Annotated in this window: 50 protein-coding genes and 1 pseudogene (1 of these 51 running past the window's edge); 25 read left to right on the top strand and 26 right to left on the bottom strand. The window is 65.1% G+C overall.

What is annotated here, in order from left to right:
- From fahA to K408_RS0133855, 5 genes are all read right to left on the bottom strand, one after another.
- Window positions 1-1008: the 5' portion of a fumarylacetoacetase gene (gene fahA / locus K408_RS0133875; protein ID WP_024342968.1), read on the bottom strand. 267 nt of this gene lie to the left of the window's left edge; the window shows 1008 of its 1275 coding nt (coding positions 1-1008); the start codon lies at window positions 1006-1008; its stop codon lies beyond the left edge, outside the window.
- A gap of 177 nt (window positions 1009-1185) precedes the next feature.
- Window positions 1186-2532: a homogentisate 1,2-dioxygenase gene (hmgA, locus tag K408_RS0133870; RefSeq protein WP_024342969.1), complete on the bottom strand. Its 1347-nt coding sequence runs from the start codon at window positions 2530-2532 to the stop codon at window positions 1186-1188.
- 2 nt (window positions 2533-2534) lie between these two features.
- Window positions 2535-3491: an MBL fold metallo-hydrolase gene (locus tag K408_RS0133865; RefSeq protein WP_024342970.1), complete on the bottom strand. Its 957-nt coding sequence runs from the start codon at window positions 3489-3491 to the stop codon at window positions 2535-2537.
- A gap of 24 nt (window positions 3492-3515) precedes the next feature.
- On the bottom strand, window positions 3516-3740 hold the full coding sequence (locus tag K408_RS0133860) for a DUF2783 domain-containing protein (protein ID WP_024342971.1): 225 nt from the start codon (window positions 3738-3740) through the stop codon (window positions 3516-3518).
- Window positions 3741-3752: 12 nt separating this feature from the next.
- The gene (locus tag K408_RS0133855) at window positions 3753-5366 is read right to left on the bottom strand and encodes an FAD-dependent oxidoreductase (RefSeq protein WP_024342972.1); all 1614 of its coding nucleotides are present in this window, start codon (window positions 5364-5366) and stop codon (window positions 3753-3755) included.
- 110 nt (window positions 5367-5476) lie between these two features.
- Here K408_RS0133855 and K408_RS0133850 point away from each other — a divergent pair, with 110 nt between their 5' ends.
- A complete protein-coding gene (locus K408_RS0133850; protein ID WP_024342973.1) occupies window positions 5477-6019 on the top strand; it encodes a MarR family winged helix-turn-helix transcriptional regulator in 543 nt (180 codons plus the stop codon).
- A gap of 58 nt (window positions 6020-6077) precedes the next feature.
- Here the strand turns inward: K408_RS0133850 and K408_RS0133845 are convergent, their stop codons facing one another.
- Complete coding sequence (locus K408_RS0133845; RefSeq protein ID WP_024342974.1) at window positions 6078-6884, bottom strand: N-acyl homoserine lactonase family protein; 807 nt, start codon at window positions 6882-6884, stop codon at window positions 6078-6080.
- 366 nt (window positions 6885-7250) lie between these two features.
- Between K408_RS0133845 and K408_RS0133840 the strand changes: the two genes are divergently transcribed.
- The 4 genes from K408_RS0133840 (at window position 7251) to K408_RS0133825 (ending at window position 13824) form a co-directional block, all read left to right on the top strand.
- Window positions 7251-8786 (top strand): caspase family protein, encoded by a 1536-nt coding sequence (locus K408_RS0133840; RefSeq protein WP_024342975.1) that lies wholly within the window; start codon window positions 7251-7253, stop codon window positions 8784-8786.
- Between the two features lie 144 nt (window positions 8787-8930).
- The gene (locus K408_RS0133835) at window positions 8931-9602 is read left to right on the top strand and encodes an OmpA family protein (RefSeq protein WP_024342976.1); all 672 of its coding nucleotides are present in this window, start codon (window positions 8931-8933) and stop codon (window positions 9600-9602) included.
- A 158-nt stretch (window positions 9603-9760) separates the two neighbouring features.
- A complete protein-coding gene (locus K408_RS0133830) occupies window positions 9761-10690 on the top strand; it encodes an RND family efflux transporter (protein WP_024342977.1) in 930 nt (309 codons plus the stop codon).
- Entirely contained in the window at window positions 10690-13824 is a 3135-nt protein-coding gene (locus tag K408_RS0133825) for an efflux RND transporter permease subunit (protein WP_024342978.1), read from the top strand. The genes K408_RS0133830 and K408_RS0133825 overlap by 1 nt, the downstream gene beginning before the upstream one ends.
- Before the next feature lie 202 nt (window positions 13825-14026).
- Here the strand turns inward: K408_RS0133825 and K408_RS0133820 are convergent, their stop codons facing one another.
- Entirely contained in the window at window positions 14027-14701 is a 675-nt protein-coding gene (locus tag K408_RS0133820) for a Crp/Fnr family transcriptional regulator (RefSeq protein ID WP_024342979.1), read from the bottom strand.
- Window positions 14702-14936: 235 nt separating this feature from the next.
- Between K408_RS0133820 and K408_RS0133815 the strand changes: the two genes are divergently transcribed.
- The 11 genes from K408_RS0133815 to K408_RS0133765 all read left to right on the top strand — a co-directional run bounded on the left by K408_RS0133815 (window position 14937) and on the right by K408_RS0133765 (window position 27689).
- Window positions 14937-17012 (top strand): AsmA family protein, encoded by a 2076-nt coding sequence (locus K408_RS0133815; RefSeq protein ID WP_024342980.1) that lies wholly within the window; start codon window positions 14937-14939, stop codon window positions 17010-17012.
- A 235-nt stretch (window positions 17013-17247) separates the two neighbouring features.
- A complete protein-coding gene (locus K408_RS0133810) occupies window positions 17248-19695 on the top strand; it encodes an adenylate/guanylate cyclase domain-containing protein (RefSeq protein ID WP_024342981.1) in 2448 nt (815 codons plus the stop codon).
- Window positions 19696-19915: 220 nt separating this feature from the next.
- A complete protein-coding gene (locus K408_RS0133805; RefSeq protein ID WP_024342982.1) occupies window positions 19916-20782 on the top strand; it encodes a hypothetical protein in 867 nt (288 codons plus the stop codon).
- 192 nt (window positions 20783-20974) lie between these two features.
- Window positions 20975-21682, top strand: a complete 708-nt coding sequence (locus tag K408_RS0133800; RefSeq protein WP_230646820.1) for a GntR family transcriptional regulator — start codon at window positions 20975-20977, stop codon at window positions 21680-21682.
- Window positions 21683-21729: 47 nt separating this feature from the next.
- Window positions 21730-22692 carry an ABC transporter substrate-binding protein gene (locus K408_RS0133795; protein ID WP_024342984.1) on the top strand — a complete coding sequence of 321 codons (963 nt, stop codon included), beginning with the start codon at window positions 21730-21732 and terminating at the stop codon, window positions 22690-22692.
- A 5-nt stretch (window positions 22693-22697) separates the two neighbouring features.
- Window positions 22698-23453 carry an ABC transporter permease gene (locus K408_RS0133790; RefSeq protein WP_024342985.1) on the top strand — a complete coding sequence of 252 codons (756 nt, stop codon included), beginning with the start codon at window positions 22698-22700 and terminating at the stop codon, window positions 23451-23453.
- On the top strand, window positions 23432-24238 hold the full coding sequence (locus K408_RS0133785) for an ABC transporter ATP-binding protein (RefSeq protein WP_051160764.1): 807 nt from the start codon (window positions 23432-23434) through the stop codon (window positions 24236-24238). The genes K408_RS0133790 and K408_RS0133785 overlap by 22 nt, the downstream gene beginning before the upstream one ends.
- A gap of 7 nt (window positions 24239-24245) precedes the next feature.
- On the top strand, window positions 24246-25067 hold the full coding sequence (locus tag K408_RS0133780; RefSeq protein ID WP_028146117.1) for an ABC transporter permease: 822 nt from the start codon (window positions 24246-24248) through the stop codon (window positions 25065-25067).
- Between the two features lie 9 nt (window positions 25068-25076).
- Window positions 25077-25736 carry a polysaccharide deacetylase family protein gene (locus K408_RS0133775; RefSeq protein ID WP_024342988.1) on the top strand — a complete coding sequence of 220 codons (660 nt, stop codon included), beginning with the start codon at window positions 25077-25079 and terminating at the stop codon, window positions 25734-25736.
- 3 nt (window positions 25737-25739) lie between these two features.
- Window positions 25740-26609, top strand: a complete 870-nt coding sequence (locus K408_RS0133770; RefSeq protein ID WP_024342989.1) for a fumarylacetoacetate hydrolase family protein — start codon at window positions 25740-25742, stop codon at window positions 26607-26609.
- Between the two features lie 36 nt (window positions 26610-26645).
- Window positions 26646-27689, top strand: a complete 1044-nt coding sequence (locus K408_RS0133765) for a uroporphyrinogen decarboxylase family protein (protein ID WP_200948582.1) — start codon at window positions 26646-26648, stop codon at window positions 27687-27689.
- Between the two features lie 32 nt (window positions 27690-27721).
- Here K408_RS0133765 and K408_RS0133760 read toward each other — a convergent pair whose 3' ends face one another.
- The 4 genes from K408_RS0133760 to K408_RS0133745 form a co-directional block, all read right to left on the bottom strand.
- Window positions 27722-28990, bottom strand: coding sequence for a Spy/CpxP family protein refolding chaperone (locus K408_RS0133760; RefSeq protein WP_029674668.1), 1269 nt, complete (start codon window positions 28988-28990; stop codon window positions 27722-27724).
- Between the two features lie 160 nt (window positions 28991-29150).
- Window positions 29151-30224, bottom strand: coding sequence for a LysM peptidoglycan-binding domain-containing protein (locus K408_RS0133755; protein WP_024342992.1), 1074 nt, complete (start codon window positions 30222-30224; stop codon window positions 29151-29153).
- A gap of 154 nt (window positions 30225-30378) precedes the next feature.
- Window positions 30379-30516 (bottom strand): hypothetical protein, encoded by a 138-nt coding sequence (locus K408_RS42425; protein WP_155248772.1) that lies wholly within the window; start codon window positions 30514-30516, stop codon window positions 30379-30381.
- A gap of 79 nt (window positions 30517-30595) precedes the next feature.
- Window positions 30596-31642, bottom strand: coding sequence for a class I SAM-dependent methyltransferase (locus K408_RS0133745; protein ID WP_024342993.1), 1047 nt, complete (start codon window positions 31640-31642; stop codon window positions 30596-30598).
- Between the two features lie 138 nt (window positions 31643-31780).
- Here K408_RS0133745 and K408_RS39440 point away from each other — a divergent pair, with 138 nt between their 5' ends.
- Entirely contained in the window at window positions 31781-32827 is a 1047-nt protein-coding gene (locus K408_RS39440; RefSeq protein WP_245265972.1) for a GlxA family transcriptional regulator, read from the top strand.
- 88 nt (window positions 32828-32915) lie between these two features.
- Here K408_RS39440 and K408_RS0133735 read toward each other — a convergent pair whose 3' ends face one another.
- The 3 genes from K408_RS0133735 to K408_RS42420 all read right to left on the bottom strand — a co-directional run bounded on the left by K408_RS0133735 (window position 32916) and on the right by K408_RS42420 (window position 34468).
- The gene (locus K408_RS0133735; protein WP_024342995.1) at window positions 32916-33890 is read right to left on the bottom strand and encodes an ABC transporter substrate-binding protein; all 975 of its coding nucleotides are present in this window, start codon (window positions 33888-33890) and stop codon (window positions 32916-32918) included.
- A gap of 188 nt (window positions 33891-34078) precedes the next feature.
- Window positions 34079-34201: a hypothetical protein gene (locus tag K408_RS44020; protein ID WP_283805299.1), complete on the bottom strand. Its 123-nt coding sequence runs from the start codon at window positions 34199-34201 to the stop codon at window positions 34079-34081.
- Window positions 34202-34291: 90 nt separating this feature from the next.
- Window positions 34292-34468 (bottom strand): hypothetical protein, encoded by a 177-nt coding sequence (locus K408_RS42420; protein WP_155248773.1) that lies wholly within the window; start codon window positions 34466-34468, stop codon window positions 34292-34294.
- Window positions 34469-34687: 219 nt separating this feature from the next.
- Between K408_RS42420 and K408_RS43000 the strand changes: the two genes are divergently transcribed.
- Window positions 34688-34858 (top strand): hypothetical protein, encoded by a 171-nt coding sequence (locus K408_RS43000; RefSeq protein ID WP_196232439.1) that lies wholly within the window; start codon window positions 34688-34690, stop codon window positions 34856-34858.
- 349 nt (window positions 34859-35207) lie between these two features.
- Entirely contained in the window at window positions 35208-36098 is an 891-nt protein-coding gene (locus tag K408_RS0133715) for an efflux RND transporter periplasmic adaptor subunit (RefSeq protein WP_024342996.1), read from the top strand.
- A gap of 116 nt (window positions 36099-36214) precedes the next feature.
- Here K408_RS0133715 and K408_RS0133710 read toward each other — a convergent pair whose 3' ends face one another.
- On the bottom strand, window positions 36215-37063 hold the full coding sequence (locus K408_RS0133710; RefSeq protein ID WP_024342997.1) for a caspase family protein: 849 nt from the start codon (window positions 37061-37063) through the stop codon (window positions 36215-36217).
- A 420-nt stretch (window positions 37064-37483) separates the two neighbouring features.
- Between K408_RS0133710 and K408_RS0133705 the strand changes: the two genes are divergently transcribed.
- From K408_RS0133705 to K408_RS0133695, 3 genes are all read left to right on the top strand, one after another.
- A complete protein-coding gene (locus K408_RS0133705; RefSeq protein WP_024342998.1) occupies window positions 37484-39211 on the top strand; it encodes a hypothetical protein in 1728 nt (575 codons plus the stop codon).
- Between the two features lie 152 nt (window positions 39212-39363).
- Entirely contained in the window at window positions 39364-40089 is a 726-nt protein-coding gene (locus K408_RS0133700; protein WP_024342999.1) for a thermonuclease family protein, read from the top strand.
- Window positions 40090-40191: 102 nt separating this feature from the next.
- Window positions 40192-41379, top strand: coding sequence for a pyridoxal-phosphate-dependent aminotransferase family protein (locus K408_RS0133695; RefSeq protein ID WP_024343000.1), 1188 nt, complete (start codon window positions 40192-40194; stop codon window positions 41377-41379).
- A gap of 65 nt (window positions 41380-41444) precedes the next feature.
- On the opposite strand, the gene K408_RS0133690 is transcribed toward K408_RS0133695, so the two are convergent.
- Window positions 41445-42548: a hypothetical protein gene (locus K408_RS0133690; RefSeq protein WP_024343001.1), complete on the bottom strand. Its 1104-nt coding sequence runs from the start codon at window positions 42546-42548 to the stop codon at window positions 41445-41447.
- The gene (locus K408_RS0133685) at window positions 42548-43984 is read right to left on the bottom strand and encodes an MBOAT family O-acyltransferase (protein WP_024343002.1); all 1437 of its coding nucleotides are present in this window, start codon (window positions 43982-43984) and stop codon (window positions 42548-42550) included. The genes K408_RS0133690 and K408_RS0133685 overlap by 1 nt, the downstream gene beginning before the upstream one ends.
- 248 nt (window positions 43985-44232) lie before the next feature.
- On the opposite strand from K408_RS0133685, the gene K408_RS0133680 reads away from it, so the two are divergent.
- The gene (locus K408_RS0133680) at window positions 44233-46332 is read left to right on the top strand and encodes a S9 family peptidase (protein WP_024343003.1); all 2100 of its coding nucleotides are present in this window, start codon (window positions 44233-44235) and stop codon (window positions 46330-46332) included.
- 27 nt (window positions 46333-46359) lie between these two features.
- On the opposite strand, the gene K408_RS0133675 is transcribed toward K408_RS0133680, so the two are convergent.
- Entirely contained in the window at window positions 46360-47079 is a 720-nt protein-coding gene (locus tag K408_RS0133675; RefSeq protein WP_024343004.1) for a ribonuclease activity regulator RraA, read from the bottom strand.
- A gap of 99 nt (window positions 47080-47178) precedes the next feature.
- Window positions 47179-48918 carry an L-arabinonate dehydratase gene (gene araD, locus K408_RS0133670; RefSeq protein WP_024343005.1) on the bottom strand — a complete coding sequence of 580 codons (1740 nt, stop codon included), beginning with the start codon at window positions 48916-48918 and terminating at the stop codon, window positions 47179-47181.
- A gap of 262 nt (window positions 48919-49180) precedes the next feature.
- Here araD and K408_RS44195 point away from each other — a divergent pair.
- Both K408_RS44195 and K408_RS0133660 read left to right on the top strand, forming a co-directional pair.
- A pseudogene (locus K408_RS44195) lies at window positions 49181-49279 on the top strand (response regulator); the annotation flags it as partial.
- A gap of 52 nt (window positions 49280-49331) precedes the next feature.
- Entirely contained in the window at window positions 49332-52940 is a 3609-nt protein-coding gene (locus K408_RS0133660) for a PAS domain S-box protein (RefSeq protein WP_024343006.1), read from the top strand.
- A gap of 165 nt (window positions 52941-53105) precedes the next feature.
- Here the strand turns inward: K408_RS0133660 and K408_RS0133655 are convergent, their stop codons facing one another.
- The 7 genes from K408_RS0133655 to K408_RS39430 all read right to left on the bottom strand — a co-directional run.
- The gene (locus K408_RS0133655; protein WP_024343007.1) at window positions 53106-53741 is read right to left on the bottom strand and encodes a response regulator transcription factor; all 636 of its coding nucleotides are present in this window, start codon (window positions 53739-53741) and stop codon (window positions 53106-53108) included.
- Window positions 53742-54216: 475 nt separating this feature from the next.
- Window positions 54217-54720 (bottom strand): response regulator, encoded by a 504-nt coding sequence (locus K408_RS0133645; protein ID WP_024343008.1) that lies wholly within the window; start codon window positions 54718-54720, stop codon window positions 54217-54219.
- 137 nt (window positions 54721-54857) lie between these two features.
- Window positions 54858-55175 carry a hypothetical protein gene (locus K408_RS0133640; RefSeq protein ID WP_011083221.1) on the bottom strand — a complete coding sequence of 106 codons (318 nt, stop codon included), beginning with the start codon at window positions 55173-55175 and terminating at the stop codon, window positions 54858-54860.
- A 2-nt stretch (window positions 55176-55177) separates the two neighbouring features.
- Window positions 55178-56056: a CheR family methyltransferase gene (locus K408_RS0133635; RefSeq protein WP_024343009.1), complete on the bottom strand. Its 879-nt coding sequence runs from the start codon at window positions 56054-56056 to the stop codon at window positions 55178-55180.
- Between the two features lie 30 nt (window positions 56057-56086).
- Window positions 56087-56476, bottom strand: coding sequence for a response regulator (locus tag K408_RS0133630; protein ID WP_024343010.1), 390 nt, complete (start codon window positions 56474-56476; stop codon window positions 56087-56089).
- Between the two features lie 35 nt (window positions 56477-56511).
- The gene (locus K408_RS0133625) at window positions 56512-56985 is read right to left on the bottom strand and encodes a chemotaxis protein CheW (protein WP_024343011.1); all 474 of its coding nucleotides are present in this window, start codon (window positions 56983-56985) and stop codon (window positions 56512-56514) included.
- Window positions 56986-57017: 32 nt separating this feature from the next.
- Window positions 57018-57671, bottom strand: a 654-nt coding sequence (locus tag K408_RS39430; RefSeq protein WP_035698785.1) for a response regulator, incomplete at its 5' end; no start/stop codon positions are given.

The raw sequence follows: 57671 nt of genomic DNA, 5'->3' as shown, positions 1-57671 counted from the left end.
CTGCACCGAAGACCAGTACATGTATTTGAAGTTGGTACGGCTGATGCTGGCGGGTGCATTGGCACCTGCAGCGCGGAGCGAGACGTCCAGCTCGACATCGTAGTTCTGCGGCTTCGTCTGCTTGAGGTAGTCGAGCGGCACCGGTTCCTGCTCCGGCCCCTTCAGCCGGAACGGCTCCAGCGCCTCGCGCGTCACCACCCAGGGGCTGATTGAAGTCGCGAAGGCTTTGGCCAGGAACGGGCCGAGCGGCACATATTCCCATTGCTGGATGTCGCGCGCGCTCCAATCGTTGAGCAGCACGAAGCCGAAGATCATCTCCTCGGCCTGTTGCTCGCTGAGCATGCCGCCCATCGGTGATGACTGGCCGATGACGACGCCCATCTCCAGCTCGAAGTCGAGCCGCTTGCACGGCGCAAAGCTCGGCAGCTCGACATTCGGCGGCTTCAGCTGTCCCCGTGGCCGCTTCACTTTCGTGCCCGACACCACGACGGTGGAGGCGCGCCCGTTGTAGGCGATCGGCATATGCAGCCAGTTCGGCTGCAGCGCGTTGTCCTTGCCCCGGAACATCACGCCAACATTGGTGGCGTGCTCCTTCGACGAGTAGAAATCGGTGTAGCCGGAAACGGCGAACGGCATGTGTAACTTGGCATCGCGCATCGGAACCAGGGCCTGCTTGCGCAGCTCCTCGTTGTCGCGCAGCTCGGGATTGTCGTGCCGCAAGAGCTCGCTGATGCGCGCACGGGCTTTCGACCAGACCTTTGGGCCCAGCGCCATGAACCGATTGAGCGAAGCTTCGGAGAACACGCCGAGCGGCCCCACGTCGAGCCTGGACTCCTGCTCGAGCGTCCAAAGGTCGAGCACGCAGTCGCCGATCGCCACCCCAGCCCTCGGCGTCGGATTGGCTGCGGTTGAGAAAACACCATAGGGCAGGTTCTGGATCGGGAAGTCGGAAGCGGGATCCACGTCGATGAAGGAGCGGAGGCTGGGATCGTTGGGGTGGGTTGTCACGTTTGGCTCGGTTCTTTCTTCCTTCTCCCCTCGTGGGAGAAGCTGGCGCGAAGCGCCGGATGAGGGGTCTCTGTCGGCAAACTCAATCGCAAGAGAGGTCGCGGAGAGAGACCCCTCACCCGTCTCGTCGCTTCGCGACGAGCCACCCTCTCCTGCAAGGGGAGAGGGCGACGAAAGCTACGGCCTGCTCGGATCGAACCGCTTCTCCAATCCGTTCCAGCAATCGGCGTAGTCCTCCTGCAGCGTCGAGGATTTCGCCGCATGTGCGGTGACGCGCTGCGGGTAGCGGGTCTCGAACATGAAGGCCATGGTGCCGGTCAGCTTCACGGGCTTCAATTCGCCGTTGCTGGCGTGCTCGAAGGCGTCCCGGTCGGGACCGTGCGGCAGCATGCAATTGTGCAGGCTCATGCCGCCGGGGACGAAGCCTTGCGGCTTGGCATCGTAGACGCCGTAGATCAGGCCCATGAACTCGCTCATGATGTTCATGTGATACCAAGGCGGACGGAAGGTGTTGTCCGCGACCATCCAGCGCTCGGGGAAGATCACGAAGTCGATATTCGCGGTGCCTGCCGTCTCCGACGGCGAGGTCAGCACCGTAAAGATCGAGGGATCGGGATGGTCGAAGCCGATCGCGCCGACGGGAGAGAAGGTGCGCAGATCGTATTTGTACGGCGCGTAATTGCCGTGCCAGGCGACGACGTCGATCGGCGAATGAGGGAGCTGCGTCTTGAACAGCGAACCGCCCCACTTCACGAAGAGCTCGGTCGGCGTGTCCTTGTCCTCGTAATGCGCCACGGGCGTGAGGAAGTCGCGCGCATTGGCGAGGCAGTTGGCACCGATCGGTCCGCGCTCCGGCAGTGTGAACGCGCCGCCATAATTCTCGCAGAGATAGCCGCGCGCCGGCCCGCTCGGGATCTCGACGCGGAACTTGACGCCGCGCGGGATCACCACGATCTCGCCCGGCTCGGCATCGATGCGGCCGAACTCGGTGACAAGGCGAAGATTGCCTTGCTGAAGCACGAACATCAGCTCGCCGTCGGCATTGTAGAAATGCTGGTCCACCATCGACTTGGTGATGAGGTAGACATGCGCGGCCATGCCGGCCTGGGCGTTGACGTCGCCCGCGGTCGTCATGGTCTGCACGCCCTGAACGAAGGTGACTTCATCCTTCGGAAGCGGCGTCGGATCCCAGCGCAGCTGCGCGATCGGCAGGTCGTATTCATGGCAAGGCGCCGAGCGCCACAGCCCGGCATCGGCCTTCTCGAAGCGGCCGGAATGCTTCACCGAGGGGCGGATGCGGTAGAGCCAGGAACGCTCATTGCTGCCGCGCGGCGCGGTAAAGGGCGAGCCGGAGAGCTGCTCGGCATAGAGCCCGTAGGCGCAGCGCTGCGGCGAGTTGCGCCCGATGGGCAACGCGCCCGGCAGCGCCTCGGTCTCGAAGCTGTTGCCGAATCCGGACATGTAGCCCGGCGTCACCTGGGCCGAGCTGCGGACGATCTGGTCAGGCGAGGTATTGATGTTCATGACTATCCTCCTCCTTGCAGGGCGGCCCACATTTCCTGGTCGCGCTTGTCGGTCCAGATCACGGGATCATCGATCCCCGATGCCTCGTCGTAGGCGCGCGAGACGTTGAATGGCAGGCAGTGCTCGTAGATGGCGAAGCTGGAAAACTTGGGATCCATCACCTCGCGGGTCGCCGCCATCGATTCCTTCAGCGTGCGCCCCTTGGCGACGGAGATTTCGGCGGCGCCATAGAGCGAGGTGACGAAGTCGCGCGTCATGGCGATGGCCTCGCGAACCGTGCTAACGCCCTTCAGCGCATCGCCGCGGCCGGGCGCGATCGCCTTCGGATTGAAGTTGCGGATCTCGTTCAACGTCATCGGCCATTCGCGCAAATGCGCATCGCCGCAATAGCAGGCCGAGTGATACTCGATCAGGTCGCCGGAGAACATGACTTCAGCATCGGGCACCCAGGCGACGATGTCGCCGGAGGTGTGGCCGGCCCCTAGCTGCATCAGGCGTACTTCGCGCTTGCCGAGGTAGATTGTCATCTCGCCTTCAAACGTCAGCGTCGGCCACGTCAGGCCGGGGATGCTCTGCGCATCCTGAAACAGCCGCGGGAAGCGACCATATTCGGAATCCCAATCCTGCTTGCCGCGCTCTTCAATGAGACGATAGGTCTCCTGCGAGGCGACGATACCTTGTGCTTTGTAGGCGGAAGCACCAAGCACGCGCACGGCGTGATAGTGCGAGAGCACGACGTATTTGATCGGCTTGTCGGTGACGGCGCGGACGCGCTCGATCACCTTGTTGGCCATCGCTGGCGTCGCCTGCGCGTCGAATACGAGGCAGCCGTCGTCGCCGACGATGACGGCCGTGTTTGGATCGCCTTCCGCAGTAAAGGCATAGAGATCGGTGCCGATCTCGGAGAAGGTGATCTTCTTCTCGGAGAGATCGCCGGTGGATGCGAAATTCTTCGCCATCAATTCGTCCTTCAGGTCACAGGGTTATTGTTGTTGCTGTTGTTGCTGCTGGCCGTCGATCATGCGGCGCCTGGCAAGCCCGATCGCCTCGCGCAGCACGTCGATGTCGCCGATATGGTTGGCGAGGATCAGCACCAGCGCCGCGTCGAAATCGGCGCTCTGCTCCTCAGTGAGACCGCGATGCGCCTCGACGATGGCGCGGAAGGCGTCGTCCGGGCGAACGAAGTTCGAGCTGGTGGAGAGAGCCATTGCGCAAGAACCTCAGTTCAAACCCTGGGCGCGTGACAGCGCAGCCGCGATCATCGCGCCAGTCGGATGGCGGAACCGCGCCGCGACGTAGCCGTCGGGGCGCAGCAGATAGGCCGTTGCAGGCTGCGCATCGTAGCGCTTTGCGGCGAGACCCGCCGGGTCGGCCAGCCCGGCCTCGCCGCCGATGCGAATGTCCTTGACGCCGTCAGGGAGTTCGATCGGCGCACCATTGCCGAACGACAGCAGGGCGAAGTGTGTTCCACCCTGGCGAAAGACGTCGGTGAGATAAGCCTGTTCACCCTCGCGCGCAGCCACGGGCGCATCGAGCATGGAGCAGCCGGGGGGCGGCCCACCGGACCAGGCATCCGCATCGCGCGATGACAGCGGCGAGTCGTAGCTGCACGGCACCGACAGCCTGCCGCCATTGACCATGCGCTTGCCGAACTCGGTCTCCTTGGCGAGCGACAGCACCGCCTTGCGCAGCCGCGCCTCCTGATGCGAATTCGGCGCCATGAAGTCGGTCGAGCGGGTGGATTCCCGAATGTTCTCGTCGGCCGCCATGCTGCGCTCGATATGGTAGCTCTCCAGCAGGCTCGCGGGCGATTTGCCACGCAGCACGCGATCGAGCTTCCAGGAGAGGTTTTCGGCGTCTTCGAGCCCCGAGTTCGCACCGCGTGCGCCGAAGGGCGAGACCTGATGCGCGGAATCGCCGGCAAAGATCACGCGGCCGTGGATGAAGCGGTCCATCCGCCGGCATTGGAATTTGTACAGCGAGATCCACTCGAACTCGAACTTGTCGTGGCCGAGCATGCGCGCGATCCGCGGCCGCACGTTTTCCGGCTTCCTCTCGACGACAGGATCGGCATAGCGGTTGAGCTGAAGATCGATGCGCCAGACATCGTCGGGCTGACGGTGCAAGAGCGCCGAGCGCCCGGCATGGAACGGCGGATCGAACCAGAACCAGCGCTCGGTCGGGAATTCCGCGGTCATCTTGACGTCGGCGATGAGGAACTGGTCCTCGAACACCTGGCCGGCGAACTCGGCGCCGACCATCTGCCGCAACGAGGAGCGTGCGCCGTCGCAAGCGATGACATATTGCGCATTCAGGCGATAGGCGCCCTCCGGCGTTTCGATCGTCAGCAGAGCGGAATCGTTGCGCTGTTCGAGTGCCGTCACCTTGTTGCGCCAGCGCAAGTCGATATCTGGCAAATCGCTGACGCGATCGACCAGATAGGCCTCTGCGTAATATTGCTGGAGATTGATGAAGGCCGGCCGCTTGTGGCCATCCTCCGGCAGCAAATTGAACTGATAGAGCTGCGACTCGCCGTGGAAGATGCGACCGACGCTCCACACCACGCCCTTCTCGACCATGCGGTCGCCGACGCCGAGCCGGTCCCAATATTCCAGCGAGCGTTTCGAGAAGCAGATCGCGCGCGAGCCTTCGCCGATGCGATCGGCATCGTCGAGAAGCACGACGCGCTGGCCGCGCTGGGCGAGATCGATCGCCAGCGACAGGCCGACCGGGCCCGCACCGACGATCACGACCGGATGCGCCGCCGGGCCTTGGGCCGAACGATCCTGATCGGGATGACGTCGATAGCCGAACTGGGATTTGGCCTGCGCCATGCACTAACCTCGGCTCTGGTCAGGGGAGGACTGATCTGCTAGATAGTCTCACGTGCAACTATTTTGGACCGGAGCCGGCCGGCCGTCAACTGGAATTCGGAGCACTCTCCTTGGCGAGGACATCCAGCGACATCGCGCTCAAGGCGCGGGAGGCCGTCGAGACGTCGGCGCGGTCAAAACCGCGGCTCGACCTGTTCAAGTTCGTGCCCTTCCGTCTCAACCGGCTCGCGGCGGAAGTCAGTTCCGCGCTCGCGGAGGAATATCAGGAACGGCATGGCCTCGACATCCCGGCGTGGCGCGTCATCGCGACGCTCGGCTTCCGCAACGATGCCTGCAGCGCGCAATTCATCTCGCAATGCACCCGCACGCACAAGTCCACCATCAGCCGCGCGGTGACGGCGTTGTTGCATCAGGAGTTGATCGAGCGGGTCGAGAACGAAGCCGACCGCCGTGAATTCCGCCTGCAACTGACCAGGAAGGGCCGCGCGCTCTATGAGGAGCTGTTCCCCCAATTGCTGCGGCGGGAAGATGAGATCCTCGCCTGCCTCTCCGCGCAGGAGCGCAAGCAGCTCTCGTCCCTGCTCGGCAAGATCGAGCAGAGCCTCGACCTGATTCAGACCAGCAAGGAAGCGGACGCCAAGCAGGCGTATTAATCACTTCTGTCATTTCGGGGCGCCGTGACAGCGGCGCCCTCTGAGTGACGCTATCGCGTCACTTCGCAAACGACCGGGTCGGCGGCAGGTGCAGCGCCCAGGCCTCGACCTTGTCGCTGGCGCTCGGATAGATCTCCGTGACGATCGGATCATGCCCGGGAATGAAGCGATCCGGATGGCCGGCCAGGCGCTCGATCGTCTCCCAGCCCATCGCCATGTCGCCGACATTATAGACGATCGGGAACGGGCTTCTGCGCTGCAGATTGGCGTAGTAATGAGCCGCATCGGATGCCAACACCACCGGTCCGCGCGCTGTCTCGACCTTGACCACCTGCAACCCGTCGGAATGGCCGCCGACGCGATGCACGGTCACGCCGGGAGCGACCTCGCCATCGCCGGAATAAAACGTGACACGCTCGCCATAGACGTGGCGCACCATCAGCGTGACATGCTCGACCGAGAACGGATGCCGCAACAAGCCGTTGCACATGCAGCGCCCGGTCGCGTAGGCCATCTCGCGCTCCTGGAGATGGAAGCGCGCATTCGGGAAGCGGTCGAGATTGCCGGCGTGGTCGTAATGCAGATGCGTCACGATGACGTCGCGAATGGATGTCGCCGCGACGCCGAAACGCTCCAGCGCATCGACAGGATTGAGCGTCAGCTTGCGCGCCCGCGCGGTCGCCTCCTCGGCATTGAAGCCGGTGTCGACCAGGATCTCGCGGCCACCACCGCGGATCAGCCAGACGAAATAGTCGAGATCCTGCGCGGCGCTGTCATGCGGGTCGGGCAGGAGGAAGTTCATGCTGGGAGTGCGCGGCGACATCGTTGCATAGCGCAGAGCGTAGATTTCGTAGGCGTTTCCCATGGTCTTTGCTTTTTCTGGGTTGGATCTGGCGGGACGATCGAGCGCACCAAGCCATTGTCCGCCGCAAAGGTCAAACATTTGAGGTTGCGACAGAGGCAGGCCTGCAATGTGAGACCGATCACATCTTCATCGCCATGACTGCCATAACATGCTGCCGATGCAAATCGAACCAGGTCGCACCGAGCACATGACAGCCCGTTTATTCCACTACCGGCGCGCCCCTATGTTGCGGTCAATCGTCGCGATAACGACGAATCTCCAAGCGGTTGACGCCCCCTCCCCCCGGTTTGATAATGCCTGGAGCGTAAGTTAAGGTCGCCGCGGCGCAAGCTGGAACGGCGCCTTTTTGGCTGGACCGCGCTGATTATGAAAATTCGCTTCTTTTTTCTTCTGTCCCTGCTCATCTCGCTCGTTCCGACGGCTCCGTCGCTTGCGGCCGGCGAGCGCTTTGCGCTCGTCATCGGCAATGCCAAATATCCGGATGCCGATGCTCCGTTGAAGGAACCGATCAACGATGCGCGCGACATCGCCGATGAGCTCAAGCGTGACGGCTTTTCGGTCGAGATCGGCGAGAACCTGACCGGCGACGGCATGCGCCGCGCCTTCGACAAGCTCTACGGCAAGATCAAGCCCGGCTCCGTCGCGCTGGTATTCTTCAGCGGTTTCGGCATCCAGTCGGCACGCCAGAGCTATCTGCTGCCGGTCGATGCGCAGATCTGGACCGAATCCGACGTGCGCCGCGATGGCTTCAGCCTCGAGACCGTGCTCGGCGAGCTCAATACCCGCGGCGCCGGTGTCAAGATCGCGCTGATCGATGCCTCCAGGCGCAACCCGTTCGAGCGCCGGTTCCGCAGCTTCTCGGCCGGCCTCACGCCCGTCATCGCCCCGAACGGCACGCTGGTGATGTATTCGGCGGCACTGGCCTCGGTGGTCTCGGACGGCGGTGGCGACCGCAGCCTGTTCGTCCAGGAGCTGCTGAAGGAAATCCGGGTCCCCGACCTGATGGCGGAGGAGACGCTGAACCGCACCAAGATGGGTGTCACCCGCGCCTCGCGCGGCGAGCAGGTGCCCTGGATTTCCTCGTCATTGGCCGAGGACTTCTCCTTCATGCCCGGGACCGCCGGGTCGCGTCCCACAACGACGCCACCACCTGCGCCTCCGGCCGCGCCGGCCGTCGTCGCCAATAATCCGCCACCTGCTCCACCGACACCACCTCCGCCGCCGAAGCCGGCCGACACCGCTGCGGCACCGGCTCCTCCCGCACCGCCTGCACCCGCGCCGGCTCCCGCACCGAAGCCGCAGATCGAGGCCGCCCTGCCCCCGCCGCCACCGCCGCCACCGGTGAAACCGATTGATCCCGGTCCGGCGCCGAGCACAGAGACCGGCCCAAGCGCCGCCGTCCTGGCCGACGATCCCACGATCAAGGGCCTCACCGCCAAGATTGCCGCTAATCCGGACGACGTGAACGCGCTGTACCGGCGCGGCCAGGTCTATGCGAGCAAGGGCGCCTACAACCTTGCGATCAAGGATTTCGACGACACCCTCCGGATCAACTCGAAGGACGTCGAGGCCCTGAACAACCGCTGCTGGACCCGCACGGTGGTCGGCGACCTCCAGGGCGCGCTGAAGGATTGCAACGAGGCGCTGCGCCTGCGCCCGAACTTCGTCGATGCGTTGGACAGCCGGGGACTCGTCAACCTCAAGTCCGGAGCGGTCAAGAACGCGATCGCCGATTTCGACGCCGCCCTGAAGATCAACCCGCGCCTGACGTCCTCGCTCTATGGCCGCGGCCTTGCCAAGCAACGCAACGGCTCGGCCCAGGAAGGCGCACTCGATATCGCCAATGCCAAGGCGATGGACCCGAACATCGTTCAGGAATTCGCAAGCTACGGAGTGCGCTGATATTTTTGTGAGTCGAGGCCATAGAAGCCTCGAACCTTCAACAGCCCTGGGAAGACTAATGGGCGGATGCCGCAACGGCCTCTTTCCGGGGCGTGTTGCTGGAGTTTGGAAGCATGCGAGCTGGCTGCGCAGGAGGGACTGGCTATGAAATCGGCTGCAAAAGGACTTACCGCGATCCTGTCCATCATCACCGTCGGGGCCGCGCTGTTGTTGCCGACCTCAGCCACCTACGCGGGCGATGAGAGCAACAGCAAGAATGTCACCGAGGACGAGATCGTCCGCGCACTCGCGCCGCCGGCCAAGAAGCCCCTGACCCGCGGCCTCTCGATTGCCCCGCCGACCGAAGCCGCGCCGAACGCGGCGGAGACCAAGCTGCTGCAGTCGGTGCGCGGGCGGTCGACGCGCTCGCTGTCGTCGACCGAGCGCGAGGAAATCGCTTCGGTCGCCAAGGACAAGCCGAACATCGATCTCGAAATCACCTTCGACTACAACTCCGCCAACATCAGCGCCAAATCGCTCCCGTCGGTGCAGGCGCTCGGGCGGGCCTTGACCAGCCCCGACCTGAAAGGCTCGACCTTCGTGGTCGCCGGCCACACCGACGCCGCCGGCGGCGAAGCCTACAACCAGGACCTGTCGGAGCGTCGCGCCGATTCGATCAAGCGCTACCTCGTCGAAAAGTACAACATCTCGGCGACCGACCTCGTCACCGTCGGCTATGGCAAGAGCAAGCTCAAGAATCCGGCCCAGCCGCTGGCGGAGGCCAACCGCCGCGTGCAGGTCGTCAACATGGAAAACAAGACCACCGCATCGAAGTGAGCACGACGTATTCGTCTGCAGTGACCAGTCGCGATGTGGTGTAAGGTCTCGCTTCCAGAGCGCGTCCCGCGGCCTTGCGGGACGCCGCTTTATTTCAGGGAAACGCTCTGTCTGGGCCGCGCGCGGATGGCCGTGAGCCAGGCCAGGATGATCCGGCGATGAATTTGACTCAGTATCTCAAGCCGGCGGGGACCGTGGTGTTCGTCCTCGCAATCGGCGTCGGCTATTATCTGTTCGAACGCCGGCACCGTCCGGAACCGAAGGAGACGCCAAGCGAGGCGCTCGTCATCGTGACGAAGTCGACCAACGCCTGTTTCTCCGACCTGGTGCGGGTAACTGGCTTCTTTGTGCCGCGCCGCGAGGCCGTCGTCGTTGCCGACCAGGAAGGCTCCAGGGTCACCGACCTCCTGGTCACCGAGGGAGCCGTCGTTGCCGACAACCAGGAGCTGGCGCGCCTGACCGCGCCGCCGCAGATCCCGGGCCAGCCGCAGCGCCCCGGCCCGCAAGGCCCGATCTCGCTGAAAGCGCCTGCGCCGGGGCTGGTCACCGAGGTCCGCACCATCGTCGGCGCGCCGGCCTCTCCCCAGGCCGGTCCGATGTTCCGCATCGCCGTCAACAACGAGATCGAGCTCGAGGCCCAGGTCCCGGCGGTGCACATGTCCAAGCTCAGTGCCGGTGCGACCGTGCGCATCAGCCGCGACGACGCGCCCGACTTGATCGGACGGGTCCGGCTGGTTGCCCCCGAGATCGACCGCGCCACCCAGCTCGGGCGCGTCCGCATCAGCGTCGCGAACAATCCCTCGCTGAAGGTCGGCGTGTTCGCTCGCGCCTCGATCGACGCCAAGCGCAGCTGCGGCGTCTCGATCCCCAAGACCGCCATCGACCATCTCACGGTGCAGGTCGTCAAAGGCAACATTGTCGAGACACGCAAGGTGCGGGTCGGACTGTCGTCCGACAGCGCGACGGAAATCCTGGAAGGGCTCGAGGTCGGCGAAATCGTCGTGGCCGATGCCGGCTCTTCGCTCCATGACGGCGACCAGATCAAGACCATGTTCGCCGATGAACTCGATCGCACGCGGGTACGCTGATGGCTCTGAATATCTCGGCATGGTCGATTCGCAATCCGCTGCCGTCTGTCGTCTTTTCGATCATCCTGCTGGTTCTCGGCTGGGTGTCCTTCACCAAGCTTGCAGTGACGCGGCTGCCCTCGGCCGACATCCCCGTGATCTCGGTCGCGGTCTCGCAGTTCGGCGCGGCTCCGGCCGAGCTCGAATCGCAGGTCACCAAGACGGTTGAAGACGCCGTCTCCGGCGTCGAGGGGGTGCGGCACATCACCTCCTCGATCACCGACGGCCTCTCGGTCACCACGATCCAGTTCGCGCTTGAGACCAACACCGACCGCGCGCTCAACGACGTCAAGGACGCGGTGACGCGCGTGCGCTCCAACCTGCCGCAGAACGTCACCGAACCACTGATCCAGCGCGTCGACGTCATCGGCCTGCCGATCGTGACCTATGCCGCCATCTCGCCCGGCAAGACGCCGGAGCAGCTCTCTTATTTCGTCGACGACGTGGTCAAGCGCGCGCTGCAGGGCGTGCGCGGCGTCGCCCAGGTCGAGCGCATCGGCGGTGTGGAGCGCGAGATCCTGGTCTCGCTGGATCCCGATCGCTTGCAGGCGATGGGACTGACTGCCGTCAATGTCAGCCAGAGCCTGCGCGGCACCAATGTCGACGTTGCCGGCGGCCGCGCCGAGATCGGCAAGAACGATCAGGCGATCCGCACGCTCGCAGGCGCCAAGACGCTCGGCGACCTCGCCGGCACCATGATCCCGCTGTTCGGCGGCGGCGAGGTCCGACTCGACGATCTCGGCACCGTCACCGACACCATCGCCGACCGCCGCACCTTCGCCCGCTTCAACGGCGAGCCGGTGGTCGCACTCGGCATCAAGCGTTCGAAGGGCGCCAGCGACGTGAAGGTGGCCGAGGCGGTGCAAAAGCGCATCGACGCACTGAAGGCCGCCTATCCCGACGTCGACCTGAAGCTGATCGACACCTCGGTCGAGTATACCAAAGGCAATTACCACGCGGCGATCTCGACCCTGTTCGAGGGCGCCATACTCGCCGTCGTCATCGTGCTGCTGTTCCTGCGGGACCTGCGCGCGACCATCATCGCCGCGATCTCGCTGCCGCTGTCGATCTTCCCGGCGTTCTGGGCGATGGACCTGCTCGGCTTCTCGCTGAACCTCGTCAGCTTTCTCGCCATTACGCTGTCGACAGGCATTCTCGTCGACGATGCGATCGTCGAGATCGAGAACATCGTCCGGCACATGAACATGGGCAAATCGCCCTACCGTGCCGCGCTCGAGGCGGCCGACGAGATCGGCCTCGCGGTCATTGCGATCTCGCTGACCATCATCGCGATCTTCGCTCCCGCGAGCTTCATGTCGGGCATCGCCGGCCAGTTCTTCAAGCAGTTCGGCATCACCGTCTCGGTGCAGGTGTTCTTCTCTCTGCTCGCGGCCCGCTTCGTCACGCCCGTGCTGGCCGCCTATTTCCTCAAACACCATGCGCATGAGGAGCCGCCGCCCGGCCCCATATTGCGGTCGTATCATCGGATCGTGGCCTGGTCGGTGAAGCATTATTTCATCACGGTGCTGATCGGCCTTGGGGTCTTCGCCGCCTCGATCTGGAGCATCACGCTGCTGCCGCAAGGCTTCCTGCCGGCCCAGGACAGCGCCCGTTCACTGCTTGCCCTCGAGCTTCCGCCCGGCACCCAGCTCGCCTATACCGAAAAGGTCACCGAAGACATCGTCGCGCGCCTGCGCAAGCGGCCGGAAGTGAAGAGCATCTTCGTGGACGGCGGGCGCGTGCCGCCGGGCACCCAGGAGGTCCGTCGCGCCGCTTTGATCATCAATTACACGCCCAAGGACAGCCGCGACATCACCCAGCGCGAGCTTGAATTCTCCATCAGCCAGGAGCTGGAGAACGTTCCCGACATCCGCTTCTGGTTCCTGGACGAGAACGGCCTGCGCGCGATCTCGCTCGTGGTGACCGGCGTCGATGCCAACATCGTCAACAACGTCGCGAGCGAGCTTGCGACGCAGATGAAACGCATTCCCACCATCTCCAATGTGATCTCCGAAACCTCGCTGGAGCGCCCCGAGCTGCGCATCCAGCCGCACGCCGATCTCGCCGCGCGGCTCGGCGTTTCGACCGAAAGCCTGTCCCAGACCATCCGCGTCGCCACCATCGGCGACGTCGGACCCGCACTCGCCAAATTCGACGTCGGCGACCGCCTGGTGCCGATCCGCGTCCAGCTCGAGGATGCCGCCCGCGGCAATCTGAAGACGCTGGAGCAGTTGCGCGTTCCGCTCGGCGAGCGCGGCGAGAAGGGCGGCGTGCCGCTCTCGGTCATTGCCGACGTCAAGCTCGACCAGGGCCCGACGAGCATCAACCGCTACGATCGTGAACGCCAGGCCACCGTCGCGGCCGACCTCGTCGGCTCTGCCGCGCTCGGCGATGCCACCAAGAAGATCTACGACCTGCCGGTCATGAAGACGCTGCCGAAGGGCGTGAAGGTCTCGCCCTCCGGCGACGCCGAAAGCTTGAACGAATTGTCGGACGGCTTCGCGACCGCCATCACGGCGGGCCTGATGATGGTTTACGCCGTGCTGGTGCTGCTGTTCGGCACCTTCCTGCAGCCGATCACCATCCTGTTCTCGCTGCCGCTCTCGATCGGCGGCGCGATCGCTGCCCTGCTCCTGACCGGCAAACAGCTCACCACACCTGTGTGGATCGGCATCCTGATGCTGATGGGAATCGTCACCAAGAATGCGATCATGCTGGTTGAGTTCGCGATCGAAGCCATCAAAGCCGGCAAACCGCGCGAGGAGGCGATGATCGATGCCGGCATGAAGCGCGCCCGTCCGATCGTGATGACCACGATCGCGATGGCCGCCGGCATGATACCGAGCGCGCTCGCATTCGGTGCCGGCGGCGAGTTCCGCTCGCCGATGGCGCTCGCGGTTATCGGCGGCCTGATCTTCTCGACCATCCTATCGCTGGTGTTCGTGCCCGCGATGTTCATGGTGATGGACGATTTCGGCGCCCTGATCTGGCGCTTCTCCAAGCGGCTGATCGTGCACAGCGAGGATGCCGAGACCGACGGTCATCACGAAACTGCGCCGGCACCGAAGAACGTCGCGCACCGTGCTGCGGAATAATCGCGATTCAGAAGCACAAGGCATGCCTGCAAGCGACTCCCATGACCCTGACCTCGGGGAAGATCGTCTTCGTTAGGCTGGGAGATGTCCAAGCACGGGAGGCCGAGCCCTAGCGGCGAAGCCGTCAAATGGTGGTCTCCGGCCGGGGACTCGTCGAGGGGAAATCTCGCCGCGGCACCATTGGGGTGCGCTTGCCAGCACCTCACTCGTTCCGCGCGATCGCCGTCAGCTTGGTCATGTTCCGCAAGAGGATGCGGCCGCGCTGGAGATCGAGGATGGCTTCCTTGCGCCAGGCCTGAAGCTGTCGGTTGACGCTCTCGCGCGCGGCGCCGACGAAGACTCCGAGCTGCTCCTGCGAGATGTGGACCTCGGAGCCGAAATCGGCCGCGAGCGCGCAGAGCCGCCGGGCCAAGCGAACCGGCAGCGGCTGCAGCATGGACTCTTCCATGCGCTCGCTCTGCCAGCGGATGCGCTGGCACAGCAATGCGATGATCTTGATCGCGACCTTCGGCTCGCGCTCGAGAAAGCTGAGGAAATCTTCGCGCCGCAGCACGAACAATTCGCTGGCCTCGCCCGCGGTGGCATCCGCCGTGCGGTTCTGGCCGTCCAGCACCGCGACCTCGCCGAACAGGTCGCCCGGACCCATGAAGTTCAGCGTCAGCCGGCTGCCATCGGAGGCGCCGGTTTCGATCCGCACCTGGCCGCGGCGGACGCCGAACAGCGCGTCCCCGGGATCGCCCTTCTGGAACAGGACCTCGCCGTTTCCGAGGTGCTGGGTGTGACAGAGATTGGACAGCCGCTGGAGCTCGTCCGCGCCGAGATCGGCAAACATCGGGTTCATCTTCAGGATGACCGCAAATTCGGCCTGCTTGCTCATTTCAATGTCCTTGTGGGGTCCCGGTCATTTCTCTTGGCAAATCACTTGAAACCATCGACTTCAGGATCGCGTAAAACCGCGCCGGGAAAGTGTGTCATAAGTCACATAACTTTGCAGCATCCCCCGACTATTTTTACGCGCTTGGAGCCGCTTCCCGTCCGGGGATAAACTCAGGCGCAAAGGACGGGTCGTCGGCGGGATTCGACGCCGATCGCCCCGTCGCTGGAAAGTCGACATGAGAGCATTGAAATTCGCCGGCGCGGCTTTGGCCGCCGTCATCGTCGTGATCGCACTCTTGCTGGTGGTCGGGATCCCCTCGGGCTTCCTGACCTCGACGATCGCCTCGCGCGTCGAGAGAGCAACCGGCTATCGCCTGTCGATCGACGGCACCACCAAGATCAGCCTGTGGCCGACGCTGAACGTCACCCTGAACGACCTCACGCTTGCCAGTCCCAAGGACCGTAGCGGCATCACGCGCCTCACGGTCGACAGCGTGCAGGCCGACATATCGCTCGCCAGCGTTTGGTCGGGCCGCCCCGAGATCAGCGAGCTCGTCGTCACCCATCCCGTGCTGTACCAGCCTCTGCTGCGCGAGCGGCTGCCGAATGCCGGCGGCGCCTCGAAGCCGCCCGCGCTGGATACCAATGGCGCGACCATCGACCGCATCAAGATCGTCGACGGCGAAGTCGCCTTCTCGCGCCTGCGCGACAGGGTCGATGGCCGCATCAGCGCCATCAACGCCGACGCGATCGTTGACCGCGACCGCAAGGTCAATATCTCCGGCACCGCGCGTGTCGGCGAACATCCGACCAAGTTCGACATCAAGGCGGCCATGCCGGCCTCGGCGGCCGAGCGGCCGACGGTTCCCGTGGATTTCGCGATCGACATGCCCGACGTGCTGAAATCCCAGCTCACCGGCCATGCCGAGATGCGGCTCAATGGCGATGTCGTGATGATCAACGGCGTGAACGGCAGGCTGGGCGAGGGCGCATTCAACGGCTGGGCTTCCGTCGACATTGCGAGCAAGCCGCTGGTCAAGGTCGACCTCGATTTCCAGCGGCTGGCGATGCCGCTGGCGAAATCGCCGGAAGGCACGGCAGGGCAGCCCTGGAGCAATGCGCCGATCGACGTCTCCGGTCTCAACTATGTCGATGCGCAAGTGAGAATCTCCGCCAACGAGGCCGTGATCGGCGATGCGCGCATCGCGCCGCTTGCGCTCGATGCCAAGCTCGCCGGCGGGGTGCTGAAGGCCGGAATCGCCAATCTCGGCGCCTATGGCGGCCAAGTCTCGGGCGAGGTGATCCTGGACGCGACCACGGGGGCGCCGAGCTTTGCCATGCATTCCGATCTCGTCGGCGTGCGCGCGCTGCCGCTGCTCCAGGGCCTTGCCGAATTCGACCGCATCGATGGCAAGCTGCAGGCCAAGCTTGCCTTGCGCAGCGCCGGCAACAGCCAGCGCGCGCTGATGGCGAACATGCAGGGCACGGCCTTCGTCAATTTCCAGGACGGTGCCATCCGCGGCATCAATGTCGCGCAGATGATCCGTTCGCTGACGACGAGCACGCTGTCGGGCTGGCAAGGAAACCAGGACCCCAGCCCGGAACAGAGCACGGATCTGTCGCAGCTCTCGGCCTCGTTCCGCATCGACAAGGGCCAGGCGGTGACGACCGATCTCAATCTGATCGGGCCCCTCGTGCGCGTGACCGGCGCCGGCACCATCGCGCTCGACACCAAGATGATGGGCTTTCGCGTCGAGCCGAAGCTCGTGATGACGACCGAAGGCCAGGGCCGCACCTCCGAGCCGGTCGGTTTCGGCATCCCCGTGATGATCCAGGGCAGCTGGTCGCAGCCGCGGATCTACCCAGACATGGCCGGCATGCTCGACAATCCGGATGCCGCCTATGCCAAGCTGCGCGAGATGGGCAAGGGCCTGTTCGGGCCCGATGGTGCCGGGCTCGGCAATATCCTGGGCAGCCTTGGCAGTAACCTTGGGCTCGGCGGCACCGCCGCACCGGGGGGCAATGCGGCCGGCAGCGCCAATCCGCAGGCGCAGCAGCCGGGGCAGAACAACCTGCTCGGCGGCCCCCTGGGGGAGGCGATCGGCAATCTGATTCAGCAGGGGCTTTCAGGTGGCGCAGGAAGCAGCACTGGCAGCGCGCCGGGCAGTGGCCGTAGCCGCAGCCTGCCGGCAGCGCCCTCCACGCCGGCGCCGCAGGCCTCGCCTGCGACCCCCGCTCTGGAGGACCCGCCGCTCGCGCAGCAGGACAGTCAGCCAATGAACGACGTGCTGCGGCAGCTCTTCAATCGGTGACTGCTCGCTGGACTTCGCGGCCGACCCTTCATCCATTGCCTTCCTGCGGCTTCCTGCAACGATGAGGCTACGTCAATTTACATGCCTTTTGCCCACCGGGGTTCGCAGGGAGTAACCACGCCGGCCGGTCCCGGGCCGCGCGACGGCCCTTTGGCGCAGATTGTGGTAGAACGGCTCGAAAGGGCCCGTACGGGCCAGTAGCGCGCAGCGTCAGCGGCGGCGCGAGAGGATCGGGATGGCAGGAGCGAACGACAAGACACGATCTCTGCGCGGGGGCCTGTTCGCCAAGTATGTCGTCTCCCTCGTCGGCCTCGTCGTGTTCGTCCTCGCCGTCAACGGGGCGATGGAGACCTGGATCTCCTACCGCGCCACCCGGACGCAGCTGACCGACGGGCTGGAGGACAAGGCGCAGGCCGCCGCGCGGCGGATCGAGCAGTCGATCTCCGAGCTCGACCGCCAGATCAGCTGGGTGACGCGGGCGAGCCAGGACACGCTGGAGAAGCGCCGCGCCGACTACGCCCAGCTTTTGCACCAGGTCTCGGTCGTCAACCAGCTGTTCCAGCTCAACGGCGATGGCCGCGAGGTGCTGCGCGTCTCCAGGCAATCGACCACGACCGGCAGCAATGCCGATCTCTCCCGCGACGTGCGCTTCACCGATGCCGTCGCCCGCGGCGTCAGCTATGCGCCGGCCTGGTTCGCCGACCGGACGCCATTGATGTCGATCTCGGTGGCGCATTCCGGCTTCAATGCCGGGGTCACCGTGGCCGAGATCGATCTCAGCTTCCTCTCCGACTTCCTGTCCGACGCCCAGGTCGGCAAGGCGGCCTTTGCCTATGTCGTCGATCCGCGCGGCCGCGTGCTGGCGACGTCATCGAAAGGGCCCGAGGTCGGCAAGGACCTCTCCAAGCTGCCGCAGGTTGCGGCCGCGATCGCGCCCGGCCACGAGCCCGACACGTCGGGCACCGACTTCAACGGCCATGCGGTGATGAGCGCCGCGAGCATCGTGCCGAAGCTCGGCTGGAGCGTGCTGTTCGAGCAGCCGACGACCCAGGCCCTGATGCCGATCCGCGACCAGCTGGTGCGCATCGCGCTCCTGATCGGCATGGGCCTGATGGTCGCGATCCTCGCCGGCACGCTGCTAGCACGCCGCATGATCATCCCGATCACGGCGCTGCGCGACGGCGCGCACAAGCTCGGCGAAGGCGATTTCAGCCACCGCATCGACGTGCACACCTCCGACGAGCTGGAAGACCTCGCCGGGCAGTTCAACCGCATGGCCGACCAGATCCAGGAGACCTACTCGAACCTGGAGAGCAAGGTCGAGGAACGCACCCGTGATCTCGCGCAGTCGATCCACGAACTCAAGGTGCTGGAGGAGGTCGGCCGCGCGGTGGCCTCCTCGCTCGATCTCAACGCGGTGCTTGCCACCATCGCGGCCCGCGCGATCGAGATCACCCGTGCCGACGCGGTGCTGATCTATGGCTTCGACGCCGAGACGCGCCGCTTCAACCTGGTCGAGGCCAACGGCATCGACAAGTCCGCCGACGGCGCGCATGTCACCATCGCGCAAGGCGAGAACATCCTGAGCGATGCCGCCGACAGCGGCGAACCGATCGCGCTGGCCGAGCTCGGCGATGCCGCAGAGCAGCCGCTGCGCGAGGTCGCGCTCGCGGCCGGCTTCAGCTCCGTGCTCGTGGTGCCGCTGATCGACCAGCAGGGCACGCTGGGCTCGCTGGTGGTGCTGCGCCGCGCCGGCGGCGCGTTCGCGCCCAGCATCATCGGATTGATGCGCACCTTCGCCAACCAGGCCGTGCTGGCGATGCGCAATGCGCGGCTGTTCAGCGAGGTCGACCACAAGAGCCACGCGCTGGAGGCGGCAAACACGACCGTGCGCGCCCAGGCCGACAAGCTGCGCGAGCAGACCGAGCAGCTCAAGGACTGGAACAAGTCGCTGGAGGAGCGCGTCAGGACGCAGCTCGGCGAGATCGAGCGCATCCGCAAGCTCGAGCGTTTCCTGGCACCCCAGGTGGCGCAGCTGATCGCCTCCTCCGACAGCCCGGAGGGGCTGCTCACCAGCCAGCGCCGCGAGGTCACGGTGGTGTTCTGCGATCTGCGCGGCTTCACCGCGTTCACGGAAGCGACCGAGCCGGAAGAGGCGATGAACGTGCTGCGCGAATATCACGCCGCGCTCGGCCAGCTCATCTTCAAGTACGAGGGCACGCTCGACAAATATGCCGGCGACGGCGTGATGATCCTGTTCAACGCGCCGATCCAGTTCGAGGACCACACCAGGCGCGCGGTGAAGATGGCGGTGGAGATGCGCGACACCATCGGCCCCCTGACCGAGCGCTGGCGCAACCGCGGTCATAGCCTGGGGTTCGGCATCGGCATCGCGCTCGGCTATGCCACGCTCGGCCAGGTCGGCTTCGAGCAGCGCCTGGAATATGCCGCGATCGGCAGCGTCACCAACCTCGCCTCGCGCCTCTGCGGCGAAGCCAAGCCCAACCAGATCGTGGTGAGCCGCCGCGTCTACGGCATGGTCGAGCCATGGGTCGAAGCGCGCGCGCTCGACGATCTCCAGCTCAAGGGCTTCAATCACCCCGTGCTGGCGATGGAGATCCTGAGCTGGCGCGAGGAGGTGGAGAACGTGGTGGATGCCACGGCGGTGCGGCGACGAGGTTAGCCGCAAGCGAAAGTGCGAAAACAACCCCATGCACAGTAGGCGGGGGCTTTGAGGTCAATGACTTACGGCAGCCCCGCGCGGGTGCGGGCGCGGTTTGACACGTCGGGCAAAACACCGGCAGATTGGCACCATCCGCGCCCCTCTCCCCGAACCACATCCCTGCTCCCCGCGACCAACCCTCGCCTCAACGGCGAGGCTGAATCCGACTGGGAGACGACCCGTGGCCTTTGCCTTGCCTTCGCGTGCCTACGATCTGCAGATGCTGGACCGGCCCGCGGACCGTGCGCGGGACCATGGCTGGGTCTTTGGGTTGCCGCCGGGTATCAGCAGCGAGCAATGGCCGCTCGATCCCGTCACCGGCTATCCCCTGATGCACGGGTTCACCTTGCTTCTGCCGGAGGATTATCGCGTGCATGGCGAGGACATCGTCGCGGTGTCGTTCTTTGCCACCGCGCCCGATCACAATGACGGCGGCGCGCCCGACGACCCCGAGATCCGCGACGCGGTGATGGCCCGGCCCTCGCATCCGCGCCTGTCGCGCATGGCGGACGTTCTCAACTACGAATATGCCGCGCTGCTGCTGACGCAAGCCGAGTATGACGGCGCGTTCGCGGCACCGCCGGCGCCGCTTGCGCTGACAGCGGCTGAACGGCCGCGCTGGCTCGATGTCGGCGGGGCCCGCGCCTACTTCGAGGCAGCGCCGCCTTACGCGAAGAAGATGTTCGCCGCTCCGCCGCGCACCGATCTCGGCGAGAACCGCGCGATCGCCTTGACGTCGCGCGCGAACGATCTCAATGCCGGCAAGGGACCGCAGGACGAGCACGTCCGCGAAAAGCCGCCGACCGGCTATCAGCCCTACTATTACTATGTCGGCGACCGGCCGGGCCGCGACAATTTTCGCCTACACGACTGGGCCAAAGATCACGCGCACAACCATCTCGGCGGCACCATGCGGCCCTGCCAGGCCGTGCCGGAGATGAGTCCGTTCTACATCGAGTTCGAGGAATATTTCGGCGGCTACAATTTCGGCGGCGGCAACGCGCAGCTCGACTTCAAGGAGATGAAGTTCGATTGGGCGTGCGGATGAGGTGGCCCGGGCGCGGGGCGCGTCTCAACGTCATTGCGAGAGCGAAGTGACGAAGCGTGTTCCGGTCGCGGCGAGCGTGCGGCAGGAGCCAAGGCTCAACTTGCGCGCGGCGGAAAATCGATTTTCGATTTTTGTTGACCCGCGGATGGAGCGCTGCAATCATTTGCCCCGATGGGTCCGCTCCAGTTCGACATGTCGGGAAGTCCCGGTGACGGTCCGCGCAGCCTGACGTCGGCGCTGCACGAGCGGCTGCGCGCCGATATTCTGGCGACGCGGCTGCTGCCGGGCCAGAAGCTCCATATCGCCGGCCTCGCCAAGCAGTTCTCGGTGAGCCTTGCGGCGGTGCGCGAGGCGCTGTCGCGGCTCGTCGCCGATGGCCTCGTGCAGGCGTCGGACCAGCGCGGCTTCCGCGTCAGCCCGGTGTCGCTCGCCGACCTCGCCGACGTGACCCAGACCCGGATCGACATCGAGGGGCTTGCGCTGCGCCGCTCGATCGAGCGGGGCGACGATGCCTGGCTCGTGTCGGTGCAATCGACCTGGGCGGACCTGAAGGCCGTCCCCTATCACTACCCCGACGATCCGACCGTGCATTACGAGGAATGGGTGGTCCGCCACCGCATTTTCCACCGCGCGCTGGTCAACGCCTGCGGCTCGCCATGGCTGCTCGGCTTTCGCGACGTGCTGCACGAGCAGAGCGAGAGATATCGCCGCCTGTCGATCCGTCGCGAGCTCGGCGGCAAGCCGCGCGACGTCGAGGCCGAGCACGAGGCGATCGTCGCAGCCGTGGTGGAGCGCGACGCCGATGCGGCCGTTCGCGCCCTGTCGACGCATTTCGGCATCACCAGGGACTTCGTCGAGCTCGCCGCCTCGCGCATTGCGGAGGTGAGCCGCACGACCTGACGATTTCCAAGAATTCGGCACAAAAAAAGACAGACCGGGAGGAAACAATGAAGATCAATCGTCGTCACGCATTCATGTCGCTCGTCGCCGCCGCCATTTTCGCCGGCCCGGCGAACGCCGCCGAAACCATTCGAGTCGGCCTGCCCACGAAAACCTACTGGCCGACGACGATCGCCGAGACCGCGGTGCGGCAGAAGCTGTTCGAGAAGGAAGGCATCAAGGCCGAGCTGACGATCTATCGCAGCGGCGCGGAGACGTTCGAGGGCATGGCTGCAGGCGCCGCCGACATCATCCTCGACCCGCCGTCGCTGGTCTCCGCCGGTCGCAAGAAGGGCGTGATGTCGCGCATCGTTGCCAACGCCGCGATGGGCAATTTCGGCTGGCAATTGATGGTGCCGGCCAAATCGACGCTTCAAGTCAAGGACCTCAACGGCAAGAAGGTGGCGATCACCGCGGCCGGCTCGGGCTCGGACCTGCTTGCGCTGTGGACCATCCAGGACAAGAAGATCGACTTCACGCGCGTCCCCGTCGGCGGCGGCGGCCTGGTGCCGAACCTGCTCGCCGGGAATGTCGACGCCGCCGTGATCTATTCGCCGCTGAGCTTCCAGATCTCGAAATCGGGCGAGGCCAAGAGCATCCTGGATTACGCGACCGCGGTTCCGCCGAACCTCACCGCCGGCTGGATCGTGCTCGACAAGTTCGCCGAAACCAAGCCTGAGCTGGTGCAGAAGGCGGTCAACGCCCTCTACGGCGCGGTCGCGTTCATGCGCGCCAATCGCGACGTGACCGTCAAGCTGATCGCCGAGCTCTACGAGATGCCGCCGGAGATCGCGGCCCTCGAATACGACAACACCATCATGAAGCTCGAGACCAGCGGCGACATGGGCGCGGCCAATGTGGGCGCGGCCGTACAGCTCTCGCTCGATCTCGCCAAGCTCGGCGGGCTCAAGGACATCGTGCCGGCCGAGGAGGTGATCTCGACCAAGTTCAAGCCCGTCCCGACCAAGTAGTCGCGATGCAGGGCAAGCTCGCCATCAACCTGGCGCGGATCGCGATCATCGTCGCGATCCTGGCGCTATGGGAAATGCTGTCGCGCACCGGCATCGTCAATCCGCGCCTGCTGCCGTCGGCCTCCGACACGTTCGCGACGCTCGGCGAACTCCTGCAGCGCGCGGCCGTGCAGAAGGACCTGATGGTGACCGCGACCGAGGTGCTGACCGCGTTCGCTCTCGCCGTGCCGGTCGGCGCCCTGATCGGCTTTCTCGTCGCGGAGAACCGCTACTTTGCCGATGTTGCGAAGCCCCTGCTGTTCTTCGCCTTCAGCATCCCGAAATCGATCTTCCTGCCGATGTTCATCCTGGTGTTCGGCGTCGGCTTTGCCCAGAAGGTCGGCTTCGGCTTCTTCTCCACGATCTTCATCGTGATCATGTCGACCACCACGGCGGTGGAGTCCGTCAAGGTCGAGCATCTCACGGTGGCGCGCTCCTATGGCGCCACTCCGATGCAGACCGCGTTCCGCGTCTACCTGCCGAGCATGCTTCCGGTGCTGCTGGAGGCGCTGCGGATCTCCATGATCTTCAATCTCACCGGCGTGATCCTCGCCGAGATGTACGCCTCCCGCGACGGGATCGGCCATCAGATCGCAATCTGGGGCGAGAACTTCCAGATGAAGCAGCTCCTCGCCGGCGTCGTGATGGTTGCCGCGATCGCCATGACCTTCAACGAACTTGTCAGATGGGTGGAAACGCGATGCAGCCATTGGCGAACGTGACCCCGCTCAAGCCCGCCGCGCGCGCCGGCGCGATCGAGGTGAAGAATGTCGGCCAGGTGTTCAAGACCCGATCGCAGGACGTCGTCGCGCTGGAGGACGTCTCGCTCGAGGTCAAGCCCGGCCGTTTCGTCGTGCTGGTCGGCCCCAGCGGCTGCGGCAAGTCGACCCTTTTGATGATGATGGCGGGCCTGCGCCAGCAGACCGCGGGCACGATCACCATCAGCGGCGCGCCGATCCCGCAGCCGGACCCCGACAGGGTCGGCGTGGTGTTCCAGGAGGCCAGCCTGTTTCCCTGGCTGACGGCGGAGGACAATGTCGAGTTTCCGCTGGCGCTGCGCGGCGTTCCCAAGGCCGAGCGGAGGGCCAAGGCGCAGGATGCGCTCAAGCTGGTCGGGCTCGAGGGTTTCGGCAGGCGCCATCCGCACGAACTCTCGGGCGGCATGAAGCAGCGGGTCTCGATCGCGCGCGGGCTGGTGCAGGACCCGCCGGTGCTGCTGATGGACGAGCCGTTCGCAGCGCTCGACGAGCAGACGCGCATGACCATGGGCGACGAGCTGCTGCGCATCTGGGCCGCCACCGGCAAGACCGTCGTGTTCGTCACGCACAGCCTGACCGAAGCTGTGTATCTCGCCGACGAGGTGATCGTGATGTCGGCGCGGCCCGGCCGCATCGTGGACCATCTCCAGGTCCAGTTGCCGCGGCCCCGGACCTACGAGATGCTGAGCGGCGATGCCTTCGGCAGCCTGCGCGACCGCATCTGGCGGCACATCCGCAAATCGGCATGAGGCGGGGATGAGCGCCAGGATCAGCGCCAGGATCAGCGCCAGGACGCTGCGATATCTGATCGTGATCGGCCTGATCGCGCTGTGGGAGCTGCTGCCGCGCAGCGGGCTCATTGCCGAATTGTTCCTGCCGTCACTGTCGTCCACGTTGATGGCCGGGTGGACCGACGCGGGTGAATACGGCCATGCGCTTGCGGTCACGCTCTACGAGGTCGTGGTCTCCATGTCATTTGCCTGCGGCGGCGGCATCCTGCTCGGCGCCATCGTCGGCAGCCTTCCCGGCCCGCGCGTCCTGATCATGCCGATGGTGTCGAGCCTCTATGCGGTGCCGCTGGTGATCCTCTATCCGGTCTTCACCGTGTGGCTCGGCATCGGCTCGGAGTCCAAGATCGCGTTCGCCTCGATCTACGGCTTCCTGCCGACGATGCTCGCGACCGCGGCCGGCATCCAGACCATCGACCCGCAGCTCCTGCTCGCCGCCCGCAGCATGGGCGCGACGCTGAGCCAGCGGCTCGTCCGCGTCATCATCCCCGCGGCGATCCCGACGGTGCTGTCCGGCCTGCGTGTCGGCGGCGCTCTGGTGATCGTCGGCGTGGTCGTCTCGGAAATGCTGATCTCCTCGGCCGGCATCGGCTATCTGATCTCGCGCTACCGCACCATCCTCGACAGCGCGCATGTGTTCGCCGGCGTGCTGCTCGTGCTGTTCCTCGCGATCGGCTTCAACGCCATCATCAGATGGATCGAGCGCAAGGCGGCGATCTGGCAAACCGGCACCCGTGGCGGTCAGGCCAATGACGAGATCGCTTCGGGCGCGATGCAGCCGGCGACGTGAGGTACGCGCGTGTACGACTTGACCCTGACATTCGACAACGGTCCGGATCCAGACATCACACCGCGCGTGCTCGATATTCTCGGCGGGCGCGGCATCAAGACCACCTTCTTCGTCATCGGCGAGAAGCTTGCCGATGACCAGCGGCGCGGCCTTGCTGAGCGCGCGCACCGCGAGGGACACTGGATCGGCAATCACACCTTTACGCACAGCGTTCCGCTGGGCGAGCAATCCGGGCGCGACAGCGCGGAGAACGAGATCGGCCGCACGCAGGACGCGATCGGCAATCTCGCTCATCCGCAGCGCTGGTTCCGGCCGTTCGGTGGCGGCGGCAATCTGGACAAGCGGCTGCTCAAGCCGTCCGTGGTCGATTATCTCACCCGCGAGAAGCACAGCTGCGTGCTCTGGAATTCCATTCCGCGCGACTGGGACGACCCCGAGGGCTGGACCGAGCGCGCGCTCGGCCAGTGCAGCCGGCAGCCCTGGACGCTGATGGTGCTGCACGACCTGCCGACCGGCGCGATGGATCATCTGGAACGCTTTCTCGATCGCGCCGCCGCGGCCGGCGCCCGCTTCCGCCAGGACTTTCCGCCGCCTTGCGTTCCCATCCGCAACGGCGAGATCGCGCTTCCGATCGACGACTATGTTTCCTCCATCGAAGAGAGTGTTTGACCGATGAAAGTTGCAAGCTTCACCATCGCCGGCACGCCGAGCTATGGCATCGTCACCGACAAGGGTGTCATCGACGCGGGCAAGCGCCTGAAGGCCCATCCGGCGCTGAAAACGCTGCTTGCGAAGGGCTCGATGGACGAGTTGAAGAAGCTTGCCGGCGAGAAGCCTGACTACGCGCTCGAAGACGTCGCGCTGCTGCCGACGATCCCCGATCCCGACAAGATCTTCTGCATCGGCGTCAACTACGCCACGCATCTTGCCGAGAGCGGCCACCCGACGCCGGCGCATCCGATGATCTTCACCCGCTTCGCCAACAGCCAGGTCGGTCATGGCCAGCCGATGATCCGGCCGCTGGAGTCCGAGCGTTTCGACTATGAGGGTGAAATGGCCGTCATCATCGGCAAGGGCGGACGGCGCATCTCGCGCGAAGCCGCGCTCAGCCATGTCGCCGGCTACGCCTGCTACAATGACGGCAGCATCCGCGACTGGCAGCGGCACACCTCGCAATTCGCGCCGGGCAAGAATTTCGCCGGCACCGGCGGCTTCGGACCTTGGATGGTTACGACGGAGGAGCTGACAGATATCACAAAGCAGACGCTGATCACGCGGCTGAACGGTGTCGAGGTGCAGAAGGCTCCGATCTCCGATCTCGTCTTCGACGTGCCGGCCCTGATCGCCTATTGCTCGACCTTCACAGAGCTCGCGCCCGGCGACGTGATCGTGACAGGCACGACCGGCGGCGTAGGCGCCTATCGTACGCCGCCGCTGTGGATGAAGGGCGGCGACGTCGTCGAGGTCGAGATCTCCGGCATCGGTATCCTGCGCAATCCCGTCAAGGACGAGGGTTCAGCCGCGGCAACGCGCGCGGCCTGAACGGTCGCGCTGAACAAGAACAAGAAGGAGACCCCCATGCCCATGCCGACGCACATCCTGCCGACCACCGTGGTCGGCAGCTATCCCCAGCCGGAATGGCTGGTGAACCGCGCCATGCTGTCGAAGGTGGTGCCGCGCACCCGCCTGCACGACATGTGGCGATTGCCGCCGGAACATCTGGAAGAAGCCCAGGACGATGCCACCATCGTCGCGATCCGGGACATGGAGCGTGCCGGCATCGACATCGTGACCGACGGCGAGATCCGCCGCGAGAGCTACTCCAATCGCTTCGCCACCGCGCTCGACGGCATCGACGCAGACAATCCCGCGATGATCGTGGCACGCACCGGCAACACGCAGACGCCGGTGCCCCGCGTCGTCGGTCCCGTGCGGCGCAAGGGCCCGGTCGAGCTGCATGACATGCAGTTCCTGCGCAAAAACACCGAGCGCGCCGCCAAGATCACGCTTCCCGGCCCCTTCACCATGAGCCAGCAGGCCAAGAACGAGTTCTACAAGGACGAGGAAGAGCTGGCGATGGCGCTCGCCGAGGCCGTCAATGCCGAGGCGCTCGACCTGCAGAAGGCCGGCGCCGACGTGATCCAGCTCGACGAGCCCTGGGTGCGCAACAATCCGGAGCTCGCCAAGCGCTATGCCGTCAAGGCGATCAACCGCGCGCTGCAGGGCATCACGGTGCCGACCGTGGTGCATCTCTGCTTTGGCTATGCAGCCGTCGTGCCCGGCTCGAACAAGCCCGCCGGCTATTCCTTCCTTGCCGAGCTGGACGACACCATTGCCGACCAGATCTCGATCGAGGCGGCCCAGCCGAAGCTCGACCTCGGCGTGCTCAAGGACCTGTCGTCGAAGAAGATCATGCTCGGCGTGCTCGATCTCGCGGACCCCGCGATCGAGAGCGTCGATACCGTCGCCGACCGCATTCGCAACGGTCTGAAATATGTCTCGCCGGAGCGCCTGATCCCGGCGCCCGATTGCGGCATGAAATACATGCCGCGCGCGACCGCGTTTGGAAAGCTGAAGGCGATGTGCGATGCAGCGGCGAAGGTCAGGCGCGAGGTTGGCTAGCGGCTTTCGCCCGAGGCGTTTTGGCGCGAGTCTTACGCTCCCCGCTTCGGTCCGATCGCCTCGAACCCGGCCTTCTGCTCGTCGCTCAGATCCGCCTGGAAATCGTCGAGCGCATCGCTGACGCCGCCGACCTCTTGCAGCATCGTCTGCAGTCGCGCCTTGACGGCGGCGAGGCGTGCTTGCGGGGTCGCGGCGGCTTCCGTCGGGCAGGCGCTGAGCTTCTGCATGGTGCGCAGCGTGGTATCCTGCAGCACCTCAAATCGGGCGCGGGCGACCTCGTCGAGCTGAAGCGTGGAGGCGATGTCGGCGGCGGGCCATTGCTGCTGCACGAGCTGCTCATATTGACGCTGCGCCTTTTCGTCATAGCGGGGATCGTAGTCCGGCTTACAAGCGGCAGCCGCCTGCGAGTCCTTGCGCTGAACCGCGGCCAGCGCGGCACGACGCTCGTTGGCGAGCGCATTGAGCCTGCGTTTCTGGTCGTCATTGAGAAGATCGAAAAACTTCGAAAGCGGCGCTTCGATCGCGTCAATTGCCTTGATCATGGCCTCGATCCGCTCGCGCATCAGGCCGAGACGCTCCGAGGCATTCGCCGGGGCCTGCGACGGGCAGGCGTTGCTGATGGTGTCGCGCGCGGCAGTCCAGGCGGACGCGAGCTCGTCGAGCGCGGTGCGCTGCAACTCGTTCGCCTGCACGGTGCTCGCGACGCGGTCGACCGGCAGGCCGCCGCTATCGCTGGCCTCGCAAAGGGCCTCCGCGGAGGGGACCCTCCGCGAGCGCCGGCCCTGCGACTTGGTGTAGGCGGCGAGCTCCGTCGCTGCATAAGGCGCGAAGATCGCGGCATAGATGTCGCCATAGCCGTACAGCGAGAGGCTGGTACTGTCGCCCAGGATGATCGCGTTGGTGAGATCATCGTGCGCGAATGGCCAGAATACCGGGCCTACCCAGCCGTAGCTGCCATCGGGATGGCGCCACCAGCCTTGCGGCCGGCGCCCGCCATGCCAGCCCGACAGCGCGGCCTGCGCCGTGAGGGCCGCGCGCAGGACGTAGGGGTTGGATCGCTGACCACGCCCGGCGCCGCGGGGATCCTGCGATCTCAACGCGGCGGAGCGGTGGCGGCCGCCGCGCACCCCCATGCGGGAGTGGCGCAGCCGCGACAGTCCCATCATGTGGCCGACCGCGAAGCGCGCGACGCCGAGTGGTCCGTCACGCAATCCGAATTGTGCCTCGGCTCTGCTTGGCAGCAGCACTGCCACAATCACCAGGGCGGCGCCGGCCAGCGCCAGCCCCACGCGCCCGGACATGAACGCAGACTTGACCGCCGATCTGGCCACGTCCTGACCCTCTCTCCCGCGGCAAGCGCGCAATGCGCCGCAGTCACGATGACGCGCGAGGGAACCGAATGTTCCGGCGCGGCACAGGGCAAAGCGTCGCAACCCATGCACGCCGGCCGCCGCAGCGGCATCACTCCGCCTTAGGCGGCATCACGAAGGTCTGGCCGGGATAGATCAGATTGGGGTTCTGGATCTTGTCCCGATTGGCCTTGAAGATCACCGCATAGCGGGAACCATCGCCGTAGGCGAGCCGGCTGAGCGCCCACAGGCTGTCGCCCTTGGCAATGACCCGGTTGCCGCCCGCTTCCGCCGACGCGGCGTTGAGCACGTCTGCCGACGAGGCCGAAGCAACCGTCGTGGCTGCCGGCGCCCGCGCCAGGACCTTGGGCTTCGGCGCGCCAATCGGCTTCGGCCGGGCCGCCTGACCGTCGGGGACCGAGGCCAGGCGCGGTGAAGCCGACGGCAGCGCGGCCACGATATCCGACTTGTCGTCCGGCTTCTCAGCTTGCCTGGTGTCCTGCTTCGCCACCATTGCGGGCCGCGCGGGCGGCGGCGGCGCCTCGGCGACGGTCACCGGCATGGTCCGGCCGGACTCCGTGACCGTGCCGTCCGGCGCCTTGGCCCGGAGCGTCAGCTCATACGACCCGGCAGGCAGCTGCGGCGGGGTCATCACGAATTGGCCCGAGGCGTCCGCGACCACCGTATCGAGCGGCTTGCCGTCCCGCAGCAGTTCGACCCTTGCGCCCGGCGCGGCGCGGCCGGCAATCACCGCCGCCTCGCCGCGATCGTCGATTCGGGCGACGTCGAAACGCGGGCCGGCATCCGCAGCCGCCGGTGGCTTGCGAGGCGCGAGATCGCCGAGCGCGGCCACCTGCTTCTGCGTCTCGGCCAGCACGCCCGCCTTCGGCTCGGCGGCCGGCGGCGGCGCCGCGGCCGGTGCAGGCGGCGCAGCGGCGGCAAGCTCCGGCTTGGGCTCCGGTCTCGGCTCCGGTTTGGCCTCAGCCTTGAGTTCGGTCTTGGGCTCGATCTTGGGCTCGATCTTGGCCTCGACACTGGGTTCGATCTTTGCCTCCGGCGCGGCGGCGACGACAGTCTTCGTCCCGCCCGGCAGCAGGCGGCGCAGCTCGGTCGGGCCGACCACGAGCGCAGTGCCCACAAGGGCGAGCAGGCAAAAGGCAATGAAGGCCTTGGATGCGGTAATCATCTGAAAGGGACCTTGGGTGGCAAATCAGCCGACGGCGGCAAAGTGCGCCGATTTGGCTGCGGCAGCAAGACGGTCGATGTGATGATTCGTGCCATCCCCGGGATGAACCGGTGCTACCCCGCGGCACCCAAAGCTCGGCGCAGGCCGGCGTCGGTCACGCCCCCGCCGTGACGGTCCAGAATTCGCGCCATCTGCGGCGGCCGAGCGCAGCCAGCCGCCTCCAGGACCAGCGGGACAGGCCGGCGACCAGCGAGGCGCGGGCGAGAAGGAGGTGGAAGATGATGTCGATCACGGCAATTCTCGGCTTGCGCCCGCGGCGTACGGCCGGACTGCGCCCGCGCTGATCCGCCTCTGGAGGATGAGCGCGGCCCTCATGGCCGCGCTTCCAGGATCATGTTGAAGGGCGAACCGGCAGCCTTGGCGATCTGCGAGAAGCCGCCCTGCCGCAACACCTGCGCAATCCGCTTCTCGCCGGCCTGCGCCCCCAGTCCGAGACCGACATCCTGGCTCAGCGACGTCGGCAGACAGATGTGGGTGGAGCCCGCGTAGTAGACGCGCCCGACCGGATTGAGATTGTCGGCAAGGCTGTCGCCCGCCGCCGGCTCCACCAGCATCAGCGTGCCGTCGTCCTTCAGTGCAGAACGAATATGACGCGCCGCGCCAACGGGGTCGCCCATGTCGTGCAGGGCGTCGAACATCGTCACGAGATCGAAACCCGATCCGGCGAAATCCTGCGCCTTGGCGACCTCGTAGCGGAGATTGCGCACGCCGGACGTCTCGGACCTAGCGCAGCCGATCGAGGCCTCATCGTAATCGATGCCGATGAAGTCCGAGTTCGGGAAAGCCTCGGCCATCAGCCTTGTCGAATAGCCGTGACCGCAGCCGACGTCCGCGACCTTCGCACCTCGCTCCAGCTTCTCGACAACGCCGCCCAGCGCAGGCAGCCATTCTGCGATCAGATGCGCGCGATAGCCGGGCCGGAAGAAACGATCGACACCGCAGGACATGCAATTGCAGTGATCGCTCCAGCGCAGGCCCTTGCCGGTTCTGAACGCTTCGGCCAATCGCGGCTCGTCGTGATAGACCGCCGGCAGCAGGCTGAAGCCGCCGACCATCGCGACCGGACTGTTTTCATCCGCGAAGACCGCCTTCTGCTCCGGTGTCATGCTGAACGTATCGTTCGTCGCATCGTAGCTCACGAAGCCCGAGGCCGCCTGTGCGGACAGCCATTCGCGGACGTAGCGCTCATGGGTCCCTGTCCGATCGGCGAGCTCGCCTGACGTCATCGGGCGTTCGGCCAGCGCGCGGAATAGACCCAGCCGGTCGCCGAGGACGACGAGCGCCGCATTGGAGGCCGCGCCGAGTTCGTTGACCACGAGTCCGAGCAACTGCTCGAGCTTTGTCTCATCCAAGTTCATGACCTGCTCCTTCGAAGGCGCGGACGTGCGCCGTTGAGGTGCGACATACGGTGTCTGGACTTGCGGATGCAGAGGCAGAATAGTCAGTTTCGAGCCAATCGAGCCAGAGGCTGCAGAATGTCACGTGGACGTGTACGCGTGAGTATTCCGGTGTTTGCCGAATGCGATCCGTCGATCATCTACGGCGTATTCGACACATTGTGGGGCGCAGGGCGCATATGGGACGGCGTCAAAGGCGGCACGCCGGACGGCTTGTTCGAGCCGCGGCTGGTCGGCGCCGAGCCCGGCCCGATCACGCTGGTCACCGGCGTCAGCATCATGCCGCAGGACATCACCGATCACGTCGCATCGACCGATATCGTGTTCGTGCCGAATGTGATCGTCACTGCAAAGACCGGCACCGCCGGGCTTGATCGCCGGCTCATCGCATGGATCAGGAAGATGCACGAGGCAGGCGCACAGATGTACGGATCATGCGGCGGATCGCTCGTGCTCGCCGAAGCCGGCCTGCTCGACGGGTGCGAGGCGACGACACACTGGGTTTACGAGCCGGTGTTCCGAAAGCATTTCCCGGAGGTCAAGCTCCGCATGGACCGCGTCCTGGTGCAGAACGGGCCCGGACACAATCTCGTCTGCGGGGGCGGCGCATCGTCCTGGCAGGATCTCGCGCTGCTGATCGTCGCGAAATACGGCGGCACGGAAGAGGCGATCCGTATCTCGAAGCTGTTTCTCTACCAGTGGCATCGCGAAGGACAATTGCCGTTCGCCTCCATGGTGCAGAACGTGGATCACGGGGATGGCGTGATCACGCGATGCCAGGATTACATCGCGCAGAACTATCAGCGGCAGGATCTCATTGCGGCGCTGGTGCATCACTCCGGGCTACCGAAGCGCTCATTCGATCGCCGCTTCCGCGCAGCGACCGGCTATTCGCCGCTCGCCTATGTGCAGACGCTGCGCATCGAGGAGGCCAAGCAACTGCTCGAGACGACCGAAGCGGGTATCGAGGACATCTGTCGCGAGGTCGGCTACGAGGACGTGGCCTCCTTCCGCCGCCTGTTTCGAAAGCAGGCCGGCGTGTCGCCGAAGGATTACCGGCGCAAGTTTCAACTTCCCGACTACGTGGCGGAAGCCCGGCCCCCGGCCTCCGGCAAACCGGTCAGGGCGCGGCGTGCTGCCGGATAGCGGCAGCAGGAAGCAGCGGTCCCGACGACGCACTCAATTTTCCAGGGTCCGGCGACAGGTTAGCAGCTTAACGCTCGGCCCGCGCCGATCATTCGATCACTTCATCGGCGGAGGCGATGATGGAGTCGGGCAAGCTCAGGCCGAGCATCTTGGCGGTCTTGAGATTGACGACGGTTTCGAACTTCGTCGGCCGTTCGATCGGCAATTCCGAGGGGGCCGTTCCTCTGAGAACGCGATCCACATACGACGCCAGGCGGAGATAAGAGTCGGAGAGCTTGGGTCCATAGGTGCAGAGGGCGCCGCTCCTGGCGAATACGGGCCACCCCGAAATGACGGGCGCCCGATGTTTCATCGCATGCTCAATGATCCGGCTCCGATATTGGATGGCAAAACCATCCGCAAAGAGCGAAATCGCTTGCGGGGGCTTCGAGTCCATCGCTGCGAATGCAGCGGCAAGCTGGTCTTGGTTTGCGGTGGCGAAGAAGTCGGTTGCCAGTCGGAGTTTCTTGGCCGTGTCCTCCGCGTAAGCGCGTTCGATCTGCGAGCCGGGATGTTCTGGATTGCCGACGATGGCGACGCGTTGCAAGCCTGGAACGGTATCTCGCAAGATTTCCAAACGCTTGGCGTTCAATTCGGCGGCCATGAACGTCAAGCCGGTCATGTTGGCACGCGGCCGCGCAAGGCTGCTGGCGAAGCCGGCGACGACGGGGTCGCCGCTGAAGACATACACGGTGGGGGTAGATAGCTTCAGTTCGGACACGACCGCGACGGCAGCGCCCTGCACGACCATCAGGTCGACGGGTTTGCGAACCAAGCTTGCCGCCAGCGGCGCAACGCGGGCTAGATCATCGTCGCCATAGCAATAGGTGACCTCGAGGTTCTCGTTCTCACGATATCCGAGTTCGCGAAGACCGGTGCGAAACACTTCGAGAAAAGGAGCAAGGCTCGCCTCTCGTTGCGCCGTGAGCCAGCCGATACGGAAAACCTTGCCCGCTGCGCGTGCGACGTTACGCGACGCCAATGCAAGAAAAATGCTCGAAGACAGAAATGCGCGTCGATCCATCTCGTTCTGTGTCCTGAACGGACCAAAGCTTAGCCATACGCAAACCCATTATCCAGCAACTGCCGCGAGAGCCAGTCATCCGCAAGATCATGCTCCCGACAAAAGGCGGGTCGAGCCGAGGGTTCGGGAGCGGACCAGGTCCGCAGAGCTGACGTGTATCGGCATCCGCCTGCGCGAGGTCGGGAGGCTCACATCAACCGTCGGGCTGCTCGCACTTCGGCGAATTCGGCGTCGGGGTGGCTGACGATGGTGGCGACCATGATGCCGCTGATGATCAACGACCAGGCGGTGTTCCAACAGATCCAAAACACGAGCCAGCCTCCGTTTCCAACTCTTGTTGCCACTCCAGGCTAACGGCATCACGTTGCCGCCGTTCCGGCGCGCCGGCGGTGCGCGAGGCGCTATTTTGGTTTGGTCGGAGACGGCGCGCGATCGGTTTGGCCGGTGTGGCGCTTTGCCACGACGTCACCATCGCGCTCGCCCTCCTGCGGACGCGGCGGAAGCTTGGGCTGGCCGGCCTGACCGCCATGCTTGCCACCCATGTCGGGCTTACCTTCGAGATCGTTCTCACGCGGCATGCCGGTTCAATGCGTTCGCGCGGCATTGGTTCGCATCGGCATCGCAAGATCCCCGTCCGATCCCCTGCGGGCCACAGCGCGCGCCGGCCAAGGCGAAGCTACCCTGCCGGCAGGAGCCGAACGGGGTGGAGTTCTTGATCCCGCCGGGGGAGCCGCGGCCACCGACCTACGTAAACATCCGTAATTCCACGAGGCCCGCCTTGGCGTCATATCTTGCGCATGGACCGACAAATTGTCTTCAAATGCCCCCAGACGGGCCTGAACGTGCAGCATCGGCTGACCGATGAGCCGGCCGATCGTACGCATGTGTCCGTGTCCTGCCCGGCCTGCACGCGGCTGCATTTGATCGAGCGCTCGTCCGGCAAGCTGCTCGGGGAGCGCCGCAGCTGACGGTCAGCGCGGTGCAGCGACCTGCCCTGTGACGTCTTCGACGTGGTGCAGCAGGACGACAGGTTGGCCGGCAGCATCCCGGATCGGCGATTGACCGGCTACCAATGACCCTGGACGAACATGCCCCCAGAATCGTGGATGTCCTAGCGCCGCAGCGCCCTCACCCGCGTTCGGGCCGCGATGGCGACCAAGGTCAACAGGCGCGAACCTGTTCTCCAATCCCGCGACTAATCAAAGACTTGCCGCGACGCCTGCGGCGGCGCGGCATCCCGTCTTGGGACGACGCGGCCGTAGTGCGCGCGGCGGCCATCTGCTATCGGTTGGAGGCATAGCCCCCGTGGAATTTCCAATGCGTCATTTGTCCCGTGCCGTCGTTCGCAACTTGTGTCCCGCAGCCCTCGCCGGCCTGCTCGTCGTCAGCCCCTACCCGGCTGCCGCCGATGACGATGCGCCCAAGGGGCCGGCGGTCACCGTGTTGAAAGTCGCAAAATCCTGCTTCTCCGACATCGTCGAGGCGACCGGCACGATCATCGCGCGCGAGGAAACCTCGGTGCGGCCCGAGCGTCCCGGCCTGAAGGTCACGGACGTGCTGGCGGAAGCGGGCGACACCACCACCGCCGGACAGGTGCTGGCGCGGCTCGCGCTGCCCGAAGGCGGCACGCTTCAGGTCACCGCACCCGTCGCCGGCGTGATCGCAAATTCGACTGCGCAGATCGGCAACTTCGCCTCGGCCAAGGGCGAGGCGCTGTTCACGATCGTGGCGCGCAGCGAATATGATCTGGTCGGCCTCGTCGCCACCGCGGACGTGCGCAAGCTCGCAGTCAATCAGCAGGCCACCGTGCGGATCGCAGGTGCCGGCGACATCAGCGGCAAGGTGCGCCGCATCGGGGCGACCGTCGAGCCGAACATCCAGCAGGGCATGGTCTATATCGGCATTTCCTCGCAGAAGCGGCTGCTCCTGAACGGGAGCGGGCGCGCCCTGATCAAGACCGGGCAGAGTTGCAACGTCGCGGTGCCGCTGACCGCCGTGCAGTATTCCTCCGCCGGGACCGTGGTGCAGGTGATCCGCCGCAACCGCGTCGAGACCAAGCGTATCGAGGTCGGCTTGATGTCGGGCGGCAATATCGAGGTCCGCGACGGGCTCAACGAAGGCGATGTCGTCGTCGCGCGCGCCGGCGCGCTGCTCCGCGAAGGCGACCCGGTGCGCCCGGTGATGGCGAGTGCGGAAGCCGCGAAGTAGTCGCGGAGAAACAGGACACCTCACCCGTGCGGGCACTCCCCGAGAGGAGAGATCACCCCACCCCGCTCGCGCTTGCGCACGATCGACCCTCCCCCTGCAGGGGAGGGTAAGAAAAGCTAGCCGCCGGCTTCGCTCAACCGGACGTCTTCGAGCAACGAGGAGGAAACGGTCGGGACCTGCTCGCCTTCGCTGGCGCGCGAGATGGCGAGGCGCGTCTTGTTGAAGACGCTTTCGGCGCTGCCGGGCTGACCGAGGTTGTTGAGGAATTCGCTGACCAGCACGCTGTGCTCACCCCTGCCGTCGTCGACGACCTTGCCCGGCGACGCGGAGGTGAGGATCAGCGCGTTGTCGGACGCGCTGATCGGCGCGAGGCCGTGACTATAGGAGCGGAAGCGCCGCTCGTAAGGGTTACGGCGGGAGGCATCGACCACGACGAGCTTGGCCTTGGCGCCCTGCTCCTTCATCATGTCGAGCACGCCGTCGATGGAGACGCCATGCCGGCGCACGTCGCGTTCCTTCCAGATCACGGCATCGACCGGCAGCATGTAGCTCTCACGACCAGCCTGCACGCCGTAGCCGCCGAAGAACAGCATGACGACGCTGTCGCGCTTGATCCGGGACTTCAGGCGGTTGACGGCGCGGACCATGTCGTCCTTGGTCGCGTCTTCCACCATGTCGACGTCAAAGCCGTTCTTGCGCAGGGACGAGGACAGCGCGCGGGCGTCGTTGATCGACTGCGTCAGCGGCGCGCTGGCGTCGGGATAATGTCCATTGCCGATGACCAGCGCGAGGCGCGCGCTCTGACCGATCGAACCGGTGATCTGGTCGGTCGTGACGGCCTTGGCGGCATCGATCGCACGCATGTTCAGAGCAGCATGGGCGCCGATCGCGAGCGATACCGTGCCGATGAGGGCTGCGGCGACCGCGATCGTCCGTCTGGAAAGGTCGAGCTGCTTTACATTCATCTCGGTTCGTTTCCTGTGCCAAAGACCAGCCAAGCGCGCGCACACTGCTTGAGTAGCGAGCTAGCGTCTTTAGGTTTGAAGGATTGGCCGGGGGTGTGCCCCCGAATTGCGCGCAATTTGCGGCGCCGCACCAAACAAACCCTTAACCGCATATAGGACCTGGAGCAATAGATTGCCAAAAATTTGAGATAAGATCCTGAATATGTTGATTAATTCACCCCGCCAAACTTCTCGATTCTGGGCTTCCCCGTAGCCTTCCGGGGGCCGACCATGCAGCCCTCATGCCGGCATTTTCCGTGACCTCCTTCACGTTTGTATTTCCTGCGAATCCGGATAGCCTTTTCAAAGACTTGCAGGGGGTGGCGTGCGGACAGCTGCGCGCTCGCCGGCCCCGGCCAAGCCCCCGCAACCAGGTATTTCATGAGCTTTCATTATTTTGCCGGCGCCGCCTGCCGGGCGCTCACGGCGCGGAAGGACGGCCCCTCGCTTTACGACGTCTGCGACCCGGTATTGTCCGTGACGGCCGGCGGCGATCCACATCTGGCCCAATTCTACAAGACTGCACTCGGCAATCCCGCACTACGGATATTGCTCCGTCGCGCCGGCCTGCCCGAGCTGCGCGACGAGACGAAGCTGGCCCGGTTGCGCGAGGCGCTCGCCCGCGCCCGCGACGAGGCCGAGCCCGACTGGGCCGCGATCGGCCAGCCGATCGCCGATCTCGTCGACAGCATCGCGCTCGACCATCCCAAGCCGCCACCGGCGCCGTTCGCTGCGGACATGCCGCAGAGCGCGCAGATCGACGGCGCGATCCGCGACTGCGCACAGCATCTGCTCGGCTCGCACCGCCGAAACGGTTTCCTGCCGACCTATGCCGCCTTCAACCTGATCGGCGATCCCGATTTCCGCGGGCGTGAGCTGATCATGGCACTGACGGGGCTGAACGCCCGCGGCTACAAGAACTCCTCGCTGCTGTTCAATCTCGCCCGCGTCTTCATCGCGCGCTCGCCGGCGCGCGCCGTGGTCAATCCGCCCTGGAAAGGCATTGCCGAGCCGATGTGGGAGCCGGTGCAGATCCGCCATCGCTCGGCCTATTACGACGCGTTCTTCATCGAGGCGCTGCTGAGCTATGTCGAAACCGGACTCGCCTCGCCGGCTGACAAGACGGCAGCGGAGCGCGCCATCGCCGACATGGTGGATTTCTGCGTCAACATCAGCCGCGAGGAGGTCGAGGGCCTGGGTGGCGCACGCTTCAACGTGGTCACCGCACTGGCGCCGGCGCCGCATCCACGCTTCTCCCGCTACTTCGCACAGATCAAGCAGGATCTCGGCTTCGGAATCTACGTGCCGGATTGCGACACCACGGCGTGCTCGATCTCCGCAGCGACGCAGGCCGGGTGCACCGATCCCATCATCGAACAGCCGCTATTGGACTTCTACGCCGGCTATCAGGTGCGCGCCGGCGTCAACGCCCCCCGCGTGACCGTGCCGCTCAACGACAACATCGACTACGAGGGCGGGGTTGCGACCTGGATCGACAACCTCGCCGGCGAGCGCCCTTACGGCAACGATCTCGACCCGACGCTCAATCTCGACATCCTCGAGGTGAGCTTTCGCAACCTGGGGCGCTGGAAGGTCTTGGAGACTCCGGCGCGGCTCGCCACCGTCCATCGCATCATCGGCTTTCAGAAGCGGCTGGCGGCGAGCGGTGCCTTCGCCAATCCGCGCTCGCACATCTACTATCTGCCGGAGCTCTACAGCGCCTATTTCGGCCGCTGCTATGCCGCGTTCCTGTCGCTGCCGCTGGCCGCGCAAGCGGCGATCGACCCAGCCGGCGATTTCGATTTCATCCGCCACCGCGTGCTGGCCTACGTCAAAGGCGAGCTGATGGCTGCGGAGATGAACGTGTTCGACGCCGCGTTGGCGCTGATCGCGCTCGGCCATCTCGGGGCAGACCCGCGCGCCTTTGCGCCGGCCTTGAACGTCATCATCTCGAGCCTTGGCGAAGGCGGCCGCCGCGGCCCGTTCCGCGCCTACGAGTGGAACAAGATGAAGACGCCGACGCGGATTCTTGTCGGCGGCCCGGAGGTGACGTCGGCCTTCGTGCTGATGGGACTGGCAGTGGCGAAGCGCGCGATGGCGCGGGGGTGACGAACTCTGTTACCCTGCCCTGGAGGGGGAGAACGCCCTTCCACAATGACGGGAAGTTGAAAGCTCAATCGTGAGGCATAAGCTGGCCGACGAGTCAAAAGCCGACCACAATTGCGCCGTCTAGCAAAGACGTTCATCACACGCGGACCGGCATGTTGCGAAAATTCCTCCTTGCGCTGTCTTTGCTGGCCCTCCCGTCGCTGGCGTACGCCGCCGAGATCGCCGGGACCGCAAAGGTCCGTGCCGGCGATGCGGTCGTGATCGGCAATACGCGCATTCGGCTCGGCGGCATCGACGCGCCCGCAATCGACCAGCTCTGCCTTAACACCAAGGCCGAGCGGTGGACCTGCGGCGTCGCGGCCCGCGACGAGCTTGCCAAACACGCCGACGGCAGGAACTGGGTCTGCCACACCCGCTCTATCGACCGGCGCGGCCGCACCGTGGCGCGCTGCGAGGTCGGCGGCGAGGACATCCAGAAATGGCTGGTGCGCAGCGGCTGGGCGCTGGCCTATACCCGCATGTCCCGCGACTACGAGGCGGATGAAAAAGCCGCGCGCGAGGCCAAGGTCGGGATGTGGCAGGGCGCCTTCATCGCGCCCTGGGACTGGCGCGTCCGAAACAAGAAGACCACTATTCTGGGCGCGACCAAGCCGCCCGACGGAGCGCATGCCGTGCTGCTTGCCTCGGCCTCGGGGCCGGTCGCCCCCTCGCCGGACTGCACCATCAAGGGCAATGTGAACAGCGCCGGCGAGTGCATCTATCACCGGCCGACCAGCCGCTGGTACACCCAGATCAGGATGAAGGTCAGCAAGGGCACCCGCTGGTTCTGCTCGGTCGAGGAGGCCGAAGCCGCCGGCTGCCGCGAGACCAAACGATAACCCAGACCCGCGTTTTGCGCGCTTTTCCAAGGCTTCAGCGCCGCGTAAAGGTATGACCCAGCAACCCATCAGTCCGTCCTCAAGCAACAAGGACCAACAGCAATGACCGTTCGCGCGGGCCGGGAATTTCTGGCCATCCCCGGGCCCACCACGTTGCCCGACGAGGTGCTGCGGGCGATGCATCGCCCGGCGATCGACATCTACTCCAAGGAGATGCTCGACCTCACCGAGAGCCTGCTCGGCGACATCTCGAAATTGTTTGCGACCAAGGGCAAGTCCTACATCTACATCGCCAACGGTCACGGCGCCTGGGAAGCGGCACTCAGCAACGTGCTGTCGCGCGGCGACAAGGTGCTGGTGCTGGAGAGCGGGCGCTTTGCGATCGGCTGGGGCAATGCGGCCGCGCTGATGGGCGCCGAGGTCGAGGTGCTCAAGGGCGACTGGCGTCGCGCGGTGCGGCCGCACGAGGTCGAAGACCGTCTGCGCCGCGACAAGGAGCACGCCATCAAGGCCGTCGTCGTGGTCCAGGTCGACACGGCCTCGGGCGTGCAGAACGACATCGAGGCAATCGGCAAGGCGATCAAGGCGAGCGGCCATCCCGCGCTGTACATGGTCGACACCGTCGCTTCGCTCGGCTGCATGCCCTTCAAGATGGACGAATGGGGCATTGATGTCGCCATGTCCGGCTCGCAGAAGGGCCTGATGACGCCGCCCGGTCTCGGCTTCGTCGCCGCCAATGCGCGCGCGCTCGAGGTGCACAAGAAAGCCAACATGGCGACGCCCTATTGGAGCTGGAGCGAGCGCGAGGGTACCGAGAATTATCGCAAATATGCCGGCACTGCGCCGGTGCATCTGTTGTTCGCGCTGCGCCGGGCGATCGATCTCCTGCACGAGGAAGGATTGGAGAACGCCTTCCGTCGTCACAGCCTGCTCGGCGAAGCCGCGCGCCGCGCAGTCGCCGTGTGGTCGGAAGGCCAGGTGCTCGGCTTCAACGTCGCCGAAGCCAGCGAGCGCTCCAACACCGTGACCACCGTGACCATGAGCAACGGCCATGACCCCGCGGTGCTGCAGCGCTATTGCAAGGACAAGTGCGGCGTCGTGCTCGGCACCGGCATCGGCGATCTCTCGGGACAGGCCTTCCGCATCGCCCATATGGGCCATGTCAACGCGCCGATGCTGCTCGGCACGCTCGGCGTGATCGAGATCGGGCTCAATGCGCTGAAGATCCCGCACGGCAAGGGCGGACTGGAAGCGGCGGTGGCGTATCTGGGTGAGGAAGTGGCGGCGTAAGGTAACGCTGTCCCTGCCGACGCCGCGCCTCTTTCTTCCTTCTCCCCTTGCGGGAGAGGGTAAGATCAGTGCTCGAGGCGATATACTTCGATCTGGGTCTTCAACTCATTCAGCGATTTGAGCGGCGCTTTCGGGTCGACCCGATACTCCCCGCTTCTCAGCCACTTCAGCACCTTCGCATCGACTACCGGCGAGTGGTGAATGACGTCGCTGTAGTTGTCGAGATCGTGCGTCACCTGCCTGATCGCGCGGAAGTCATGGAGGCGGACATTGGGAAGCAGCGTCAGTCGCTGCGCAATGACGGCCGTCAGATCGGTGACGATCTTCAGCGTCTCGGGCGAGGCGTCGCGCATGGCGACGAATTGCAGGATCGAATAGGGCGGGAAATAGACGTCGAAGGTCACGTCGGGATGGCGTGAGATCAGGCCGAGAGCATCGCGCTCGAAATGTCCGACCATGGCGTCGTAGCCGTAGCCTTCGCCGAGGAAGCGGCTGCGCGCAGGATCTGTGATGTAGGTGAAGGCGGCAAGCGTCTTCTTCGCATTGTAGTCGCGCGCGACGTCGAAATCCCGCGGCAGCGCATAGATGTCGTCGACGTCCGCCAGCGCGAACTTGACGGGAAGAGACGGCGCTGCCCGGGTCAGCGGGTCGCGCAGCGGCGGAACCGACCTCAGCAATGCGAACAGCGACTCCTTCGCCATCGCCGCGCTGAACAGATAGGACGCGATGCCCGTGGCCGTTGCGCGGTAAAGATCGACGGACAGATAAGGATCCGCCTCGATGTCGGCGGCATCGACGAAGATGAAGTCGTCCATCTCCCAGACCACGCGCCTTGCGCCGCGATCGATCGCCTGCTCCAGCACGAAGCTCTGCTGGCGTGAATTGGAGCCGGTCATCGCCAGCTTGAGCGAACGGGTACCGAGCGCGCGGTCGATCTCGCTCTGGCGAAAATGGATCGCGAGCGAGGTGCCCATGAAGGCAGTGTCGAACGACTGGCTGCGGATCAGCCCGGCATTCTGCACGCGAGTGTCTTCGGAATAGAACGCGGTGAGGCGCGAGGGACGGAGCAATTGCAGGGGATCGACGACATAGGTGAGCGCGGCCGCGCCTAGCACGCAAACGATGCTCGCGAGGAGCAGACGTCTCACATTGGTGAATGGGGCGCCCATCAGAACCGGAAATAGATGAATTCGCTGTGGCTCTGGATGCCCAGAATGCCGAAGGCGAGCACCAGCGAGGCGCCATAGAGAAACAGCGGCCGCATGCGCCCTGCCCGCAAGGCCTCGCCGACCTTGCGGCTGCCGTGATCGTAACCCATGACCGCTTGCGTGTTCGGCGCCAGCCATACCAGCGGGGCGTAGATGGATATCAGCACCAGCGCCGCGATCTCCTGGCGGCCGAAGACGACCTCCGAGGGATCGACCATGGCGCGGAGTATCCGTAGCGCCCCGGCGACGCTCTCGGCCCGGAAGAACACCCAGGCGACGACCACGGCCAGGAAGGTGAGCGCGGCGCCAGCGATTCGAGCCGGCCTCGCAAGGGGTGACGGAATGCTCGGCACCACCGCGTTGAAGGCATGGTTGATGCAGAGATAAGCCCCATGCAGCGCGCCCCACGCAACGAACGTCCAGGCCGCGCCGTGCCAGAGGCCGCCGAGCAGCATCGTCATCATCAGATTGACGTAGCGCAGCACGCGGCCGCGGCGGTTGCCGCCGAGCGGGATGTAGAGATAGTCGCGCAGGAACTGCGACAGCGTCATGTGCCAGCGGCGCCAGAACTCGACGATGCTGGTCGCCTTGTAGGGCGAGTTGAAATTGACCGGCAGGAAGATGCCGAACATCAGCGAGATTCCGATCGCCATGTCGGAATAGCCGGAAAAGTCGAAATAGAGCTGGAATGTGTAGGCGAGCGCGCCAAGCCAGGCCTGGTCGAAGCTCGGCGAGCGCGCCTCGAAGGCGAGCGCGACCAGCGGCTGGATGCCATCGGCGAGGCAAGTCTTCTTGAACAGGCCGATTGCGAAGATGATGATTCCGCACAGGATCAGGTGCGCGTCCGGATGCTTCGATTCCTGGCGCTCGAATTGCGGAATCATGTCCTTGTGGTGGAGGATCGGCCCGGCAATCAGATGCGGGAAATAGGTCACGAACAGCGCATAATGCGGCAGCGCATAGGCTGCGACCCGCCCGCGATAGGCGTCGACCAGGAACGCAATCTGCGTGAAAGTATAGAAGGAAATGCCGACCGGTAGCAGGATGTGGACGACTAGATGCGTGCCGAGCAGCGCGTTGATGTTCTCAGCCGCAAAGCCGGCATACTTGAAGATGCCGAGCACGAGGAGATCGCCGGCGACGCCGAGAATGAGCGCGGCCTTTCGTTGGACGGGAGTGAGCTTCGCCACGATCAGCAGATGGCCGACGCCGTAGTTGAAGGCGATCGAGATCAGCAGCAGGGCCAGGAATTGCCAGCTGCCGATGGCGTAGAAGGCGAGCGAGGCCAGCGCGAGCCAGATCACCGGCGCCAGATTGCCGCGCCGGCCGAGCCAGAAATAGCCGGCCAGCACGATCGGCAGAAAAAGCAGGATGAACGGATAGGAATTGAACAGCATCAGGCTGGACCGGCGGCGGGAATCTCGTCCCTAAAGCATACGAGCGGCCGGTCAACAACCCGTCTGGTTCGGCGCTGCGCGGCTGGCAATTCGTGCTCTCGTCGCCATATTATGCGCGAACTGCCGCTCCTGCCGCCGTCATGGCCGGATTGACCCGGCAATCCATCGCTCACGAGTCTTCGTTGGTGGATGCGCGGGTCAAGCCCGCGCATGACGATCCGAGCCGGCGAGACACGAACGAGGATTGAGTGACACAAGCCAAGACGCCTTCCCAGCCCCCCGTCGCCCCGCGCCGGCCGTATTCCTTCACGCGGCATGGGATCGCCGTGACCGACGACTATGCCTGGTTGAAGGACGCGAATTGGCAGGAGGTGCTGCGCAATCCCGCCGTGCTCGACCCTGATATCCGCAAATATCTGGATGAGGAGAACGTCTACACCGAGAGCCTGCTCGGCCACACCGCGGCTTTGCAAAAGACGCTGGTGCGCGAGATGCGAGGGCGGATCAAGGAGGACGATTCCAGCGTACCGTCGCCCGATGGGCCCTTTGCCTATTTCCGCAGATTCCGCGAAGGCGGGCAGCACGAGCTGTTCGGCCGCATGCCGCGCGACGGCGGCGAGGGCCAGATCGTGCTCGACGGCGACGCCCTCGCCAAGGGCCACAAATATTTCAAATTTGGCGGCAGCCGGCACTCATATGATCACAAGCTGCAGGCCTGGAGCGCGGACACCAAGGGCTCCGAGTATTTTTCCATCCGCGTCAGGGACTGGGCGACCGGGACGGATCTCGACGACCTCGTCGAGGAGACCGACGGCAGTGTGGTCTGGACCGCGGACTGCAGGAGCTTCTTCTACGTGAAGCTGGACGACAATCACCGTCCGATGCAGGTGTGGCGGCACAGGCTCGGCACCAGGCAGGCCGACGACACGCTGGTCTATGAGGAGCAGGATGCCGGCTGGTTCACCCATCTGCATGAGAGCACCAGCGGCCGCTTCTGTGTGATCGCAGGCGGCGACCACGAGACCTCGGAACAGCGGCTGATCGATCTCGCCAATCCCGAGGCGCCGCCGCGCCTGGTCGCGGCGCGCCAGGAGGGCGTGCAATATTCACTCGCCGATCGCGGCGACGAGCTCTTCATTCTCACCAATGCGGATGACGCCATCGACTTCAAGATCGTCACCGCGCCGCTCGCTTCGCCCGAGCGCAAGAACTGGCGCGATCTGATCCCGCACCGCACCGGGCTCTACATCATCGACATCGACCTCTATGCCGGCCATCTCGTGAGGCTCGAGCGCTCCCATGCGCTGCCGGCGATCGTGATCCGCGACCTCGCAACGAACGAGGAGCACGAGATTTCGTTCGAAGAAGCCGCTTATTCGCTGGACACGATGGGCTCCTACGAATTCGACACGACGAATTTGCGCTTTGCCTATTCGTCAATGACGACGCCCTCGGAAGTCTATGACTACGACATGGTCAAGCGCACGCGCGTCCTGCGCAAGCGCCAGGAGATTCCGTCCGGCCACGATGCCGCCGACTACGTCACCACCCGCATCATGGCGAAATCGCATGACGGTGCCGAGGTGCCGGTCTCGATCCTCTATCGCCGCGGGCTCCCGCTCGAGGGCTCGGCACCGCTGCTGCTCTACGGCTACGGCTCCTACGGCATGGCGATGCCGGCCTCGTTCAATGCCAATCGCCTGTCGCTGGTCGATCGCGGTTTCGTTTACGCCATCGCCCATATCCGCGGCGGCGCGGACAAGGGCTGGGGCTGGTATCTCGACGGCAAGCGCGAGAAGAAGACAAATTCGTTCGACGATTTCGCCGCCAGCGCGCGCGCGCTGATCGATGCCAAATACACCAGCGCCAAGCGGATCATCGGCCATGGCGGCTCGGCCGGGGGCATGCTGATGGGCGCCGTGGCCAACCGCGCCGGCGAGCTGTTCGCCGGCATCGTCGCCGAAGTGCCGTTCGTCGACGTGCTCAACACCATGCTCGACGACACGCTGCCGCTGACGCCGCCGGAATGGCCCGAATGGGGCAACCCGATCGAGAGCGAGAAGGATTTTCGCACCATTTTGTCGTATTCGCCTTACGACAACGTTGCTGCAAAAGAATATCCGGCGATCCTGGCGATGGGTGGCTTGACCGATCCGCGCGTCACCTATTGGGAGCCCGCAAAGTGGATCGCGCGCCTGCGCGCCACCATGACCGGCGGCGGCCCGGTCCTGCTTCGCACCAACATGGGCGCCGGTCACGGCGGCGCCTCAGGACGATTCGACCGGCTGGACGAAGTCGCGATCGTGTACGCGTTCGCGCTGTGGGCGGTGGGGATGGCGGCGGCATGATCTGCTCCCGCGAGCGGTGAGAGGCGACTACCTCCCGTTCTTCTTCCGCCATTCCGCGAAATCGGTCAGCGTCCTCGGATCGGTGGCGGGATAGAGACCGAAGATGCCACGGCCCTTGCCGACTTCCTCGGTGACGAAATCCTCGAACGCGGTCATTTCGAAGGTTTCGTCGGCGATCTCCTCGGCCAAGTGTGCGGGGATGACGATGACGCCGTCGGCATCGCCGAGGATGACGTCGCCGGGAAATACCGGAGCGTCGCCGCAGCCGATCGGCACGTTGATCTCGATCGCCTGGTGCAGCGTGAGGTTGGTCGGCGCGCTCGGGCGATGGTGGAAAGCGGGAAAGCCGAGCCTGGCGATCTCGGCAGAATCGCGAAAGCCGCCGTCGGTGACGACGCCGGCGACGCCGCGCTTCATCAGGCGCGTGACCAGGATCGCGCCCGCCGAGGCGGCCCGCGCATCCTTGCGGCTATCCATCACCAGCACCGCGCCCGGCGGACAATCCTCAACCGCCTTGCGCTGCGGATGGGAGCGGTCCTTGAACACATCGATGGTGTTGAGATCCTCGCGCGCCGGCATGTAGCGCAGGGTGAAAGCCTCACCGACCATGGTCGGCTGGTCGGGGCTCAACGGGCGAACATCCTGGATCATCTGGATGCGGAGACCGCGCTTGAACAGCGCGGTGGCGACGGTGGCGGTGGAGACGGATTTCAGCTTGTTGCGCGTGGCTTCGGATAGTTTGGTCATGGGTGTACTCTCTCTGGTCGTCGTTCCGGGGCGATGCGTCAGCATCGAAACCGGAATCTCGAGGTTCCGGATTCGCGTCGCGCTCCGGAACGACAGAACCTAGTAGATCGACGGCTCGCCGATCGGCGCGCCGAAATCCGTCTCGAGGAAGTCGAAGTCGCAGCCGTCATTGGCCTGCTTGATGTGCCTGGTGAACATCCAGCCATAGCCGCGCTCGAAGCGGCGCTCGGGCTGCTTCCAGGCGGCGCGGCGCTTGGCGAGTTCGTCCTCCGATATATCGAGGTTGATGGTGCGGGCGGCGACGTCGAGCGTGATGAAGTCGCCGTTCTGCACCAGCGCCAGCGGGCCGCCGATATAGGACTCCGGGGAAACATGCAGGATGCACGCGCCGTAGCTGGTGCCGCTCATGCGCGCATCGGAGATCCGCACCATGTCGCGGACGCCCTGCTTCACCAGCTTGGTCGGGATCGGCAGCATGCCCCATTCCGGCATGCCAGGACCGCCCTGCGGCCCGGCATTGCGCAGGATGAGGATGTGATCCTCGGTGACGTCGAGATCGGGATCGTCGACCGCCTTCTTCATCGATGGATAGTCGTCGAACACCAGCGCAGGTCCCGTGTGCTTGAGGAAGCGCGGTGCGCAGGCAGAGGGCTTGATGACGCAGCCGTCGGGCGCGAGATTGCCCTTCAGCACCGCGAGCGCGCCTTCCTTGTAGATGGGATTGTCGATCCCGCGGATCACGTCGGCATTGTGGACTTCGGCCCCCTCGATGTTCTCGCCAATAGTCCTGCCGGTGACGGTGATGCAGTCGAGATGCAGGTGTGGCTTGATCTGGTTCATCAGCGCCGGCAGGCCGCCGGCATAGAAGAAGTCCTCCATCAAATACGTGTCGCCGCTCGGCCGGACATTGGCGATCACGGGCACCTTGCGGCTGGCGATCTCGAAGTCGTCCAGCCCAATATCCTGGCCGGCACGGCGGGCCTGCGCGATCAGATGGATGATCGCGTTGGTCGAGCAACCCATCGCCATCGCGACCGCGATGGCGTTCTCGAACGCTTTGCGGCTCTGGATCGTCTTCGGCGTCAGATCCTCCCAGACCATCTCGACGATGCGGCGGCCGCATTCGCTGGCCATGCGGATATGGTTGGCGTCCGCAGCGGGAATCGAGGAGGCGCCCGGCAAGGTCATGCCGATCGCCTCGGCGATCGCGGTCATGGTCGAGGCCGTGCCCATCGTCATGCAGGTGCCGTAGCTGCGCGCGATGCCGGCCTCGATATCGAGCCAGTCCTTGTCCGAGATCTTCCCGGCGCGGCGCTCGTCCCAGTATTTCCAGCCGTCCGAGCCGGAGCCGAGCGTCTTGCCCTTCCAGTTGCCGCGCAGCATCGGACCTGCCGGCAGATAGATCGCAGGGATGTTCATCGAGGTCGCGCCGAGCAGCAGCGCCGGCGTGGTCTTATCGCAACCGCCCATCAGCACGACGCCGTCGACGGGATGGCCGCGCAAGAGTTCCTCGGCATCCATCGCCAGCAGATTGCGGTAGAGCATCGTGGTGGGCTTGAGCAGCGATTCCGACAGCGACAGCGCCGGCAGTTCCAGCGGCAGGCCGCCTGCCATCAGGATGCCGCGCTTGACGTCATCGACGCGCGACTTGAAATGCATGTGGCAGGGCTGAGCGTCCGACCATGTGTTGAGGATCGCGATGATCGGCCGATCCTTCCACTCCTCGGGGGCGTAGCCCATCTGCATGGCGCGGGAGCGGTGGCCGAACGAGCGCAGGTCATCGGGCGCGAACCAGCGCGCGCTGCGGAGCTGGTCGGGCGTCTTTTTCTTGCCGGTCATGCTGTTCCTTGTCCGTCCGAAGAATTCGCCTTGCTCTTCTCACACGCTGTCCATCCCCGGCAAGACGCCGGACGGGCCGGAGGCGGACTTCAGCTATGCACTCAGGCCTGCGTACCGGTCCGTGCAGCGCAATAAATCCACGCCTCGGGCCGGAGAGGCTCCGAAGTGCTTGCGGGCAGAGCAGAATCCGCGCATCAATTTCATATTTGATGGCTTTGATTTTGGTCCGGGGACTTCCGCCTGACCAGGAGGACATTTGGACGTGGCCAACATCCTGATCGTGGATGACGATCCGGCCGTAGAGATCACCATCCGGCGGCGGCTGGAACGGGCAGGCCATCACCTGACGGTCGCAGGCGAGCCTCTTGCCGCGATCGATGGCTGCCTGGAGGCGGAAGAGCCGGAGGACGCCCATGTCCGCACCGGCTGCCGATGACAAGAACGCTCCCTCTGCTCCAGGCCAGACATGGCGCGGCGGGACGGCAATTGCTGCGAATGTCCCCATGAGGCTCGCAACCACGCTGGCAACGCGGCTGGCCGTCGCGATGATCCTGCTGGTGGCGATCACCGTGGCGGCCGTTGGATGGCTGGGCTATCGCAACACGACACAGGCGGTCATTCCGCGAGTCCTGGAGCGGTTCGAAGCCCAGGCACGCCTGCTCGCGAGCAATCTTCAATCCTATGCCGACGGAGTGCGCGGCGATCTGATCGGCTATCGCGCCGCGGCGGCCATCAAGGGCCTCATCCGCGCTCACGCCGCTGGAGGAATCGACCCTTCAGACGGCGTCTCGGAGCAAACCTGGCGCGAGCGTATCGCGACACGGCTCGTGGCCGAGATCGAGGCCAAGCCCATCTATGGGCAATTTCGGATCATCGGTATCGATAACGGCCAGCGCGAGCTGGTCCGTGTCGATCGCTCCGGACCGAATGGCGCGGCCCGGATCGCCCCGGACGACGAACTGGAGCGCAAGGGCGACCGAGCCTACTTCCAGGAAACGATACGGCTCAGGCCCGGCGAGATTTATGTGTCGTCAGTCGATCTCGCGACCCGCAGGGGAGGAACGACGGCTCCTCACGTTCCAACTCTGCGCGTCGCGATGCCGCTGTTCACCGACGACGACAGGCCGTTCGGCATCATCGTGGCCAATATCGACATGCGCCCGGCACTCGACCATGTCCGCTCGACCGTGCGCTCGGGAGGAGAGATTTACGTCGTGAACTCGCGCGGCGGCTATCTCCTCCATCCCGATCGCACGCGCGAACTCGGCGCCTCGCATGACCGTCCCACTGACTGGCGCAAGGACTTCCCCTATTTCGCCGCGTTGGCCGGAACGCTGGACGTGTCGACGCGGCTCCTGACCGATGAATCGGGCCGGCCGAGCGGCGCGGCGATCGCCCCGGCACTGCTCGCGGGCAAGGAATGGGTCGCAATCATCGAGACGATTCCGGCGCCTGTGTTCGGCCTCGTGCCCGCGGCCATCCAAAGAACCTCCTTGCTCGTCGGCGTACTGGCCGTGCTCGCGGCGGCGGCACTCGCCGTGCTGCTGGCCCGGTCGCTGACGCGCCCGATCGGGCGCCTGACCGCCGCGGTACAAGCCATCGGCAGCGGGCGCCCGGCGGACATTCCCGTCGATGCCGGCGGCGAGACCGGCGTGCTGGCGCGGGCTTTTGCCCAAATGGTCGAAGAGACGCGCGCGAAAGCAGCCGCTCTCGAACGCGAGATCGAAGAGCATCGCCGCACCGAGGCGGCGCGGAGCCATCACGCGGCGCGCGAGAGCTTGTTCAGCGCCGCGGTGGAGTCGTCCGACGACGCGATCGTGATGCAGACGTTAGAGGCCGTCATCACCGGCTGGAATCCAGCCGCCGAGCGTCTTTATGGCTATACGGCGGAGGAGGCGATCGGGAAGCCGACGTCGATCATCGTTCCGCCCGACCGCCGCGAGCAGGGCAAGGATTACTTGCGGCGAATCGCGCGGGGCGAGCCGATCGAACGGTTCGAGACGGTGCGCCTGCGCAAGGACGGAACGCCGGTCGAGATCTCGCTTGGCCTGTCGCCGATCAAAGGACCGTCGGGCGAGATCATCGGCGCCTCCGGCAGCGCGCGCAGCCTGACCGAGGCGCGGCGCGCCGAGCGGGCGCTGCAGCACCAGCTCGAGGAGCGGCGGCAAATCTTCGAGACGTCGCAGGACCTGATCATGATCATGGATGCGCGGGGCCACATCGCGCAGATCAGCCCGAGCAGCGAGGCCATTCTGGGCTACCGGCCCGAGGAGATGACGGGCCGCAGCGGCGCCGATTTCATTCATCCCGATCATCTGGAGACGTCGCGCGATGAGATGCGCGCCCTCCGGCGCGGCGAGCGTCCGAAGCTCGCGGACACCCGCTGTTTCCACAAGAACGGACATGAGGTCTGGCTGTCATGGCTCGGCAGCTGGTCCGAGCCGGCGCATCGCTTCTTCTTTGTCGGACGCGACATGACCGAAGCGCGGCTCGCGCAGGAATCTCTCCGCGAGAGCGAGCGGCTTGCCCGCAACATCGTCGAGACCTCGCTCGACGCCTTCGTCCAGACCGACGAAACCAGCAGCATCCTGAACTGGAACTCGCGGGCCGAGCAGCTGTTCGGCTGGCACCGCGACGAGGTGCTCGGCAAGCGCACGATTGATCTCATCGTCGCCGAGAGCGAACGCGAGAGGGTCAGGTCGGGACTGAAGCGCTTCCTTGAGAACGCGGACGGCGGGACGCTGAACCGTCGCCACGAGCTCATGTGCCGCCGCCGGGACGGCAAGGAATTCAAGGCCGAACTCAGCGTTACTGCCCTGAAGCGCCGCGAGGGCCTGCTGTTCAACGTCTTCTACCGAGATCTCACCGACAAGATCGCCGCCGAGGAGCGCATCCGCCATGTCGAGAAAATGGAGGCCATCGGTCAGCTGACCGGCGGCGTGGCGCACGACTTCAACAACATTCTCACCGTCATCACGGGAACCATCGAAATTCTGGCGGAGGCCGTCGAGAAGGAGCCGCAGCTCGCAGCCATCACGAAGATGATCGACGAGGCCGCCGCGCGCGGCGCCGATCTGACCCAGCACCTGCTCGCCTTCGCACGCAAGCAGCCGCTCCAGCCGCGTGAGATCGACATCAATTCGCTCATCGTCGACACCGCGAAACTCTTGCGGCCGACGCTTGGCGAGCAGGTCCAGATCGAATCGGTGTTCGAGGACGAGAATTGCGTTGCCATCGTCGATCCCAACCAGCTCACCACCGCGATTCTCAACCTCGCGCTGAATGCCCGCGACGCCATGCCGGGCGGCGGCAAGCTCATCCTGGAGACGGGCGTTGCCTACCTCGACGAGGTCTATGCCAGCGCGAACGATATGCCGCCGGGGCATTACGTGCTGATCGCCGTGAGCGACACCGGAACCGGAATCCCTGCGAACATGTTGACCAGGGTGTTCGACCCGTTCTTCACCTCGAAGGGACCGGGCAAGGGCACCGGCCTCGGACTTTCGATGGTTTACGGCTTCATCAAACAGTCCGCAGGTCACATCAAGATCTACAGCGAGGAAGGCCACGGCACCACGATCAAGATGTATCTGCCGCCCGGCAAAACGCCGACCGCTGCGGGCGAAGGCGTGGCGCCGGCAACGATCGAGGGTGGGCACGAAACGATCCTCGTGGTCGAGGACGACCAGCTGGTGCGGGATTACGTGCTGGCGCAACTGCACTCGCTGGGTTACGTCACCTTGCAGGCCGCAAACGCCGCCGAGGCGCTCGCGATCGTCGCAGCCGGAAAGCCCTTCGACCTTCTGTTCACCGACGTCATCATGCCCGGCAAGATGAACGGGCGGCAGCTCGCCGACGAGGTGATGAAGACACGCCCCGATCTCAAGGTGGTTTATACGTCGGGCTATACCGAGAACGCGATCATCCATCACGGCCGGCTGGATACGGGCGTTCTCTTGCTGGCCAAGCCCTATCGCAAGTCGGATCTGGCGCGGATCATCCGCAAGGCGCTGCAATCGTAGCTGACCTCTCGTGTCCCGGACAAGGCGCAGCGCCATGAGCGCTGCGACGCAGAGCCGGAACCCAGAGACTCTCAGGGCGGACTTGGAGAGATGGGCCCCGGCTCAGCGGCGCATCATTGCACGATGCGCTGCGTCCGGGACACGAGAGAGGATGGCCAATCGGCCTTACGACGCGCGTTGCGCCGCGGTCATCACGATGCGGATCAGGTCGGCGGCGTTGCGCGCGCCGAGCTTCTTCATAATGTTGGCGCGGTGGTCCTCGATCGTGCGCGGGCTGATGCCGAGCGTGCGGCCGGCTTCCTTGTTGGACGCACCCGAGGCGAACTGCTCGAGCACTTCGCGCTCTCTGCGCGTCAACGGCTCGCGTCCGGGGAAATGCAGCGAGCCGAACTTCGGTGATGCGTTCTCCGCCTGCCTGCGGGCATAGGCGCCGATCGCCTCATCGAGCCGGGCGACGATCTCGCTGCCGCGGAACGGCTTCTCGATGAAGTCGAGCGCGCCGCTCTTGATCGCGCCCACTGCCATCGCAATGTCGCCCTGCCCGGAGATCATGAAGATCGGCGCCGGATAATCCTCGCCGTGAAGTTCCTTCAGAATGTCGAGACCGGACTTCCCGGGAATGTGCACATCGAGCAGGATCGCAGCCGGTGTTCGGCTCCGCGCAACAGAGAGCAGCGCCGCACCGTCCGCAAAGCAAATCACCTCATAGCCCGCCGCCTTCAACACCATCGACAAGGTGTCGCGAACGGCAGGGTCGTCGTCGACCACGAAGATTTCACCAGGAGAGCTTTGTTCGGCCATGTGCCACATCCAGTTGGCATGAGGGACTCGCGTCCGCACCAATCATCATGGCGCTTGGCGCGGATTCGGCCCACCCGCATTTGTACGGGACATGGACTTAACGCACAAGTAGCGGCATGGCGCCTAATCGCAGCGGACGGAGAATATCCATGCCAATTTGGCCTACACGTCGCTTCTTCTCGTAGACATCGAGAGCCGCGAGCTAATTGCGGCGCACCTTCCCTTGCTGATCGCACGGATCGAGACCAGCATGCGCCGGATCGCCGCAGCCCAGAGAACACGGCAGCGATAAAGAAGGTTCCGCAGTCGTCGTCTTGTTCCACGACGACACGCGTCGTGATGCCACAGCCAACGCCGCTCTCGACGCTTGGCGGGCTGCCCTCGGTCTCGCTCGTGCAATGATTATCGGAATTCGGCAGCCCGGCCGTTGCGAGCAGCACTGCGGCCCACGCCCGGTCGCATGTCAGCACCGCGCCTAGGCGCGGTGCCGTTCCACGATGGCATCGGTGGCAACACCGCCCCAAGTGTGAATCGCCGGCAGTCCCATCGCGGCTTTGCCGAGATTGGCGAGGCAGATGCGCAGAGCCGCAAGATCCAGCGGCTTCGGCAGGCTCTGGAGCTCGATCCCCACCGAACGGGCAAAGCTGCGGGCGCCACTGCGGCGCTTGCCGTCCATGCCGCTGATGACGATCACGGAACCCGCGAATTTCGCGCTCGCCATCTCGCGCAGCACGTCGATGCCGTCGCCATCCTCCAACACGAGATCGAGCGTCACGCAATCGAAGCGGGCCGCGCGGAGCTTCTCGATCGCATCCGCCACGGACGGCGCCACGGTGACTTCGTGGCCGGCCTGCCTGGCGGCGACCGTGATCAGGTGGCGTTGCGTGGCATCGTCGTCGACCACCAGGAGCTGAAGCGCTCTCCGCTCGGCGGCGTCGGGCAGGTTTGACGAGATGGGGGAAAGAGAGCTTCTGGGCATGCCGTATTCCTGAGATTGAGACCAGCAATGGATACACGGCTCGCGCTTAGGCGACGTAAAGCTGTTGCGGTCAATTGACTCGGATGTATTCAGCAGATGTGAAGCAACGCCCAAGGACCGGCGACAGGGCGGCCAGATCACGCCGCGGCGTCGTGACCGCCGGCTGCACCGCGCTTCTTCCTGTTCTTGCCGCGCAGGAACTGGATGTCCATCTCGGCACCATTGACGCGGACCAGTTCGCAGCGCCGGTACGCCAGACCCGTTGACGACAACAGCAGGAAGAACTCTTTCAGGTTCAGACCCTGGATCGACCCCTCGACCGTGAGGATGGCGTCGGTGTCGGAGATCGCGTTGAGCTTGCAATCCCGCCGCCAGGTGCCGTCGATGGCCATGATGCAGACATCATAGCCGCGGCTGAACGTGACGCGCTCCGCGCCCTTGCCATCCTCGGCCATGCCTATCGTCCCGCCATCGCCGCCATGCGCGGCGGCGCACCGGCGAGAGCCGGCTTGGCCGACGCCGCACGCAGGTCGTTCGGCTTGTAGAGGCCGCGCCGCTCCGGAATCGGCCTGAACACATCGGTCAGGCCGACCACGGTTTCGGCGGCGCCCAGCACCAGAAAGCCGTCGGGCTCGACCTGGCGCGCCAGCCGGTTGAAGATGTTGACCTTGGTCTCCTGGTCGAAATAGATCAGCACGTTGCGGCAGAAGATGACGTCGAAGGTGCCGAGCTGCGAAAAATCGTGCAGCAGGTTGAGCTGCCGATGCTGGATCATCGCTCGCAATTCCGGATTGACCTGCCAGGTCTCGCCGGTCTGCTTGAAATATTTGACCAGCATCTGGATCGGCAGGCCGCGCTGCACCTCGAACTGGCTGTAGACGCCGGCCTTGGCCTTCTCCAGCACTTCCTGCGAGAGGTCGGTCGCGATGATTTCGATGCGCCAGCCGGTGAGGGCCGAGCTCATGTCCTTCAGGCACATTGCCAGCGAGTAAGGCTCCTGCCCGGTCGAGCCGGCTGCGCACCAGATGCGCACGCTGCGCTTGCTCGCACGCGCCTTGATGATTTCCGGCATGATGTGGTCACGGAAATGATCGAACGGGACCTTGTCGCGAAAGAAGAAGGTCTCGTTGGTGGTCATCGCCTCGACCACGCTGGTGACCAGCGCGCCGGAGCCGCCTTGCAGCTTCTGCACCAGTTCGCCGATGCTGGAGAGTCCGGCCTTGCGGGCGAGCGGCAGCAGGCGGCTTTCGATCAGATATTGCTTGTCCGCGGAAAGGTCGAGACCGGAATTGTCCTTCAAGAACTTGCGCAGATACTCATACTCGGTCGGATTCACGGAAGACCTCTTGCAGTTGTCGAGCGCGTTTCAGGCCGCCGTCTCTTCGCCCAGCGGGATCAGCCCGACTTCCTGGAATTTCGCCATCACGATGTCCTTGTCGAACGGCTTCATGATGTACTCGTTGGCACCGCCGCCCATCGCCTTCGTGATGTGGTCGATGCCGGTCTCGGTGGTGCAGAACACGACCATGGGTTCTTCGCCCCCGGGCATGCGGCGCAACGTGCTGAGGAACTGGAAGCCGTCCATCACGGGCATGTTCCAGTCGAGCAGGATGGCTTCCGGCATCGCCTTCTTGCAGTGGACCAGCGCCTCGACGCCGTCTTCCGCTTCGATCACCTGAAAACCCAGCGCTTCGACGATCCGGCGGGCAACCTTTCGGACGATGCTGGAATCGTCAACAACCAAACAAGTCTTCATTCTTGTTCTCCGACTCTAATATTTCCGGTGTGAGTTCACGCAGCCATCTGCACTTTGGTTTCGAGCTCGAGGACGCGATCGACGTCGAGGACGACCATGAGCTGGCCGTCGAGGCGGTGGACGCCGCCGGCGAGCTTGGCCATGCGCGGGTCGAGGTTGACGGGGTTCTCCTCCATGCCGGCCTCGGGCAGGCGCAGCACCTCGCCGATCTGGTCGATCAAGAGGCCATAGGATTCGCCGCGCAGGTCGACGCCGACGGCCATCGGGGTCTTGCCATCCTCGTCCCTGGGCAGGCCGAGACGAGAGCGCATGTCGACGACGGTGACGATGCGGCCGCGCAGGTTGAGGACGCCCGCGATCTCGCGCGAGGCCAGCGGCACGCGGGTGACGCGCTCGGGCATGAACACGTCCTGGACGCGGGAGATCGGCAGGCCGAACAGCTGGCCGCCGATCATCGCGGTGACGTATTCGACCATGGCGCCTTCGCCGATCTGGGTCTTGCTGCTCATATGCGTATCTCCTGATCCATCCCGCTTAAGGTTCAAGCCGCCGCCGCCCGGCTCAGCTCGGAGGCGCCGGCGGCGCCCGCGGTCTGCTCCTTCAGTGCCGCGATCAGGCCGGGACGGTCGAACTTGGCGACGTAGTCGTGGAAGCCGGCCTGCCGGCCGCGCTCGATCGCCGCCGGCGACACCAGTGCGGAGAGGCCGATGATCGGCGTCGCGGCGAGGTTGTTGTCGGAACGGACGACTTCCGCGAACTCGAACCCGTTCATGTCGGGCATCTCGATGTCGGTCAGGATCACGTCGAAGCTCTGCGCGCGCAGCGCCGCCAGGCCCTCCTGCGCGGTCGGCGCGGTGCGGACGCGGTAACCGGCGGCCTTGAGCACGGGCGCCAGCATGTTGCGGAAGAACGCGCTGTCGTCGACCAGCAGCACCGATTGCGAATGCAATGACGGCTTCATCTCCTTGCGGGTGAACCAGTCGGAGAACGCCATGGGCAGGAAGTGGCCGACGTCGATCACCTCGGTGGCCTGGCCCTTGATCACGGCCGAGCCCAGAATGCCCGAACCCGAGCCGCCGACCTCGATGTTGAGCCGTTCCTCGACGATGTCGATGATCTCGTCGACGACGAGGCCCATGGAGCGGCCGTCGTCGGCGAACACCAGGATCGGCTGGGCACCCTGGCTCGCAATGGT

It is taken from the genome of Bradyrhizobium sp. in8p8 (assembly GCF_000426845.1).
GTDB classification, from domain to species: domain Bacteria; phylum Pseudomonadota; class Alphaproteobacteria; order Rhizobiales; family Xanthobacteraceae; genus Bradyrhizobium; species Bradyrhizobium japonicum_C.
Note: the sequence above shows the minus strand (reverse complement) of the source record. Positions and strands in the feature narration are given on the sequence as shown.

Bases quoted from the DNA above. Each gene is read 5' to 3' on its own strand.
- hmgA (WP_024342969.1), bottom strand. From the start codon at position 2,532: ATGAACATCAATACCTCGCCTGACCAGATCGTCCGCAGCTCGGCCCAG.
- K408_RS0133865 (WP_024342970.1), bottom strand. From the start codon at position 3,491: ATGGCGAAGAATTTCGCATCCACCGGCGATCTCTCCGAGAAGAAGATC.
- K408_RS0133860 (WP_024342971.1), bottom strand. From the start codon at position 3,740: ATGGCTCTCTCCACCAGCTCGAACTTCGTTCGCCCGGACGACGCCTTC.
- K408_RS0133855 (WP_024342972.1), bottom strand. From the start codon at position 5,366: ATGGCGCAGGCCAAATCCCAGTTCGGCTATCGACGTCATCCCGATCAG.
- K408_RS0133845 (WP_024342974.1), bottom strand. From the start codon at position 6,884: ATGGGAAACGCCTACGAAATCTACGCTCTGCGCTATGCAACGATGTCG.
- K408_RS0133840 (WP_024342975.1), top strand. From the start codon at position 7,251: ATGAAAATTCGCTTCTTTTTTCTTCTGTCCCTGCTCATCTCGCTCGTT.
- K408_RS0133835 (WP_024342976.1), top strand. From the start codon at position 8,931: ATGAAATCGGCTGCAAAAGGACTTACCGCGATCCTGTCCATCATCACC.
- K408_RS0133830 (WP_024342977.1), top strand. From the start codon at position 9,761: ATGAATTTGACTCAGTATCTCAAGCCGGCGGGGACCGTGGTGTTCGTC.
- K408_RS0133825 (WP_024342978.1), top strand. From the start codon at position 10,690: ATGGCTCTGAATATCTCGGCATGGTCGATTCGCAATCCGCTGCCGTCT.
- K408_RS0133820 (WP_024342979.1), bottom strand. From the start codon at position 14,701: ATGAGCAAGCAGGCCGAATTTGCGGTCATCCTGAAGATGAACCCGATG.
- K408_RS0133815 (WP_024342980.1), top strand. From the start codon at position 14,937: ATGAGAGCATTGAAATTCGCCGGCGCGGCTTTGGCCGCCGTCATCGTC.
- K408_RS0133810 (WP_024342981.1), top strand. From the start codon at position 17,248: ATGGCAGGAGCGAACGACAAGACACGATCTCTGCGCGGGGGCCTGTTC.
- K408_RS0133800 (WP_230646820.1), top strand. From the start codon at position 20,975: ATGTCGGGAAGTCCCGGTGACGGTCCGCGCAGCCTGACGTCGGCGCTG.
- K408_RS0133795 (WP_024342984.1), top strand. From the start codon at position 21,730: ATGAAGATCAATCGTCGTCACGCATTCATGTCGCTCGTCGCCGCCGCC.
- K408_RS0133790 (WP_024342985.1), top strand. From the start codon at position 22,698: ATGCAGGGCAAGCTCGCCATCAACCTGGCGCGGATCGCGATCATCGTC.
- K408_RS0133785 (WP_051160764.1), top strand. From the start codon at position 23,432: ATGCAGCCATTGGCGAACGTGACCCCGCTCAAGCCCGCCGCGCGCGCC.
- K408_RS0133780 (WP_028146117.1), top strand. From the start codon at position 24,246: ATGAGCGCCAGGATCAGCGCCAGGATCAGCGCCAGGACGCTGCGATAT.
- K408_RS0133770 (WP_024342989.1), top strand. From the start codon at position 25,740: ATGAAAGTTGCAAGCTTCACCATCGCCGGCACGCCGAGCTATGGCATC.
- K408_RS0133765 (WP_200948582.1), top strand. From the start codon at position 26,646: ATGCCCATGCCGACGCACATCCTGCCGACCACCGTGGTCGGCAGCTAT.
- K408_RS0133760 (WP_029674668.1), bottom strand. From the start codon at position 28,990: ATGTCCGGGCGCGTGGGGCTGGCGCTGGCCGGCGCCGCCCTGGTGATT.
- K408_RS0133755 (WP_024342992.1), bottom strand. From the start codon at position 30,224: ATGATTACCGCATCCAAGGCCTTCATTGCCTTTTGCCTGCTCGCCCTT.
- K408_RS0133745 (WP_024342993.1), bottom strand. From the start codon at position 31,642: ATGAACTTGGATGAGACAAAGCTCGAGCAGTTGCTCGGACTCGTGGTC.
- K408_RS0133735 (WP_024342995.1), bottom strand. From the start codon at position 33,890: ATGGATCGACGCGCATTTCTGTCTTCGAGCATTTTTCTTGCATTGGCG.
- K408_RS42420 (WP_155248773.1), bottom strand. From the start codon at position 34,468: ATGCCGCGTGAGAACGATCTCGAAGGTAAGCCCGACATGGGTGGCAAG.
- K408_RS43000 (WP_196232439.1), top strand. From the start codon at position 34,688: ATGGACCGACAAATTGTCTTCAAATGCCCCCAGACGGGCCTGAACGTG.
- K408_RS0133715 (WP_024342996.1), top strand. From the start codon at position 35,208: ATGCGTCATTTGTCCCGTGCCGTCGTTCGCAACTTGTGTCCCGCAGCC.
- K408_RS0133710 (WP_024342997.1), bottom strand. From the start codon at position 37,063: ATGAATGTAAAGCAGCTCGACCTTTCCAGACGGACGATCGCGGTCGCC.
- K408_RS0133705 (WP_024342998.1), top strand. From the start codon at position 37,484: ATGAGCTTTCATTATTTTGCCGGCGCCGCCTGCCGGGCGCTCACGGCG.
- K408_RS0133700 (WP_024342999.1), top strand. From the start codon at position 39,364: ATGTTGCGAAAATTCCTCCTTGCGCTGTCTTTGCTGGCCCTCCCGTCG.
- K408_RS0133695 (WP_024343000.1), top strand. From the start codon at position 40,192: ATGACCGTTCGCGCGGGCCGGGAATTTCTGGCCATCCCCGGGCCCACC.
- K408_RS0133690 (WP_024343001.1), bottom strand. From the start codon at position 42,548: ATGGGCGCCCCATTCACCAATGTGAGACGTCTGCTCCTCGCGAGCATC.
- K408_RS0133685 (WP_024343002.1), bottom strand. From the start codon at position 43,984: ATGCTGTTCAATTCCTATCCGTTCATCCTGCTTTTTCTGCCGATCGTG.
- K408_RS0133675 (WP_024343004.1), bottom strand. From the start codon at position 47,079: ATGACCAAACTATCCGAAGCCACGCGCAACAAGCTGAAATCCGTCTCC.
- araD (WP_024343005.1), bottom strand. From the start codon at position 48,918: ATGACCGGCAAGAAAAAGACGCCCGACCAGCTCCGCAGCGCGCGCTGG.
- K408_RS0133660 (WP_024343006.1), top strand. From the start codon at position 49,332: ATGTCCGCACCGGCTGCCGATGACAAGAACGCTCCCTCTGCTCCAGGC.
- K408_RS0133655 (WP_024343007.1), bottom strand. From the start codon at position 53,741: ATGGCCGAACAAAGCTCTCCTGGTGAAATCTTCGTGGTCGACGACGAC.
- K408_RS0133645 (WP_024343008.1), bottom strand. From the start codon at position 54,720: ATGCCCAGAAGCTCTCTTTCCCCCATCTCGTCAAACCTGCCCGACGCC.
- K408_RS0133640 (WP_011083221.1), bottom strand. From the start codon at position 55,175: ATGGCCGAGGATGGCAAGGGCGCGGAGCGCGTCACGTTCAGCCGCGGC.
- K408_RS0133630 (WP_024343010.1), bottom strand. From the start codon at position 56,476: ATGAAGACTTGTTTGGTTGTTGACGATTCCAGCATCGTCCGAAAGGTT.
- K408_RS0133625 (WP_024343011.1), bottom strand. From the start codon at position 56,985: ATGAGCAGCAAGACCCAGATCGGCGAAGGCGCCATGGTCGAATACGTC.